At 67.6% G+C, this 48,546-nt stretch carries 38 protein-coding genes; 16 read left to right on the top strand and 22 right to left on the bottom strand.

Annotated features, from left to right (window positions below; all coding sequences use genetic code 11):
* Positions 1 to 96: 96 nt before the first annotated feature.
* The 11 genes from KEG38_RS48970 to KEG38_RS49020 form a co-directional block, all read right to left on the bottom strand.
* Positions 97 to 453 carry a hypothetical protein gene (locus KEG38_RS48970; RefSeq protein WP_272427867.1) on the bottom strand — a complete coding sequence of 119 codons (357 nt, stop codon included), beginning with the start codon at positions 451 to 453 and terminating at the stop codon, positions 97 to 99.
* A 12-nt stretch (positions 454 to 465) separates the two neighbouring features.
* On the bottom strand, positions 466 to 861 hold the full coding sequence (locus KEG38_RS48975; RefSeq protein ID WP_272427868.1) for a hypothetical protein: 396 nt from the start codon (positions 859 to 861) through the stop codon (positions 466 to 468).
* Positions 862 to 1,078: 217 nt separating this feature from the next.
* Positions 1,079 to 1,474, bottom strand: coding sequence for a hypothetical protein (locus KEG38_RS48980; protein WP_272427869.1), 396 nt, complete (start codon positions 1,472 to 1,474; stop codon positions 1,079 to 1,081).
* A gap of 81 nt (positions 1,475 to 1,555) precedes the next feature.
* Positions 1,556 to 1,921, bottom strand: a complete 366-nt coding sequence (locus tag KEG38_RS48985) for a DUF3037 domain-containing protein (protein ID WP_308215666.1) — start codon at positions 1,919 to 1,921, stop codon at positions 1,556 to 1,558.
* A gap of 10 nt (positions 1,922 to 1,931) precedes the next feature.
* The gene (locus tag KEG38_RS48990) at positions 1,932 to 2,720 is read right to left on the bottom strand and encodes a HipA family kinase (protein ID WP_272427871.1); all 789 of its coding nucleotides are present in this window, start codon (positions 2,718 to 2,720) and stop codon (positions 1,932 to 1,934) included.
* Positions 2,721 to 2,765: 45 nt separating this feature from the next.
* Entirely contained in the window at positions 2,766 to 3,152 is a 387-nt protein-coding gene (locus tag KEG38_RS48995) for a hypothetical protein (protein WP_272427872.1), read from the bottom strand.
* A gap of 34 nt (positions 3,153 to 3,186) precedes the next feature.
* A complete protein-coding gene (locus KEG38_RS49000) occupies positions 3,187 to 4,950 on the bottom strand; it encodes a monovalent cation:proton antiporter-2 (CPA2) family protein (protein ID WP_272427873.1) in 1,764 nt (587 codons plus the stop codon).
* Positions 4,951 to 5,005: 55 nt separating this feature from the next.
* Complete coding sequence (locus KEG38_RS49005) at positions 5,006 to 5,920, bottom strand: alpha/beta hydrolase family protein (RefSeq protein ID WP_272427874.1); 915 nt, start codon at positions 5,918 to 5,920, stop codon at positions 5,006 to 5,008.
* Between the two features lie 758 nt (positions 5,921 to 6,678).
* Positions 6,679 to 7,458 (bottom strand): hypothetical protein, encoded by a 780-nt coding sequence (locus KEG38_RS49010; RefSeq protein WP_272427875.1) that lies wholly within the window; start codon positions 7,456 to 7,458, stop codon positions 6,679 to 6,681.
* Positions 7,455 to 7,967, bottom strand: a complete 513-nt coding sequence (locus KEG38_RS49015) for an endonuclease V (RefSeq protein ID WP_272427876.1) — start codon at positions 7,965 to 7,967, stop codon at positions 7,455 to 7,457. The genes KEG38_RS49010 and KEG38_RS49015 overlap by 4 nt, the downstream gene beginning before the upstream one ends.
* 52 nt (positions 7,968 to 8,019) lie before the next feature.
* Complete coding sequence (locus tag KEG38_RS49020; protein WP_272427877.1) at positions 8,020 to 8,547, bottom strand: protein-tyrosine phosphatase family protein; 528 nt, start codon at positions 8,545 to 8,547, stop codon at positions 8,020 to 8,022.
* A gap of 6 nt (positions 8,548 to 8,553) precedes the next feature.
* On the opposite strand from KEG38_RS49020, the gene KEG38_RS49025 reads away from it, so the two are divergent.
* Positions 8,554 to 9,873 carry a cytochrome P450 gene (locus tag KEG38_RS49025; protein WP_272427878.1) on the top strand — a complete coding sequence of 440 codons (1,320 nt, stop codon included), beginning with the start codon at positions 8,554 to 8,556 and terminating at the stop codon, positions 9,871 to 9,873.
* A gap of 49 nt (positions 9,874 to 9,922) precedes the next feature.
* Complete coding sequence (locus KEG38_RS49030) at positions 9,923 to 11,668, top strand: hypothetical protein (protein ID WP_272427879.1); 1,746 nt, start codon at positions 9,923 to 9,925, stop codon at positions 11,666 to 11,668.
* Positions 11,669 to 11,681: 13 nt separating this feature from the next.
* Here KEG38_RS49030 and KEG38_RS49035 read toward each other — a convergent pair whose 3' ends face one another.
* From KEG38_RS49035 to KEG38_RS49045, 3 genes are read right to left on the bottom strand one after another with little or no spacing between them, the layout of a single operon-like run.
* Positions 11,682 to 12,086 carry a nuclear transport factor 2 family protein gene (locus KEG38_RS49035; protein WP_272427880.1) on the bottom strand — a complete coding sequence of 135 codons (405 nt, stop codon included), beginning with the start codon at positions 12,084 to 12,086 and terminating at the stop codon, positions 11,682 to 11,684.
* A 55-nt stretch (positions 12,087 to 12,141) separates the two neighbouring features.
* Complete coding sequence (locus KEG38_RS49040; protein ID WP_272427881.1) at positions 12,142 to 12,816, bottom strand: tRNA-uridine aminocarboxypropyltransferase; 675 nt, start codon at positions 12,814 to 12,816, stop codon at positions 12,142 to 12,144.
* 39 nt (positions 12,817 to 12,855) lie between these two features.
* Positions 12,856 to 14,055: a glycoside hydrolase family protein gene (locus KEG38_RS49045; protein WP_272427882.1), complete on the bottom strand. Its 1,200-nt coding sequence runs from the start codon at positions 14,053 to 14,055 to the stop codon at positions 12,856 to 12,858.
* 168 nt (positions 14,056 to 14,223) lie between these two features.
* On the opposite strand from KEG38_RS49045, the gene KEG38_RS49050 reads away from it, so the two are divergent.
* Together KEG38_RS49050 and KEG38_RS49055 are read left to right on the top strand one after the other, a co-directional pair.
* Positions 14,224 to 14,904 (top strand): hypothetical protein, encoded by a 681-nt coding sequence (locus tag KEG38_RS49050; RefSeq protein ID WP_272427883.1) that lies wholly within the window; start codon positions 14,224 to 14,226, stop codon positions 14,902 to 14,904.
* A 281-nt stretch (positions 14,905 to 15,185) separates the two neighbouring features.
* Positions 15,186 to 15,833 carry a hypothetical protein gene (locus KEG38_RS49055; protein WP_272427884.1) on the top strand — a complete coding sequence of 216 codons (648 nt, stop codon included), beginning with the start codon at positions 15,186 to 15,188 and terminating at the stop codon, positions 15,831 to 15,833.
* 13 nt (positions 15,834 to 15,846) lie between these two features.
* On the opposite strand, the gene KEG38_RS49060 is transcribed toward KEG38_RS49055, so the two are convergent.
* The 3 genes from KEG38_RS49060 to KEG38_RS49070 form a co-directional block, all read right to left on the bottom strand.
* The gene (locus KEG38_RS49060) at positions 15,847 to 19,692 is read right to left on the bottom strand and encodes a serine/threonine-protein kinase (RefSeq protein WP_272427885.1); all 3,846 of its coding nucleotides are present in this window, start codon (positions 19,690 to 19,692) and stop codon (positions 15,847 to 15,849) included.
* 83 nt (positions 19,693 to 19,775) lie between these two features.
* A complete protein-coding gene (locus tag KEG38_RS49065) occupies positions 19,776 to 23,624 on the bottom strand; it encodes a serine/threonine-protein kinase (protein WP_272427886.1) in 3,849 nt (1,282 codons plus the stop codon).
* A gap of 418 nt (positions 23,625 to 24,042) precedes the next feature.
* Positions 24,043 to 24,621: a hypothetical protein gene (locus KEG38_RS49070; RefSeq protein ID WP_272427887.1), complete on the bottom strand. Its 579-nt coding sequence runs from the start codon at positions 24,619 to 24,621 to the stop codon at positions 24,043 to 24,045.
* Positions 24,622 to 24,795: 174 nt separating this feature from the next.
* Here KEG38_RS49070 and KEG38_RS49075 point away from each other — a divergent pair, with 174 nt between their 5' ends.
* The 12 genes from KEG38_RS49075 (at position 24,796) to KEG38_RS49130 (ending at position 41,896) form a co-directional block, all read left to right on the top strand.
* Complete coding sequence (locus tag KEG38_RS49075) at positions 24,796 to 25,506, top strand: hypothetical protein (protein ID WP_272427888.1); 711 nt, start codon at positions 24,796 to 24,798, stop codon at positions 25,504 to 25,506.
* Positions 25,507 to 26,239: 733 nt separating this feature from the next.
* Entirely contained in the window at positions 26,240 to 27,127 is an 888-nt protein-coding gene (locus tag KEG38_RS49080) for an ABC transporter ATP-binding protein (protein ID WP_272427889.1), read from the top strand.
* Between the two features lie 12 nt (positions 27,128 to 27,139).
* Positions 27,140 to 30,748: an ABC transporter permease/M1 family aminopeptidase gene (locus KEG38_RS49085; RefSeq protein ID WP_272427890.1), complete on the top strand. Its 3,609-nt coding sequence runs from the start codon at positions 27,140 to 27,142 to the stop codon at positions 30,746 to 30,748.
* A 183-nt stretch (positions 30,749 to 30,931) separates the two neighbouring features.
* Positions 30,932 to 32,971 (top strand): potassium transporter Kup, encoded by a 2,040-nt coding sequence (locus KEG38_RS49090; protein WP_272427891.1) that lies wholly within the window; start codon positions 30,932 to 30,934, stop codon positions 32,969 to 32,971.
* A 34-nt stretch (positions 32,972 to 33,005) separates the two neighbouring features.
* Positions 33,006 to 33,752 (top strand): DUF5995 family protein, encoded by a 747-nt coding sequence (locus tag KEG38_RS49095; RefSeq protein ID WP_272427892.1) that lies wholly within the window; start codon positions 33,006 to 33,008, stop codon positions 33,750 to 33,752.
* A complete protein-coding gene (locus tag KEG38_RS49100; RefSeq protein WP_272427893.1) occupies positions 33,749 to 34,441 on the top strand; it encodes a hypothetical protein in 693 nt (230 codons plus the stop codon). Before KEG38_RS49095 ends, KEG38_RS49100 begins: the two co-directional genes overlap by 4 nt.
* A 79-nt stretch (positions 34,442 to 34,520) precedes the next feature.
* Positions 34,521 to 34,934 (top strand): DUF302 domain-containing protein, encoded by a 414-nt coding sequence (locus KEG38_RS49105; RefSeq protein ID WP_272427894.1) that lies wholly within the window; start codon positions 34,521 to 34,523, stop codon positions 34,932 to 34,934.
* A gap of 133 nt (positions 34,935 to 35,067) precedes the next feature.
* Positions 35,068 to 38,103: a peroxisomal multifunctional enzyme type 2 gene (locus KEG38_RS49110; RefSeq protein WP_272427895.1), complete on the top strand. Its 3,036-nt coding sequence runs from the start codon at positions 35,068 to 35,070 to the stop codon at positions 38,101 to 38,103.
* Positions 38,104 to 38,131: 28 nt separating this feature from the next.
* Positions 38,132 to 39,310 (top strand): lipid-transfer protein, encoded by a 1,179-nt coding sequence (locus KEG38_RS49115; protein WP_272427896.1) that lies wholly within the window; start codon positions 38,132 to 38,134, stop codon positions 39,308 to 39,310.
* 603 nt (positions 39,311 to 39,913) lie between these two features.
* Entirely contained in the window at positions 39,914 to 40,522 is a 609-nt protein-coding gene (locus tag KEG38_RS49120; RefSeq protein ID WP_272427897.1) for a hypothetical protein, read from the top strand.
* A gap of 13 nt (positions 40,523 to 40,535) precedes the next feature.
* Positions 40,536 to 41,294 carry a class I SAM-dependent methyltransferase gene (locus KEG38_RS49125; protein ID WP_272427898.1) on the top strand — a complete coding sequence of 253 codons (759 nt, stop codon included), beginning with the start codon at positions 40,536 to 40,538 and terminating at the stop codon, positions 41,292 to 41,294.
* A gap of 20 nt (positions 41,295 to 41,314) precedes the next feature.
* Positions 41,315 to 41,896: a hypothetical protein gene (locus KEG38_RS49130; RefSeq protein WP_272427899.1), complete on the top strand. Its 582-nt coding sequence runs from the start codon at positions 41,315 to 41,317 to the stop codon at positions 41,894 to 41,896.
* A gap of 319 nt (positions 41,897 to 42,215) precedes the next feature.
* On the opposite strand, the gene KEG38_RS49135 is transcribed toward KEG38_RS49130, so the two are convergent.
* The 5 genes from KEG38_RS49135 to KEG38_RS49155 form a co-directional block, all read right to left on the bottom strand.
* A complete protein-coding gene (locus tag KEG38_RS49135; RefSeq protein WP_272427900.1) occupies positions 42,216 to 43,523 on the bottom strand; it encodes a glycosyltransferase in 1,308 nt (435 codons plus the stop codon).
* 56 nt (positions 43,524 to 43,579) lie between these two features.
* Positions 43,580 to 44,080, bottom strand: coding sequence for a hypothetical protein (locus KEG38_RS49140; protein ID WP_272427901.1), 501 nt, complete (start codon positions 44,078 to 44,080; stop codon positions 43,580 to 43,582).
* Between the two features lie 726 nt (positions 44,081 to 44,806).
* Positions 44,807 to 45,568, bottom strand: a complete 762-nt coding sequence (locus KEG38_RS49145; RefSeq protein ID WP_272427902.1) for an alpha/beta fold hydrolase — start codon at positions 45,566 to 45,568, stop codon at positions 44,807 to 44,809.
* Positions 45,569 to 45,588: 20 nt separating this feature from the next.
* On the bottom strand, positions 45,589 to 46,716 hold the full coding sequence (locus KEG38_RS49150) for a type 2 periplasmic-binding domain-containing protein (RefSeq protein ID WP_272427903.1): 1,128 nt from the start codon (positions 46,714 to 46,716) through the stop codon (positions 45,589 to 45,591).
* A gap of 360 nt (positions 46,717 to 47,076) precedes the next feature.
* Positions 47,077 to 48,294, bottom strand: coding sequence for an FAD-dependent monooxygenase (locus KEG38_RS49155; protein WP_272427904.1), 1,218 nt, complete (start codon positions 48,292 to 48,294; stop codon positions 47,077 to 47,079).
* Between the last annotated feature and the right edge of the window lie 252 nt (positions 48,295 to 48,546).

Below are 48,546 nucleotides of genomic sequence, written 5' to 3' on the forward strand. Positions count from 1 at the left end.
CGAGTCCAGCGCTTGCGCTGGTCCGGGGTGAAGGGGGCGGACAGCCCCCTTCTGGGGTGCGGGGCAAAGCCCCGCGCATCCCTGTGGAACACCCTCTCAGAACCGGACGCCGCCGTGCGCAGAGGCCGCGTCGATGCACGACTGGAGGGCGTTCCGATCGGCGTCGCACAGGTCGTTGTTGTTCTGCACCGTCGAGAATTGGGCCTCCTTTTCGTCGCACGTGCCCTTCTCCTCGACGCAGAGTGTGTAGGTCGTCCAGGCGTCGCCGCAATCGTAGGCGTCCGCCACGTCTTCCTGCGTCGCGAGTTGCTCGCACGTCTGGACTTCTCTCTCGTCGCTGCAGTGCTCGCACTCGCAGATGATGTCGCAGACGGCCTGCGCCCGGGAACACCCGGACGAAGCGGCGGCGAGGCCCAGAAGGAGGCCGGCATTCACGAGGATCGTTCGAATCATGCTCCTACCTCCTCAGTCACAGCGTGAATACGCGCTTTGCTCGGCTTCGCACGTGTCCGCGTCGGCCCCGCGGACGCCGAAGGACTTTCCCGTGCATTGGCCATTGCTGCAAACGGTGCCGCCGTTGCAGTCGGCGTTCGACATGCACATCTCCCCGGTGGACTGGCTCGAACACTCCAGCAAGGGATCCGTGCAGGCGACGATCGTGTCGAACTCCTCGCCGCAGCCGATTCCGTACGCGGTGTCGCGTTGCCCCTCGTACGTCGCGATGCAGGCGTCGATGTCGGCCTCGTTACCGCCGTAACACGCCTCCTGCCGCTCGCATATCCCCGCGATGTCGGGCGCGCACCCCGTCGCGAAGGCCACGACGAGGCCAAGACCCGCGAAAAGCAAGTTTTTTTGTACCATTCTTGGCTCCTTCGTCGAGTATAGACGTTTCGAAGCCAAAGGAACGCAATTTCCGTCGGGGAGGGCACAGTCCCAACGATGGAAACTCGAATGACCACCCCCCCTATCGAAAACTGGACACTCGAGTGACCATTTTGGCGAGCGCTCACTCAGAACGCGACGGGCCCATGAGGCGGGCGGCATTCACGAGAATCGTTTGAATCATGCTCCTACCTCCTCAGTCGCAGCGTGAATATGCGGTCTGCTCGACTGCGCACGTGTCCACCTGGCTCGCGGGGATGCCGTAGGACTCCCCCATGCATTGCCCATTGCTGCAAAGGTCGTCTCCACTGCAATCGGCGTTCGAGTTGCACGGCTCCCCCGTGGGCTGGATCGAGCACGAAAGCAGGGGCTTGGTACAATGGACCAACGTGTCGAACTCCTCGCCGCAGCCGATTCCGTACGCGGTGTCGCGTTGGCCCTCGTACGACGCGATGCAGGCGTCGATGTCGGCGTCATTGCCGCCGATACACGCCTCCTGCGCCTCGCATAGCCCCTCGACGTCGGACCCACACCCCGTCGCGAGGACCACGACGAGGCCAAGACCCGCAAAAAGCAAGCTTCGTTGTCCCATTCTTGGCTCCTTCGGCGAGTAAGACGGATCGAGGCAGAGCGTCGCAACGCCGACGCGGGCACTGCCGTACCGGGATCTCCGTCAGCGCGAACGCGGCACGCGGACGAGCTTGTCGAGCAACCGATCGAGCACCAGATCCGGCGCGTCGCACAGGCCCACGTGCACCTCCGAGGTCTGGATCATCGTGCTGCGCGTGGCGACGAGCCACGAAAAACGCTCTTTCCGCGAGAGGAGCCCGATCGGCCCGGCGTCGGGCCCGCCCTCGCAGACGCGCGGGATCGCCGCGAGGTGGCGGCGCACGGATTCGAGATCCACGTCCGGCGCAAGCGCGAGGAGCCGCGCCTCGTCGAGCTCGATCCGCGCGCCGAGGTAATCGTGCGCAGAGCAATGAAGAAGGACCCCCGCATTCATGCATTCGCCCCGCTCGACGCGAGGGACGATACGCACGATGGCGTACTCAAACGAGCTCTTCGCGCGCACGCTCGGCCTCCGAGAGGATCAAGGGGAGCGCGGCGAGCCGCGCGGAGAGCCACGCGCCATAAGCCGCGCGGTGGGCGTCGGGGGAAGCGAATCCCATGTCGTCCGTGAGGAATTCGTCCGGGATCGCCTGCGCGATCCGCGTGACGAACGCCTCGGACCACGCGGCCCGGAGGTGCGCCGCGGCCTCGGCGAGCGCGGTCGCCCACGGCAAAAGGACGTGTTTTCGTACGAACGTGAACGGATCCTGGCTCTCGGTGAGCGGATCCGCGGGGCCCCAGCCGTGGTGGAAATACAGGGACGCGCCGTGATCGATGAGCCAGATCCCGCGGTGCCAGGTGAGGAGGTTCGGGTTTTTCGGAGTGCGGTCGACGTTCGTGACGAACGAGTCGAAGAGCACGACGCGGGAGGCATACGCGGGATCCGGCGTCGGGCCCGCGACGGGGTCGAAGGTGACGCTGCCGGGCAGGTAATCGAGCGCGAGGTTCAGGCCCACGCTCGCGTCGAGCAGGTCGCTGATCTCGCGGTGCGGCTCGGCGCGGCCGAGCGCGGAGTCGAGCGTGATGAGCACGAGCTCGGGGACGGAGAGCCCCGCGGCGCGCGCGAGCTCGCCCGCGACGAGCTCGGCAATGAGCGCCAAGGGCCCCTGGGCCGCGCCGCGAAGCTTGACGACGTAAAGCCCGTCGTCGTCGGCCTCGACGAGCGCGGGCACCGACCCTCCCTCGCGCAGCGGGGTGACGTACCGGACAGCGTTGACGGTGCGTAGCATGCGCGGCGCAGTCTAGAAGCCCCCCGCTGCAAGGCGAAGAAACTTTCAGTCCGCGGGCGGCACCCAGGTGTCGCCGCTCTCGCACTCTGCCTTCGCTGCGGCCTCGTCCGGGTACTTGTCGTCGCTCTTGTAGAACCAGTTCGTCTGCAGGTGGCCGTCGATGTTGCTCGACTGGCAGCCGCCCCAGGCGTCGGTCATGTCGCAGACCGCGCCCTCCTCGTAGGAGCCACTCTTCGTCGCGGCCTTGAGCGTCTCACAGACGCCCTCGAACGTGAGGAGCGAGGGGCCCTTGAAGTTGCGGATGTCGGTACACTGCGGCCGGTCGGGCCGGAGGTCACAGCGGGCCTGCCTCGTGCCGAGCGGCGCCTGATCGAGGAGGTCCCCACACGCGAGGGTACCGAGGATCGGGAGGAGAAATAGAAACGTGCGCATGGACTCCGATATCGCACATCGGCAAGCCCGCGGTCTAGCTCCGGTGCGCGGCGTCCTCCTCAAAGATTCGCTCGAGCTCCGCGCCATACTGCTTCGCCGACTCGACGAGCGCCTTCTCGTCGTGGCGATGGACGAACACCTTGCGGATCTGCGCCTCGTCGTATTCGGCGAACATGCGCACCGTCTCGCGCGCGTCGTCCGAGGGCAGGCCGAGCTCCTCGAGCGTGATCATGGCCGCCTCGAGGCTCCCGGCGAAGGTTTCCCGAATGATGTTCGTGACGCCCGCGCCGAGCAGCGCGTACGCATGTTGCCGATTGCGGGCGCGCGCGACGATCCTGAGGTGCGGGAAATGCGACTGCACGACGTGAAGGGTACGCATCGAGGCGTCCATGTCGTCGATCGCGAGCACGATGAGCCGCGCGCGCTCCGCGCCCGCCGCGCGGAGGAGATCCACGCGGGAAGCGTCGCCGTAATAGATTTCGTTTCCGTACCGGCGGACGAAATCGACGTGCGTGGGGCTCGCGTCGAGCGCGGTGAACGGGATGCGCTTGAGCCGCAGGATGCGGCCGACGATCTGCCCGAACCGGCCGAACCCCGCGATGATGACGCTGCTGCCCTCGTCGTAAATCTTGTCGAAGGAGCGGCGATCCGCGGCAGCGAGGCGCTTCGTGATGCCGTCGCGGGCGAGGAAGAGGAGCGGCGTCACGGCCATGGAGAGGGTGACGACGACGATGAGTAGCTCCACGGTCTCGGGCTTCATGACCTTGGCGCCGCGGGCCACGCCGAAGATGACGAACGCAAATTCGCCGCCCTGCGAGATCGACACGCCGAGGCTCGCCGCCGAGCGCCGGCTGAGCTTCGCCGCGACGCCGAGCCCGTAGAGGACGGCCATCTTCACGAGCACGAGCCCGACGACGAGGCCAATCACGAGAAGCGGGCGGTCTTTGATCAGGCGCAGGTTCGCGGACATGCCGACGGCCATGAAAAACAGGCCGAGGAGCAGGCCCTTGAAGGGCTCGATGTCGGCTTCGAGCTCGTGCCGGTACTCCGAGTCGGCGAGCAGCACGCCGGCGATGAACGCGCCGAGCGCCATCGAGAGCCCGACGCTCGCCATGATGAGCGCGGTGCCGAGGACGACGAGGAGCGCGGTGGCGGTGGAGAGCTCGTGGCTCTGGGCCTCGGCGATGAAACGGAACGCCGGGCGCAGGAGGTAGCGGCCGGAGATGACGAGGCCCGCGATCACGGCCACGATGACGAGGCCGTGCGTGAGCGGACTGCCGGTCGAGGCCGAGGGCCCCGCGCCGAGCAGAGGGACGAGCGCGAGGACGGGAATGGCCGCGACGTCCTGGAAGAGCAGGATGCCGAACCCGGTGCGGCCGTGCGGCGCGCCGAGCTCGTTTTTCTCGCCGAGGATCTGCGTGGCGATGGCCGTCGAGGACATGGAGACGCCGACGCCAGCGACGACGGCCGCGGGGAAGGGCGCGCCGAGGGCGAGGCCGAGCAGCGTGATCGCCGCGGTCGTGACCCCGACCTGGGCGCCGCCGAGGCCAAACACGGTGCCCCGCATGCTCCAGAGGCGGCTCGGCTGGAGCTCGAGCCCGATGAGGAACAGGAGGAAGACGACGCCGAGCTCGGCGGTGTGGAGGATCTGGTCGACATCCTGGATCAGGCGCAGGCCCGAGGGGCCGATCAACGCGCCGGCGGCGAGGTAACCGAGCACGGTACCGAGGCCGATGCGCCGGAAGACGGAGACGGCCACGACGGCCGCGACGAGGAAGATGGCGGATTGTGTCAGCATTGCGCGGGAATCGAAGAGAGGAGATGAGCGTGACGGAAAAACTCTGCCGCGACCATCAGGGAAGCGCCCCGATCCCGACGATCGCCTGCGAGACCTCGGCCCATTTCGTCGACGACGGCTCGATCATGTCGAAATGGTCGCCGCCGTCGATCACCTTCAGCGTGATGTCCTTCTCGCCGGCCGCCTTCGCGGCGTCGAGGTAATGGGTGCTCATCACGAGGGGAACGATGGCGTCGTCGCTCCCGTGGACGAGGATCTGTCGTACGCCGATCGGCAAGAGAGCGCGCGGAGAAGCCTCGGCGTACCGCGCGGGGACCTCGGTCGGGCTGCCCCCGAGGAGGTTTGCCGCCGCGGTGCCGCAGACGCCGAGGTCGAGAGCTTCGGCGAGATCGAGGACGCCTGCGAGGGAGACGGCGCCAGCGACGGGGAGGGGATTCACGCCGCGGAGGGGATTTCCAGCGGCGAGGCGTGCCCGGGCGGCGACCCAGACGGCGAGCTGCCCGCCGGCGGAATGGCCAACCGTGAAGACCTTCGTCGTGTCGAGGTGGTGCGTCGGGGCGAGATCACGGAGCGTGTCCACGGCGAGGCCGACATCGGTGAGCGTGACCGGATACCCACCGCTGCCAAGGCGGCGGTATTCGACGTTCCAGGTGGCGAACCCTGCTTTGGTGAGTGATTCGCTCATGCCGTCCATGAGGTCCTTGCGATACCCATCGGCCCAGCAGCCGCCGTGAAGGATCACCATCACGGGGTGCGGGCCTTCGCCTTGCGGGACACGCAGCTCCCCGAATTGAGAGGGATCAGGGCCGTACGCGTGGCGCAAGGGCCCGGTCGGCGCGCCGCCGCCAGACGAGGACGCAGGCTCCGGGGATTTGCCGGTCTCGGGGCCGGCGCAGGCGGCGAGCAGCGCAAGGGAAACCACGAGGCCGAGGCGGCGGAGGGGAGCGTGGCGATCGGCGCGCGGGCGCATCGTGCCCCTTGTATCAGAACGGCTGAGCATTGGTCTCATGTTGACGCCGCTGCGCTGGGGCGTTGCCCCAGGCCCCAGCAGGGGCTGTCCGCCCCTGCACCCGGACCAGCCAGGGGCTGGACCCGGGGTCGATGAACTGCGCGGTGCGCAGTTCATCGCAGCTTTCACCCCCTCTACGCCGCGCGGGCAGGTCCCGCGACCTCCGTCATCGGTCTTCGACCCCGTTCCCGCAGGCCCCGGGGCTTCCCGGATCGGTGTGGGAACCCGTTCGCGCAGATCCCGGGGCTTCCCGGATCGATGGTGCGCTCCGTTCGCGAAGGTCCCGGGACCTCCCGGATCGATGTTGCGCTCCGTGCGCGAAGGTCCCGGGACCTCCCGGTCGATGTTGCGCTCCGTTCGCGAAGGTCCCGAGCTGTGTCGGGTCGACGCCGCCGCGCTGGGGCGTTGCCCCAGGCCCCAGCAGGGGCTGTCCGCCCCTGCACCCGGACCAGCCAGGGGCTGGACCCAGGACGATGAACTGCGCGATGCGCAGTTCATCGCACAGGCCCGGTCGAGACTGGCGACGATCTCGCCAATCAAGACAGCAGTGCTGACGTCTCGACGGGCGACACGGTTCAACGGGCCCGTTGGAAGAACTGCGCGGAGCGCAGTTCTTCCACCCTCGGTCCAGGCCGTGCCTGGTCCGGGTCGAGGGGCGGACAGCCCCCGCGGGGTCCGGGGCGGCGCCCCGGCGAAGCGCTCCTCGATGGGCGTGCAGCTCAGGGCAGGGGACAGAGCGTCGTTTCTTCGTCGGGACGCGCGTCCCGGACCACATTTCCCGCGGCGTCGAGGATCCGCAGCGGCCCCTCGGGGCCCCGCTCCGCGATTCGACGATTTTCAGCGTCGAAGACGATCGTGCGTTGCCCGCGGCGCTCTTTCAGGTTCCCGTTCGTGCAATAGAAAAATTCTTTTGCGTCGAGGCCCTGCTCGTCGAAGACCAGCGCCGAGCGGACCGCGCCTTTGCCGTCGATGCGGCGCACCCATCGCCCGACGCCCCGGCCGCGCTCGTACCGGCCGGAGAGCTCGATCCATCGGTCGCCGTCGCGCTCCCACGTGACCGACGGGCCGTCGAGGTGCAGGTCCTTGATGCGGAAGCTGTCGCAATGCGTGGGATCCTTGCAGACGCGGAAGTCACCGTTCGCCCAGCCCCCCTCGTATTGCCCCGACCAACGCAGGGCCCCGGTCGCCGCGTCCTTCACCGTCCAGTCCCCGATCATACCGCCGTTCTTGCAAGCGCCCGAGACCCGGTCCCCAAAGGCGACGCGCTCGCAATGGCCGTCGGATACGCGGTTGCAGAGGTTTTCCTGGCCGACCACGTGCGCGGGCAAGAGCGTGGTGTCCACTTGCGGCGGCGAAGGCGTCACGGCCGCGCATTCGCGGGGGAAAACCCGGGTGATCGGGCCGATGAGCATGTTCCCCTCGAACAAGAAGAGGGCGACGATCAAGACGGCCGTGACGAGGCGCAACACGAGGCGGATGCGGGGGTCGTCTTTTTTCATCGCATCAATGCATCCCGGCAGAGCCTGTCGACACGGGCGAGCAGGGTGGGGAGCCGGTGCGGGCCGTGCATCGATCGGATCCACGCCGCCGCCTCGTCCGGCGTCGCGCCCGCGGCCGTGACGTGGAGCGGTTTTTCACTCTTGCCACGCTTTACCTGGGCGGCCGGCGCGTCGCCGTGGAACGCGGTCTTCGCCACGCCGACGACCACGACCCGCCCACCGAACGCCTCGAAGAGCCGCGCCCCGAGCCCCGGCCGCCCGTCGGCCGAGAGCCACACGTAGCCGTCCACGACGACGACCTCGGGCAGCGGGTCGACCTTTCCCAGCAAGCCGAGGAGCGGGGGGAGCTCGCGCCGGTAGAAGGCGCCGGGTTCGTAGGGCGCGACTTCGTCGATGCGGGCGGTGAGCTCCTTCGCGGCGGCCGCGTCGTCCCAGCGGTGAAAGAGCAGGCCGGCGGCGACGGCGAAGGTGTCGTCGGGAGCGTAGGCGACGTCGACGCAGGCGAGCATGGTGCCGAAGGGTAGCTCGGTTTTCAGGGCCGCGGGGCGGATCCTCGGCCCTTCAATGCCGGATCCACCATCGCCGGCCGGCGCGCTCGGCGTCCTTGCGGTACGTCACCTTCGCGGCCGGCCGCGCGTTCTGGATACGCGCCTCCGCCTCGTCCCCGGAGATGCCTTGCGCGACGAGGATCGCGAACATCATCGACGGGGCGCGCGACATGCCGAACTTGCAATGGACGAGCGCCTTCGCTCTCGGCCACCGCAGCGCCCCGAGGACGAAATCGATTCCCTGGAAGAACCACTCGTCGGGCTTGGGTTTTCCGTCGTCGAGCGCTGGGGCGTGCTTGTAGACGATGCCGGTCCCCACGTAGAGCGCCTTCGCCGACTCTCCCCCCCTGCAATCGAGCACGTGGCTGACCCCGTCGGCGACGAGCGCCGAGACCTGGTCTTGCTTGGCGACGGCGCTGCCGACCGCAAGGGAGCTCGTGACCCACTGGTAATCGCGGAGAACCATGCCGGCCGGCAGTTTACCAGCCTCGTGCCCCGCAGGTAAGTTTGCGTTGTGGTGCCGCTGCGAACTTGGCATCATGACGCGATGGGGAACCTACCGCCTGGGCCGCGCACCAGCATCACGAGCCTCGTTCGATACATGCGGGATCCCATCGGCTGCATGAAGCCGATCACGCAGAAATACGGCGGAACGTTCACCTTCCCGGGCGATCCCCCGCTCGTCATGACCGGCGATCCCGCGGGCATCAAGGCCGTCTACACGGCCGATCCGGACACGTTCGAGCCCCTCAACCAGGACCTCGGCGTCTTCGTCGGCCCCCGCTCGCTCATCCTCGCAAGCGGGACCAACCACAGGCGAGCGCGCAAGCTCATGATGCCCCCGTTCCACGGAGCCCGCATGCGCGCCTATGGCGAGCAGATGGTGCGGCTCACCGAGGAGCGCGCCGCGGGCTTCCAGATCGGACAAACCGTCACGATGTCCGACGTCCTGCAGGAGCTCTCGCTCGACGTCATCCTGCAGGTCGTCTTCGGCGTCACCGAGCGCGCCGGCATGCAGGCGCTGGCCAAGCTCCTGCTCGAAATTACCAATGGCATCTCGCCGCTCCTCGCCCTCTTCCCCGCGCTGCGCCGCGAATTCGGGGGCATCGGCCCCTACGCACGCTTCATCGAGCGCCGCCGCCGCCTTCACGCCGCGCTCGACGAGCTCATCGCGAAAGGCCGCGCCACGGGGCCACGCGAGGACATCCTGAGCCTCTTGCTCGCTGCGCGCACCGAGGACGGGCAGCCGATGGACGACGACGAAATCCGCGATCAGCTCATTCTCCTGGTGTTCGCCGGGCACGAGACGACGGCGATCGCCATCGCCTGGGCCCTCTACGCGCTCCACCGGCCCGAAAACGCCGCCGTGCTCGGGCGCCTCCGCGACGAGCTTTCGTCCCTCGGGCCCGCTCCCGAACCGGAAAACCTCGGAAAACTCCCGTATCTCGAGGCCGTGTGCAACGAGACGCTCCGCCGCTACCCGCTCGCGCCCGCGCCCGCGCCCCGCAAGCTCCTCCGGCCCCTGGATGTCGGCGGCTACAACCTGCCGGCCGGCACGGGCGTGGTCGCGGCGATCTCGGTCGCCCATTTCCGCGAAGACGTTTATCCCGATCCGCAGCGGTTTTCGCCCGAGCGATTCCTCGACCGCCAATACTCGCCGTTCGAATTCCTGCCGTACGGCGGCGGCGCGCGGCGCTGCCTGGGCGCGGCCATGGCGGGTTACGAGATGAAGCTCGTGCTCGGGACGCTGCTCCGGCGTCACAAATTGCGGCTCGCGTCGCTCAAACCCGATAACGGCGCCGTGCGCGCCGCCAATGCGGGACCGAGGCACGGCGTGCGGATGATTGTCGAGGAGCGCCTTTCCTGAACATGCTCCGAGCTTGACGCCCGAAGACGCTTGGTGCTCCCATGTGTCCATGCGTACTTCTCTTCGATGGATTGGCTTGCTCGGGATGGGTGTTCTGTGGGCCTCCGGCTGCGGCGGCGGCGGCGGGAGCGGGGGGAGCGGCGGAACCGCTGGGGAGGGCGGGAGCGGCGGCGTCGGCGGAACCGGCGGCGGGGGCGGTGCCTTCGATGGCGTGGTCCTCGAGCTGACGGATACCTACCGGACCGAAAATGGGGAGGTCACGAAGATCCGGGATCTCGGGATCTACACGTCGGTCGAGGCGCGGATCCTCCTGGACGGCGCATCCCAAACGTTCCCCGGCGCGCTCTCGGCGGATGGAAAACGATTCGAGATCCCCGGGGTGCCCGAGGGCCCGTACTGGCTCGCATTCACGGTCCCGCCTCCCGCGGGCTCGATGAACGGCTGGCCCCGGCTCGAGCTCTTCCGGCTCGAGGCCCGGACCGTCGACATCGGCCGCATCTTCGCGGGGCGCCCCGATGTCGTGGGCGGCCAGCAGGAGTTCGACGCCGCGATCACGGCGGACGGGCTCGCGAACTGGCAGCAGGACACCCACGTGGATGGGCTCGAGTTTTATTCGTACAACGCCGACGCCGACGCGCTCATCAGCCCCGACGCGTCCGTGCCTGGAATGCCGGGCGAGGGCGGGACGGCCTTTTCGAATTACGCGTTCCCGTGGCTCATCTCCGCGTACCCGGCGAGCCGCGATGGCGACGTGCGGCCGCTCGTCGACGCCACGAAGGGCGACATCCTCCAGGTCACGCACCTCGTGGACAGCCTCGTGCCCAATGCCGCGAATTACGACATTCCCTGGTCCACCGCGCATGTCCTCTCGGCCCGCGCCTCCTTCTCGACGAGCTCCGTCACCATGAAGGACGGACAGCCCGCGTCGATCACGGGCACCTTCCAGCCGCTCGCGCAATCCACGTTCGACATCGATTACAAGGGAAACGCGTTCCTCGCGGAGCTCGAGCAAAACGGCCCGGCGACGCCGCAGTCCGCCTCCGTCTCGCTGGGGATCCACCAGGAGCCGGGCGGGGACATCGCCATCTATGGCAACATCCCGGAGCTCGTCTCGATGCTCGTGACGAGCCAGGAGGTCCCCGTGGATCCGGCCTGCTTCCCCAGCGGCGGCGGCGGCACGTGCGACCCCGTCGCCTGCCCGAATGGCTGCAACCTCACGACGAAGCTCGCCATGCCGGGCGATTATGCGGGGACGTTCTCGTACGGCAATCCCTACACGCACGGCACACCGCATGCGAGAATGACGTTCAACTTCAACTCGCGGGTGCAGCACCCGATCGAGGGCACGACGGAGCGGCTGAACGGCTACTTCGTCCTCAGCAGGCCGCTCTCCGATGCGGTCGACAAACCGTTCACACCGCTCTTCGGCCTGCCCCGCAACGTGAAGCTCGACGGGAAGACCCTGCCCGTCGCTCAGCCGACGACCGCGATCGGCATGACGCCCACCGTCACGTGGGATCCGCCGGCGACCGGGACCCCGCACCATTACAGGGTCGTGGTCGTCTTGCTCGACGACGTCACGAACCCCATGGGGTACCTCTCCCCGCGGACGAGCGTTCTCGTGGCCAAGACGACGGAGACGTCCTTCGTGATCCCGGCGGGCGTGCTCCAGGCCGGCCGGTACTATCACGTCCAAGTCTCCGCGCTCGTCGGCGATCCCTTCGAAAAACCCTTCCAGCCCTCGGCCGGGACGCTCGCGGTCGCGCAGACGTACACGGGCATCTTCACGCCCTGAGCGGGTTCGCCCTTCAGAACGGATCGAACGCGTCGTAATGGCGGACGCGTGCGATCTTTCCATCCCGCGTATCAAAGAAAAACGCGCACGCCGCGCGCATCGTCGCGCCCTGCGCGAGTGAGCCGAGCTGCATCGCGAGGACGCCCGTCCACTCGAGCTCCAGCACGGCCTGCGTCGCGTCGCCGAACGCGCGCAGCACCCGGTACCGCTGCTCCGCGAAGATCGTCTTGCCCCGCTCGACCCCCGCCCGCATCGCCGGAAGATCGCGCCGCGCGCCCGCGGCGAAGATCCGGTTCGGCAGCTCCTCCTCCTCGACGTCGTCGGTCACGAGCCCCTGGATGTCCCCGCCGGCCTGGACCGTCTTCACGAAGGCGAGGGCGAGATCCACGGCGGGCGAAACGTGCTGCGCTTCGTTCATGCGCACGACGTAGGGTCGAAGGGCAGGGCCATCCAGACCCGTGCCGCCGCGCCCTTCACTCCTTCGGCGCCTTCGGCCCCGCCGGCGCCTCCGGCCTTCGCGGGGGACGTGTCCGCCGCGGCAGTTTTCGTTCTTCCGACGGGATGTTCGCGTCACGGACGCGCTGCACCAGCGTGCGAAAGACACGCTCGAGGCCCACGGCGATCTCCGGCTTCTCCCCGCAGAGCGTGAGCGCGGTCGCCACGGATTCGAGCGTCGAGACGTACTCGCGCCGCGGCTCGGCGCGCAGCCGGCCGTAGATCGAGGGCTTCGTCGGCCGCAGGTTCATGCGGTTCAGCTTGTTCAACCAGGGATTGCGCCACCACAGGGTCTTCGCCTTCGACCACGTCCCGTCGAGCACGATGATCCCCTCGAGCTCCTTCGGATCGAGGGGCGCGCCGCGCCTCGTGGTGACGTCGCTCTGCGCTTCGCTGTCGGGGAAGAGGACCGCCCACTTGCGCGGGTCGACGTCCTCCTCGCCGAGCGCGTGCCCCAGGTTGCGCCAGCTCAGGCCTACGACGAGCTCGGCCTTCGGCAAGCTCGCGATCAGGATCTGCGCCGAGCCGAGCAGCGCGTCCTGCTCCTGCGGGTGCTGCAAGATGAGCACGCGGCGGTCCGTCGGGTACGAGACGATCCGATCACACACGCAGGCAACGGTCGGGCGGCGGCAGGTGTCACAGGCGGGGAGCACGGCGTCACGTTACCACGTCGAAGGGGCAGGGGATCGCCGTCAGCGCGTCTGGGCTTCGCACGCTGTGACCTCGGGGACGAACACCGAGAGCACCTCCCCGCAACGACAGGGCAGATAGACGCTCCCGACGAACGCGCTCAGGTTGCGCCGGGATTCGAGCTCCTCGCCGTCGGCCAGGTGCACGACGAGCGCGCGTTTCCGAAAGGTGACCGCGAGCCCGTCGGCCTCGTGCTTGCCGGCGAAGGAGCCGTGGTCGAAGGCGCCGAGCACCGTGAAGAGCCCGTCCTCGCGGAGCTTCGCGCGGGAGGGCGAGCGAAAGCCGCGCGAGACCTGGAGGACCGGATCGAGCTGCGGGACGTCGCCTTCGAGCGGAAGCCTTTCGAGCCGGGAAAGCTCCTGATTGCCGAACCAGTGAATGCCGCGCCGCCCGTAGAGCTGGAAGAAGTAGGGAATGTCGCCGCGGGCGAGCTGCTCCGTCTCCGCGTCGAGCAGCGGCGGCCATAACGACGACGCGTCCGAGCGGGCGCGGACGTATTCGTCGGTCCCGCGCAGGCAAACCCGAATGGGCATCTCCCCGAGCTCGGGCAGGCTCGCGAACACGTCGGCGATCTTGCGAGCGTGGCGCTCGAGGAAGATGAGCGTGCCGCGGTAGGCGCTCGCCATGGCAACCAGATCGGCCGGGTCGACGGGCTTACCGAGATACGGCAGCACGCGCCGAACGCCGGCGGCGTGACGGCAGATCGCGGCGTATTCGGGATCGGCGTCCGGCAAGAGCTTCGTCTCGGTCGGGAGCGACAGATCGGCGAGGATCATCTCGATGTCGAGCGGCGCGAACACCACCTTTCCCCGCGAATCGACGCCGAGCACGAGGTTTTCCCAGTGCAGGTCGGCGACCCCGAGAAAGCTCCAGAGCGCGAGCGAGCGGCCCACGATCCGCGCGAGCTCGCGCCTCTGCTCGGGCGAGGGTAGGGGCAGCGGCTCCAGCGTGACGGCCTCCACCTCGCCGCCGTCGCGGGCGCGTGGGGAGGAGAACTTCAGGTCGGGGAGAAAGCCGAACGCCTCGGCGCCGAGCCCGTCTCGCTCGGCGGTCTCGGAGAGGAAGCGCCGGAGCGGACTGTCCGCCGCGAGCAGGAGCCACTCCCAGAAGACCGTGCGGGGCTTCCAGATGCGGCCGCCCTTGCGGGTGACGCGGCGACCGAAGTTGTGGGCGTCGCCGAGGTGGGGGCGTGCGTCGGGCATCGGGGGGCGATTTTACACGGAAGTTGTTTGGCGGCACGACACCGGACGCGAGCGGCCGCCGTCAAGTGTTCCCTGAGGAAGGCGCGAATCCCGGGGGGAAAGGCCTTGCCGAGGCGCCTTACGGAGACCCTGTACCGCACGAGCGCTCTGTAGTAGAGCCCCGCCGCGATGAACCTCTCCAAGACGGTCTACTCCTCGTTCCTCCTCGCCACCATCGTCCTCGGCGCCGCTTGCGGCGGAGGCACGACCCCTGCTCCCGAGACGCCTGCGGATGCGCCGGCGGCCGCGCCCGCCCCGGCGCCCGCCCCGGAGCCCGCCCCCGCGGCCGCGCCCGCCCCGGCGGCCGACGCGGAGCCGAGCGCCAAGCCGGCCGCCGCCGAAGCCCCGAAGCCCGCGGCCGACGTCGTCGCGCCGCTCACCAAGCCGGCCTCGACGTATCAGATCGCTGGCAAGAGCCTGAGCGAGATCGAGCAACCGGATCTGCGCGAGGCCTTCAAGGCGAGCCCGTGGAAGACGGTCGACGGCACGAACAGCTACTTCGTCGAGGGCGTGTACGAGGCGCACACGTTCGAAGTCGCGAACGGCGCCAAGAAGGCGCGCGTGCGTCTGGTACGTCCCACGAAAAAGCCCGAAAAGTCGAACATCGCGAACCTCACGCCGCGCTCGCTCATCGACGGCGACGCGGCGAAGGAGCACGGGCTCGACGAGTTCAAGGGAGCCGCGATCGGCGTCATCGCGGACGAGCCGGCCGACGTGATCCTCGCGATCGCGCTGGAGAAGGGCACCGAGGCCGACGCCAAGAAGGCGCTCGCGACGGTGATCCCGCCCGCGGGCAAGGCGAAGAAGTAGCTCGCATCGCAGCAACGCCAGGAACCGTGCCCGCAGGGATACGGTCCGTGCTCCTCGTGTCGCGCTCGGTTCTCACCGTGTATTCGTCTGGCGGCACGCACTCGGAATGCGTCGTCGCAGAAGCGTGCCTCAGCCACCACAGCACGCCCTTCCGAGGGTATCGCGCACGACATCACGCGCGGTAGCTCGCTTCGCACCCTCTTCCTCGCTCGCCACCCACGCTTCGCAGACGCCGTGGGCACGTGGATTGCCTGGGCCAAGGCGCGAACGAGGAGCTTACCGTGAAAACGAGATTGTCGAAAAGGTGCTTTGGTCTCAGCGCTGCTCTCCTTCTTTGCGCCGCGCCCGCCGCCGCGCAGGATTCGGTGAGCGCGGACGCGGCCCAGGCGGGCAAGGTGCCGCCGAGCGACGTCAGGGTGGGCGGCTATGCGGGCGTGTTCTCGGCCTACGAGCGTGGCGCCACGGTGGGGATCCACGCGCAGTATCGGCTGGGGTTGTTCGAGGTCGGCGGGTTTGGCGAGGGAGGCACCGAGTTCATGAGCCAGTACGCCGGTTTCGGGGCGACGGCAGGGCTCGCGTGGCGCGCGCCCTTCGGCTTGCGCCTCACCGCGTGTGGCGCATTGGGGCTCCACGCCTATCAGAACGTGGGGGCGCGCATCTTGAGCCCCGATCCGGGGGCCGACGGGACCACGGCTTTCGCGGGTGCGCGCGTGGGCGCGAGTTATGTCTTCGGCCGCGGTCCGAATCACGTCGAGGTCGGGATGATGGGGCTCTATGAAGGGGATCTCGTTCGCACGACGGTGACCACGCATTACCAGGAAGTGGACTGGCTCGACGGCAATAGCCGTGAAGCGACGTCCACCCATACCGTCGGGACCGATCGATTCGGGGCGCTCGTCACCGTCGGCTGGACGCGCGACTTGCTTTGAACGTTTTCCGAGGTCAAGCGGCGTCTTGCTCCCAGGCGGCAGCGAGGGCGAGGATGCGCGCGTTTACGGAGACATTCTCGAGGAAGCTCCGACGCAGCTCGGGGTCCTCGATCTCCGTCGCGCGCGAAAGCAAGAGGTCGCGGGCCTCGAGCAGCACGGTCCGCGCGCGGGCGTGATTCCCCGTTGCGTGCAGCGCCTCGGCGTGGGTGAGGCGCAGGGCCATTTTCTGAGGTCCCCCCCCGCCGCACGCGTCGTGCTGCGCGGCCGCGTCCTCGATGAGGCGCAATGCCTCGTCCGTGCGCTGCTGCCCGAGGAGGACGGCCGCGAGCGTCGCCATCGCCGCGGAGTGCCAAAGTGGGGCGCCCGAGAGGATCTCGATGGCCACGCGCGCCTCTCGCTCCGCCGCGTCCAGCTCACCGGAGCGCAGGAGGATGGGGGCCAGCATCGCTCGGAGGAGGCCTAGCAGATAGAGGTTGCTGCGCGCGTACTCGGAGTCCCGGACGTTCTCTGCCAGCCGGCGTGCCTCGTCCAGAGCCCCGCGTTCCGCGAGCGTACAGGCGAGCAGGCACCTTCCCCAGACTGCATATACGGCGGGATCATCGTCGCCCCGAGGCAAGGCGCGCAGGTCCTCCTCCACGCGCGCGTACGCCCCGAGGTGCATGTACGACGCATCGATGCTCAAGCGGCCCCACGCCAGATGCCGCCGATCGCCGGCTTGCTCGTAGCTCTCCAGGCAGGCCTTGGCGGCCGTGAGGCTCGCCCAGAAATGACCCTCGTGGAGGAACTTCACGCTCCGCATTTCCTGCAGCTTGCCCCGGATCAAGGGATCGTTCTCCGCGATCCGGCTGCCCGTCTGCTCCATCCGCGCCATGCAGCGCTCGGCCAGGTCGCGCTTACCGAGCTGCATCAGGGCCTGATAGAGAAGCCCGAGAGCGTATACGAAATGCCTCGCGCTCTCCGGGCTCGGATCCACATCGAATTCGGCCAGCACGTCGTCGGAGACCGCGCTGGCCCCGTCGCGCAGCGTGGCGTTCATGACCTTGGATGCCTTTGCGGTGTACCAGAACGGCTCGCCTTTCGTCAGCCCGCGCAGGGCCTCGTCCATGTCCGGCAGGACGAGCGCCCAGTCCCCGATCCACCCGCGGACTTCGCCCCGGGCGAGCAAGAGTTCCGTACGCAGCTTCCCGGACGCGCCGCAGCCGACGCCACGCTCGGCGCAGGCAATCGCTCCGTGCAGGTCATTGGCCTGGAGCATCTGCCTCGCCGCCGCGAGATACCACGCCGCCGCGCGCTCTGGACTCTTTCCCCGCTCGAAATGCTCGGCCAGGCGCATCGCGTCTCCCTCGCCCCATTGCAGGAACCACTCCCCGGCGAGCCGATGCCCAAGCGTGCGGTCGGGCTCCGTCAGCATCGCATACGCGCCCTCCCGCAAAAGCGAATGCCGAAACGAATACTGCTCCTCACCAGGAAACCTGCTCGTCTCGCTGCGCTGCAACACCTCGCGTGTGGCCAGCATGTCGAGCCAATCGTGCGCGCCGAGCGCCTCGTCTCCACCGCCGAGGAGGTGCTCCACGCCGCCGCACCAGAACACCTCCCCGAATACGCTGGCCGCGCGCAGCACGCGCCTTGCGCCTGCTGGGAGGGCGGCGAGGCGCGCCTCGACCATCGCCAGCACGGTCTCCGGCAATTGCTCTCCATGCCCCTCGGCCACCGCCCGGATCAGCTCTTCCAGGAAAAACGGATGCCCCCCGGCGCGCTTGACGATCTGCGCAATCGTCCGAGGATCGACGGCGTCCCCGAGCGCGCTCCGAGCGAGCTCCTCGGCGGCCCGCGGGGTCAGCTCTCCCAGACGAATCTCGGACAACCCCCGCTCGGCCCATACCTTCGGGAAAACGTCGTGCACGTCGGGCCGACCGAACGCTGCCACGACGAGCGGCTTGCCTGCGAGATCCCGCAGCGCCGCGTCGACGAGTTTCACCGAGGGGAGATCGCCCCAGTGCAGATCCTCGAGGACGAGCAAGACCGGATGCGCGCCACACGCGGCGGCCATGAATTGCCGGAAGGAGGATTGAATCTGATCGGCCATGAGCCGCGCATCGAGGCGCGCGGCGCGAAGCCTTGCGCTGTCGGCATCGGGAAAGGACGTGCCCGTCATTTCGCCGAGAAACCCCGCCACGTGGCGCACCTCGGCCTCGGCCACATGGCGCGCGACCCGCTCGGTAAGCTTGCGCCTTCGCTCCTCGATGGGTTCGTGGCCGGCGACCGCGAACGCATAACGCAGGGCCGAGCCAACGAGGGAAAATGCCGACCCTTTGCTCATCGCATCTCCGCGCCCTATCCACACGTCGACCGCGGGATGATGCTGTAAGGCCGCGCGGACGAACTCCTGGCGAAGGCGTGATTTTCCGATTCCGGGCGGCCCAGTCACGAGCACCGCGCGCGCGACGCCCTCGCCGACGGATTCGTCGAGCAAGTCGAGGAGGGCGCGCAGCTCTCGTCCGCGCCCCACGAACGGGCTCGGTTTGCCGAGCAGCGTACGCGCCGCCGCGCTGACCTCCTCCTCGCGGTGGAGCTCGATCCCGCCCGGCCCACGCACCACCACGAGCCGCGCGTCGAAGAGCCCCGCGGTCACCTCGTCGACGAGCACCCAGCGCCCGGCCGCGCGCAGGAGCGCGGCGGCCCGATCGAGGACCTGTCCGACGGGCAAAGCCTCCGCGACCTCGCCGAGGCCGGTGGCCATCGCGATGGGCGCGTCCGGGACGCGCGGGCGCAGCCAGAGGGCGCACTGAGCGGCGCGCGCGGCAGCATCCGAGGCGCTCGTTGCATTCATGAAGACCACCAGCGTCGAGCCGTCCGCCAGCCATTCGATCCGTGCGCCAAACCGCTCGGCAGCCGATTCCAGAACCTCTTGGTACGCGCTCGTGTGCTCGGCGTCGACGTCTCCGGCCGGCGGGCCCACGGCGACGATACACAGCAATCGCTGCTCGCTCCTCGTCAGGGCCTCGGCGGGCGGCACCTCGGAGAGCCACGACCAAGCATCACGCGCATCGAGACAGGCGAGCGCCTCCGCGACCTCCCCCGCATCCGCGAGCCGATCGGCCGGATCCTTCGCGAGTATGCACGCGACCAGCGCTTCGAGTCGCACCGACACCTCGGGCCGGAGTTTTCGCAATGGCGGAGGATCTTCCAGCAAAACCTTCGCCAGGATGGCCATGACGTGTTCACCCTGGAATGCGGGCTGCCCGGTCAAGCACTCGAACAGCACAGCGCCGAGCGCGAATACATCGACACGCGCGTCGAGCGACGCCGAGCCACGCGCCTGCTCGGGCGCCATGTAGCTCGGCGTCCCGAGCACCACGCCCGTCCGCGTGAACCGTGGCGAAAGCGGCATGCGCGCGAGGCCAAAATCGAGCAATTTCACCCGACCCAACGCGCCATCCACGAGAAAGACATTGCTCGGCTTGATATCGCGGTGCACCACGCCACGCGCATGCGCCGTCGCGAGCGCCGAGGCCGCTGCGCTGATGACGGCGACGCTTTCCTCGACCGTGAGCCGCCCGCGCGCGAGCCTCTCTCCGAGGTCCTCGCCTGCAAGCCATTCCATCGCGAGGAAGGGCTCGCCCGCGCTGGTGACGCCGTGCGTGACGTACCGGACGATGCCCGGATGATCGAGCCCTGCGAGCACACGCGCCTCCATATCGAACCGCGCGATATCGTGGGGCTCCCGGTCATGGAGCACCTTGACGGCCACCGGCCCACCGGACAGGCGGTCGTGCGCCCGGAAGACCGAGCCCATTCCCCCCGAGCCGGTGACCCGCTCGATCACGAATCGATCGTCGATGACGTCCCCCGCCTGCATGCGCCCCTCGTGCGGAGGAACCTAAGGCGACGCGCGGGAGATGGCATACGAAGAGGCGCTTGCATTCCTTCGCAGTCCCAAAGCTAAGCGGCGTCCCGCTCCCAGGCCGCAGCCATGGCGAGGATGCGCGCGTTCTCGGGGATATTCTCGAGGTAGCTCCGGCAGAGCTCGGCGTCCTCGATCTTGGCCGCGCGCGACAGCAAAAGATCACGTGCTTCGAGCAGCACGGTCCGCGCGCGGGCGTGATGGCCCGTCGCATCGAGCGCCTCGGCGTGGGTGAGGCGCAGGGACATCTCATAGGGTCCGCTGCCGCCGCCGCCCGCGTCGCGCCGCGCGGCCACGTCCTCCGTGAGGCGTAGTGCCTCGTCCGCGCGCTGCTGCCGAAGGAGGATCGCCGCGAGCCTCGCCTCCGCCGCCGCGCGCCAGGGCGTGGTGCCCGAGAAAACCTCGGCAGCCGCGCGCGCCTCGCGCTCCGCCGCGTCGAGATCCCCGGAGCCCAGAAGGAGGGAGGCCAGCGTCGCTCGGGCGACGCCCAGCAAATAGGGATGGCTGCGCGCGTACTCGAAGTCGAAGAGGCCCAGGAGCTCTGTGCGCGCTTCCTCCAGGTTTCCCAGACCCACGAGCGCACAGGCCCAGATCCACTTCGCCCATACCCCATACGTGGTTGTCTCCTCGCCCCTCTGGAGCACGTTGCGCGCTTCCTGGTCCGCGCGCGCATACGCCCCGAGGCACAAGTAGCCCACGGCGACAAACAGGCGAGCCCAGAGCAGGTGCTGCCGTTCACCGGCCTCCTCGTAGCTCGCCAGGGCGGCTCTTGCTGCCCCCAGGGTTCCCCAGACATCCCCCTCGAAGTAAAGCGTCACGCTTCGAGCCTCGTACAGCCTGCCCCGAACCACGGGATCGTGCGCCGCAAGCGTGCTGCCGAGCTGCTCCATACGCGCCGCGCAGAGCTCGGCGAGGTCACGCCTGCCTTGCTGAATCAAAGTCTCCCACGCGAGACCGAGGGCATGCATGATCGGCCGCGCGCTCTCCGGGTCCGGCTCCAGGTCGACGAGCGAAAGCACGTCTTCCCGGTGCACGCCGCCCCCTGCGAGCGCAGGCGCGCTCGCGAGCTTCCACGCCATGGCCGTGCTCCAGAGCGGCGTGCGCGGCGTGACCAAGCGCAGGCTCTCCTCCATGCCCAACGCAAACGAGACCCAGTCCCCTCGCCACCCGTACGCCTCGCTGCGGACGAACAAAAGCGATGCACGAAGCTCGCCCGAGGCGCCGCAGCCGAGGCCGCGCTCTGCGCAGGCAATGGCCGCACGCAGATCCATCCCCTGGAGCATCTGCCTCGCCGCCGCGAGATACCACTCCGCCGCGCGCTCCAGGCTCTTTCCGCGCTCGAAATGCTCGGCCAGGCGCAACGGGTCTCCCTCGCCACGTTGCACGAGCCACTCCGCCGCGAGCCGATGCCCAAGAGCGCGGTCGGGCTCCGTCAGCATCGCATGAGCGCCCTCCCGCAAGAGCGAATGCCTGAACGAATACTGCGTTTCGCCTGGAAACCTGCTCGTTTCGCTACGCTGCACGACTTCGCGCGCGGCCAGCGTGTCGAGCCAATCGTGCGCACCGAGCGCCTCGTCCCCGCCGCCGAGCAGGTGCTCCACGCCGCCGCACCAGAAGACATCTCCGAATACGCTGGCAGCTCGCAGCACGCGCCGCGCGCCTGCGGGGAGGGCGGCGAGGCGTGCCTCGACCATGGCCAGCACCGTCTCCGGCAATTGCTCTCCGCGGCCCTCGGCCACCGCTCGGATCAGCTCCTCCAGGAAAAATGGATGACCCGCGGCGCGCTTGACGATCTGCGCGATCGTCCGAGGTTCCGTCGTATTTCCGAGCGCACTTCGGGCAAGCTCCTCGGCGGCACGTGAGGTCAGCTCCCCGAGACGAATCTCGGACAACCCACGCTCGGCCCATACCTTCGGGAAAATGTCGTGCACCTCGGGACGGCTGAAGGCTGCAACGACCAGCGGCCCGAAAGCGAGATCCCGCAGCGCCGCGTCGACGAGCTTCACCGAGGGAAGATCGCCCCAGTGCAGATCCTCGAGGACGAGCAAGACCGGATGCGCGCCACACGCGGCGGCCATGAACTGCCGGAAGGCGTTTTGAATTTGATCGGCCATGAGCCGTGCATCGAGGCGCGCGGCGCGGAGCTTCGCGCTGCCTTCGTCGGGGAAGGGCGTGCCCGTCATTTCGCCGAGAAACCCCGCCACGTGGCGGACCTCGGCCTCGGCCACGTAGCGCGCGACCCGCTCGGTGAGCTTGCGCCTTCTTTCCTCGATCGGCTCGTGACCCCCCACCACGAACGCATGACGCAGCGCCGAGCCAACGAGGGAAAACGCTGCCCCTTTGCTCATCGCATCGCCGCGCCCGACCCACACCTCGACTGCTGGATGACGCTGTCCGACTTCGCGAACGAACTCCTGGCGAAGACGAGACTTTCCGATTCCGGGCGGCCCGGTCACGAGCACGGCGCGCGCAATGCTCTCGCCGATGGCTTCGTCGAGCAGGTCGAGCAGAATGCGCAGTTCGCGTCCGCGCCCCACGAACGGGCTCGGTTTGCCGAGCAGCGTGCGTGCCGCCCTGCTGATTTCCTCCTCGCGGTGGAGCTCGATCCCGCCCGGCCCACGCACCGCCACGAGGCGCGCGTCGAGCAGGCCCTCAGTCACCTCGTCCACGAGCACCCAGCGCCCCGCCGCGCGCAGGAGCGCGGCGGACCGATCGAGGACCTGTCCGACCGGGAGTCGCTCGTCGAGTTCGCCGAGGCCGGTGGCAATCGCGATGGGCGCGTCCGGGGCGCGCGGGCGCAGCCCGAGGGCACAACGCGCGGCGCGCGCCGCAGCATCGGAGGCACTCGCTGCATTCATGAAAACCGCCAGCATCGAGCCATCCGCCAGCCATTCGACACGTGCGCCAAATGGCTCCGCGGCCGATTCCAGCGCCTCTCGGCGCGCGCTCGTGTGCTCGGCGTCGATGTCTTCGGCCGGCGCGCCCACGGCGACGATACTCAGCAATCGCTGCTCGCTCCTCGTCAGGGCCTCGGCGGGCGGCACCTCGGAGAGCCACGACCCAGCATCACGCGCTTCGAGACAGGCAAGCCCCTCCGCGACCTCGCCCGCATCGACGAGCCGATCGGCCGGATCCTTTGCGAGCATACACGCGACCAGCGCTTCGAGCCGCACCGACACCTCGGGCCGAAGCTTTCGCACCGGCGGTGGATCCTCGAGCAGGACCTTCGCCAGGACGGCCATGACGTGCTCGCCTTGGAATGCGGGCTGCCCGGTCAAGCACTCGAACAGCACGGCGCCGAGCGCGAACACATCGACGCGTGCGTCGAGCGACGGCGCCCCACGCGCCTGCTCGGGCGCCATGTAGCTCGGCGTCCCCAGCACCACGCCCGTCCGCGTGAATCGTGGCGAAAGCGGCAAACGCGCGAGACCAAAATCGAGCAATTTCACCCGATCCAACGCGCCATCCACGAGAAAGACATTGCTCGGCTTGATATCGCGGTGCACCACGCCACGCGCATGCGCCGTCGCGAGGGCCGAGGCCGCCGCGCTGATGACGGCGACGCTTTCCTCGATCGTGAGCCTCCCGCGCGCGAGCCGTGCGCCGAGATCCTCGCCCGCGAGCCATTCCATAACGAGGAAGGGCTCGCCCGCGCTGGTGACGCCGTGCGTGACGTACCGGACGATGCCCGGATGATCGAGCCCTGCGAGCACATGCGCCTCCATATCGAAACGCGCGATATCGCGCGGCTCGCGGTCATGGAGTACCTTGACGGCCACGGGCCCGCCGGACCGGCGGTCGTGCGCTCGAAAAACCGAGCCCATTCCCCCCGAGCCGGCGACCCGCTCGATGACGAATCGATCGTCGATGACGTCCCCCGCCTGCATGCGTTCCCTGTGCGGAGAAACCTAAGGCGATACGCGGGGGACGGCATACGAGGAGGCGGTGGCAGGGAACTGCAGGAACGTGGCGACGACCTGGCTCGGATCACCAGCGCGGGCGCGGGGCGTTGCCCCGCACCCCAGCAGGGGGCTGTCCGCCCCCTGCACCCCGGACCAGGCACGGCCTGGACCGAGGGCCGAGAAACCGCGCGATGCGCGGTTTCTCGGACGGACCCGGGGCAAGACCACGAGCGCTGCGGTTTTGACTGGCAAGGTCGCCCGCTGGTCTTGCCACGACCTGTTCGATGAACTGCGCATCGCGCAGTTCATCGACCCCGGGTCCAGCGCTTGCGCAGGCCCCGGGTCCAGGGGTGGACAACCCCTGGTCGGGGTCCGGGGTGAAACCCCGGCGCTACGTTGCGACTCAGAATGCGCCTGCCACCCCGAACACCGTGTGACCGGGGCGCACGTCGATCACCGGCACGAGCGATTCCACCATGCTCGTGGCCCGTCGGGCCGTGTGCGGCTCCGGGGGCTCGTATGTCGAGAGGAAGGCTGCGTCGATGCCCACGCCGATCGCGGCGCCCACGTAGCTCATGGCCAGCATGTACTGAAAGTAAAAGCCGTCGCATTTCTCGAAGATGCACCCGACGGGCAGGGAGAGGCCGAGGGCCGTCCCCGTGATTCCGAGGTTCATCCCGAGCACCGCGAAGCCCCGGCCGACCCGCCCGTGTTTCCAGTGCACGATGGGCCCGCTCAGCACCATGCCGGTGAGCGCAGGCGGCCAGGCATACACGTGCACGCCGAAGAACACCGCCGGAACGGTCCCCACGCCGAGGGATGCGCCGGCGATCGTCAGCGTTTGCCAGCCGTACCAGACCTTGCGGGGCTGCTCGGCGGGCAAGACGACGTAGGAGGGCGGGGCCGCCTCCGCGGCGGAGGCAGATGTGGCGACGGCGAGAGCCGTCAGGATGGATGCCAGAAAGGGTCCCCGGATTCGCATGTCGCCTCACGAAAGAGCGTCTCCGGAGCAGGCGCGGATGTCAACGAGGAGCTGCTTCGCGCATCCGCTTGTGCTCTCGCTTCCGCCTCCATCCTTGACGCCCGAACGTGACCGACCGTACTCTGCCCAGAAACACGCTTCGCGCCATCGCGCCTGCGGAAGAGGGACCACGAAATGCAATTGCCCGACGTGAACGCATCGAGCGAGGGATACGAGAAGATCACCGACCATTTTCAAGGTGCGGTCGAGGGATGGTCCGACGCCGAGACCCTGACGGAGTCCCAGCGCGCGGCCATCGTCGAGGCGGGCGCAATCGTGGCGCAGGCTGCGGACGTGCTCGGCAGCGCCGTCGTCACGTGGCGGGCCGCGCAACGCGCCGCGACGAAGCTCCGGGCTCGTTATGGCATTCGTGACGCCATCCTCGACATGCGCATCATGGGCGTGAGCGACGCGATCCTGAATGGCCCCGCAATGCGGAGCCACGGGAACCCTCTTTACAAGCAGGTCTTTCAAGAGGGCACGGCCAGCGAGATCACCGAATCGAAGATCCGCGAGGAGCCGGATCTCGCGCAGCGAATCCTGGATCGACTCGACGGCCTCGACGACTTCCAGGGCAAGGCCGCAGCGCGTGCTTCCCTCCACCAGGCGATCAAAAAGAGCATGGCCGCCCGCGACGCGCTCGACCTCGCCGAGGCAGCGGAGAACCGGGCCGGCGACGCCGAGATCCAGGGGCGACTCGGCGTCCGGGCAGCGCTGGAGAAGGCCTACGGCACCCTGCGCGCAGCATTCCCAGGGCAACGCAGGCTCGTCGAGTCGTTCTTCCTCCGGCGCGAGCGCACCAAAAAGGGCCCCAAGGGGAGCGGCAGCGCAGGCGAAGAGGGCTAAGACAGCAAAAACTCGCCGCCAGAAGGCTCGACGTCGCCTTCGGCCCCCCCCAAACGGCGCCTCGAAGCCCCAGCCCGCTCCTCCGACCCCTCCAAACCTCCCCCCAACCCCCCGCCGCAGCATTCCTCCACCTCCAAACACGCGCAAGGGCATCCCCGCAAGCGTTCGGGCAGCTCCGAGCAGCGCGACGGCCCTCCTGGGCGTCGCTCGGGCATCCCCGACCCCCCGCACGACGGCTCCCGCGGGTGTTCGGACGTCTCCAAACGTCGCATCGAAGCCCCGGAGCGTGATTCGCGCACGCCCAAACGCGGCATCAGCCGGTCGAGGCGCGATTTGCCAGCATCACACGCCGCGCCGGGGCGCTGCCCCGGGCCCCGCGGGGGCTATTCGCCCCTCGACCCGAACCAGGGCAAGCCCTGGACCTTTGGGGAAGAACTGCGCGATGCGCAGTTCTTCCCACAGGCCGGTGGCAAGACCAGGGACCGCGTTGCCGGTCGAAGCCGTCTCGCTTGGCAAGGTCGCCCTTGGTCTTGCCTCGACCTGTTCGATGAACTGCGCATCGCGCAGTTCATCGACCCCGGGTCCAGCGCTTGCGCTGGTCCGGGTGCAGGGGCGGATAGCCCCTGCTGGGGTCTGGGGCAACGCCCCAGCGCGACGGCCTCGGCCTCGTTGACTGCCGTGCGAGGAGCGTGGTACGCGAACGCGGAAAATTCTGTTTTTCGTGGAGGGATCCGTGCTCGCCATCCGTAACCTCGGTAAGACCTACCCAAATGGCGTCCATGCGCTGAATGACGTCACCCTTGACATCCCGCGCGGCATGTTCGGCCTGCTCGGGCCGAATGGTGCTGGCAAATCGTCACTGATGCGCACGCTGGCGACGTTGCAGGAGGCCGACAGCGGCACGGCTACCCTGGAGGGTGTCGACGGCAAGAGCATCGATGTGCTGCGTGACAAGGACGCGGTGCGACGCCAGCTCGGCTACCTGCCGCAGGATTTTGGTGTTTATCCCAAGGTGAGCGCGGAGGACATGCTGGAGCATTTCGCCGTGCTCAAGGGGCTGACCCAGCGCAAGCAGCGCCGTGAGGTCGTGGATGGCCTGCTCCAGCAAGTGAACCTGTGGGACGTGCGTAAGCGCAAGCTCGGCACGTACTCGGGTGGCATGCGACAGCGCTTCGGCGTTGCGCAGGCGCTCCTGGGAAGTCCGCGCCTCGTCATCGTCGACGAGCCCACGGCCGGCCTCGATCCCGAGGAGCGCAACCGCTTCCTCAACCTGCTTGCCGAGATCGGCGAGAACGTTGCGGTCATTCTGTCCACGCACATCGTCGAGGACGTCACCGACCTTTGCCCGACCATGGCCATCCTGAACAAGGGCCGGGTGCTGCTGACGGGAAAGCCGAGTGATGCGATTGCGGCGCTCGAAAACCAGGTCTGGCGCAAGCAGGTCACGAAGGCGGCGTTGCCCGAATACGAGGCGCGCCATACCGTGCTCTCGACGCGGCTGGTGGCCGGCCGTCCGGTGATCCATGTGTTCAGCAGCGTGGACCCGGGGGACGGGTTCGAAGAGGTCGCGCCGAACCTCGAGGACGTGTACTTCCAGCTCCTGCGCGTGCAGGCCACCTGACGTAGGGCCGCCATGATCCGTGAACTCTTTCGCTTCGAGCTGCGCGAGCAGCTCCGTTCTCCGCTGCTCTGGCTCATTGCCGGCTTGTTTGGATTGCTGGCCTTTGGGGCGGCCGGCAGCGAGGCCGTCCAGATGGGCGGGAGCATCGGCAACGTCTTCCGCAATGCGCCGACGGTGCTCGCCACCTGGCTTGCGATGTTCACCTTGCTCGGGATGCTGGTCATCACGATCTTCATCAACAGCGCTCTCTTGCGCGACTTCGACCAGGGCACCGCGGAGCTATTTTTCTCGAGCCCGATCCGCAAACGCGATTACTTGCTGGGCCGGCTCGGCGCGGCGCTCACGGCGAGCCTGATCGTGTACCTCGTGGTCGGCCTGGGCATGTTCATTGCGCAATTCATGCCGTGGATCGATCCTGCGCGCCTCGGGCCGGTATCGCTCAGGCCCTACCTGTGGGCGTTCGTGGTGTTCGTGATCCCGAACCTGCTCTTCACCGGCGGGCTCCTTTCGCTGATGGCGGTGGTGACACGCAGCATCCTGTGGGTCTACATCGGCGTGATTGCGTTCTTCGTGCTGTACGGCGTGAGCTCCGCGCTGCTGCGCAACCTCGACAACGTCTGGGCAGCGACGTTGATGGATCCGCTCGGCACGCGCGCCCTCGAGCGCACCATCCGCTACTGGTCGGCGGAGGAGCGCAATACCGGCCTGCCGGCGATGGGGGGCTACCTCGCCGCCAACCGCGCGTTATGGACCACCATTGCCGCGGCGCTGTTTGCGGCGACGTTTGCGCTGTTCAAGACCGAGCGCAGCGGCACCGGTCGCCGGCGCTGGGGCCGGAATGCGAAGGTCGAGCCGCTCGCCGCGGCGGATCTCGCGGCCCGGCCCGTCGCCGTGGCGGCAGTGCAAAGGCCCGAGCCCGTGTTCACGACCCGCACGGTGTGGCGGCAGCTCCTGCAAAAGCTCCGCTTCGACACCACCGGCGTCCTCCGCAGCGTGCCGTTCCTCGTGATGCTCGCGTTCGGCATGGCCAACTTCATCCCGACCGCGCTGCTGCGCCGCACCATGTATGCCACACCGATTTACCCGGTGACCTCGCAGATGCTGTCTGCGCTGCAGGGCAGTTACAGCTTCCTGCTGGTGATCATCGTGCTGTTCTACGCGGGCGAGCTCGTGTGGAAGGAGCGCGGCGCGAAGATCCACGAGGTCACCGACGCGATGCCCGTGCCGAGCTGGGTGCCACTCCTCGCCAAGTTCGGGGCCCTGCTCTCGGTGATCGCCGCATTCCAGGTCATCGGCGCGGTCACCGCGATGCTCATCCAGCTTGCGAAGGGGTATACCGAGCTCGAGCCGCTCTTGTACCTGAAGACGCTGACGCTCGACTCCAGCGTGTATGTGCTGATGGGCGGCATGGCGTTGGCCCTGCAGGTGTTCAGCAACAACAAGTTCGTCGGGTATGCGCTGCTGATCCTCTTGCTCATCCTGCAGACTGCGCTCGGCCTGATCGACTTCACCCATCATCTCTACAACTTCGGTAGCTGGCCGATCGCGCCGTATTCGGACATGAACGGGTATGGCCACTTCTTGTCGCCGCAGCTTTGGTTCCAGGGGTACTGGGGCCTGCTCTTGCTTGCGCTCTTGCTCTTGTCGGTGGCGTTCTGGGTGCGCGGCAGCGTCGGCAGCCGGCGCGAGCGCTTCGTGGTGGCGCGGGAGCGGCTGCGCGGCCGGCTGGGTGCGGCGTTCGGGTTGAGCCTGCTTTCGTTCGCGGCCGTGGGCGGCTTCCTGTTCTGGAACACGAACATCCGCAACGACTACCGCTCGCCGGAGCAGAAGCTCGACCTTTCGGCGCGCTACGAAAAAGAATACGGCGCCTACAAGAATCTGCCGCAGCCGAAGATCAAGGCCGCGTCCATCCAGGTCGATCTGCGTCCCGAGACGCAGGTTCTGCGCGTCGATGGGGTCTACCGCGTGGAGAACCCACACGCCTCGCCGATCCAAGAGGTGCACGTCAGCCTCGCCGACGACAAGGCGCTCGTCGCAATCGACCTCGGCGACGCCGAACTCGTGAAACACGATGCCCCCCTGGGCTACCGCATCTATCGTCTCAAGCACCCGATACAGCCGGGCGGGGAGCGCGAGGTGCGCTTCCGCCTCGACTCTCACGCGAACGGCATCACCAACGAGGTACAGCAGACGCAGATCGTCGAGAACGGGAGCTTCTTCAACAATCGCATGTTCCCGCAGTTCGGCTACGACGAGGGCGCGCAGCTCGACGATCGGAACGACCGCCGCAAGCGCGGGCTGGGTGAGCCCACCCGCATGCCCAAGCTGGAAGACCAGGCGGCGCGCGCGAACACCTATATCGGCGACGATGCCGATTGGATCCTCTTCCATACCACCATCTGCACCGCGCCGGATCAGATCGCGCTCGCGCCGGGCTACCTGAAGGAGGAGTTCGAGCGCGACGGCCGTCGCTGCTTCAGCTACGCCATGGACCGACCGATGCTGAACTTCTATGCCTTCCTGTCGGCGCGCTGGAAGGTGAAGAAGGGGTTCTACAAGGAAGGCACGCCCGAGCAGATCCCGATCGAGATCTATTACGACCCCAAGCATCCGTACAACGTCGATCGCATGATCGAAGCGGTGCGCAAGTCGCTCTCGTATTACGAAGCCAACTTCACACCGTACCAGCACCGCCAGGTGCGGATCATCGAGTTTCCGGGGTACGCGAGCTTCGCCCAGAGCTTCGCCAACACCATTCCTTATTCGGAGTCGATCGGCTTCATCGCCGACCTGCGCGACGAGAGCGCCGTCGATTACGTGTTTTACGTGACCGCGCACGAGATCGCGCACCAGTGGTGGGCGCACCAGGTGATCGGCGCCAACGTGCAGGGGGCGACCGTGCTGTCGGAGTCGCTCTCGCAGTACTCGGCGTTGATGGTGATGGAGCAGGAATACGGCCGCGCCAAGATGCGACGCTTCCTCAAGGAGGAGCTCGACAAGTACCTCGCCGGCCGCGGCGGCGAGCGGGTCGAGGAGCTACCGCTGTACCGGGTGGAGAACCAGCAGTACATCCACTACCAGAAAGGATCGCTGGTGTTCTACCGCCTGCGCGAGGAGATCGGCGAGGCCACGCTCAATCGCGCGCTGAAGAAGTTCTTGCAGGACAAAGGGTACCAGAACCCGCCGTTCACGACGTCGGCCGAGCTTCTGGCGTACATCCGCGCCGAGGCCGGTCCGGCGCACGAGGCGCTGATCACCGACCTGTTCGAGAAGATCTGCTTCTACGACAACCGGGTGCAGGCGGCGACCGCACGCAAGCGCAGCGATGGCAAGTACGAGGTGACCCTCGAGCTCTACGCGGACAAGCGCTACGCCGACGGCAAGGGCAAGGAGACGGCGGGCGAGCTCGACGACTGGATCGAGGTCGGCGTCTTCGCGCGCGGCGAGTCAGGCAAGGAGGCGGACGAAGGGGTGCTGTACCTGGAGCGCCACCACGTGACCACGCAGCAAAAGGAGGTGACCGTCGTGGTCGACGCGGAGCCCTATGAAGCCGGCTTTGATCCAAACAACAAGCTGATCGACCGCGTGTCATCGGACAACCGCAAGCGCGTGGATCTCTAGGCCACCGCCGTCCCCGCGCGGGAGCCCCGCCTCCGCCCCCGCTTCCGCCCCCGCTCCCGCTTCCGCCCCCGCTCCCGCTTCCGCCCCCGCTCGCTTGGGTGTAGCGTCGCCCCCGCGATGAACGACGACCCGACCCCGGCCCCGAAAGCGGCCCCGAAGGCCGCTTCCGAGCCGCCCCCTGCCATGGCCGACGAACCCAGCATCGTGGGCGCCTTCCAAGTCCACGAGGCCGCCGCCGCGGCGGCTGCCGCCGACGCCGCCGCCGACGCCGCTGCGGCCGCCCACGGCACAGCCGCGAGCGCCGGTCATGCCGACGGCCACGCCCATGGCGGTCACGGCCACGGCCACGCCCCCGGCGCGCTCCCGGGCCTCGTCCTCGCCGCCCTCGGCGTCGTCTTCGGCGACATCGGCACGAGCCCGCTCTACGCCGTCAAGGAGTGCGTCACCCCGCCCCACGGCGTCGGGGCCAGCCCCGAGAACGTCCTCGGCCTCCTGTCCCTGATGTTCTGGTCGCTCAGCATGGTCGTCGCCGTGAAATACCTCACCTTCGTTCTCCGAGCGGACAACGAAGGCGAAGGCGGCACCATGGCGCTGCTTGCGCTCGTGCCCGAGAACCTCCGGCCGAAGAACAAGATGCACATCGGCTGGATCGCCGCCCTCGTCCTCTTCGGCGCGTCGCTCCTGTACGGCGACGGCGTCATCACCCCGGCCATCAGCGTCCTCAGCGCCGTCGAGGGCCTCGCGGTCGGCGCGAGCTCGCTCAAGCCCGCGGTCCTGCCGATCACCGTCCTCATCTTGCTCGGGCTCTTCTGGGTCCAGAAGCGGGGCACCGCCGGGATCGGCAAGGTCTTCGGGCCGATCATGATCCTGTGGTTCCTCACGCTCGCCGGCCTCGGCGCTTATTACGTCGCCAAGAACCCCGCCGTCCTCGCGGCGATCAATCCCGCGTACGCCGTCACGTTTTTCCTCGCCAACAAGTGGCATGCGTTCGTCATCCTCGGCTCCGTCGTCCTCTGCGTGACCGGCGGCGAGGCGCTCTACGCGGACATGGGTCATTTCGGCCGCAAGCCGATCACCTATGCCTGGTACGGCATGGTCATGCCGTCGCTCGTCCTCAACTACTTCGGCCAGGGCGCGCTCCTCCTCCAGCACCCCGAGGCGGCGGCAAACCCCTTCTTCTCCCTCGTTCCCAAGGGCCCGGCCACGTACGCGCTCGTCGCGCTCGCCACGGCGGCCGCCGTCATCGCCTCACAGGCCATGATCTCCGGCGCCTACTCCCTCACGCGGCAGGGCGTGCAGCTCGGCTTCTTGCCGCGCGTCCAGGTCAAGCACACCTCCTCGGAGACCGAGGGGCAGATCTACATCCCCGAGGTGAACTGGGCCCTGTTCGCCGCGTGCATGGTGCTCGTGCTCTCCTTCCGGGAGTCGTCGAAGCTCGCCTCGGCGTACGGCCTCGCCGTGACCGGCTCCATGACCATCACGTCGATCGTCTTTTTCGTCGTCGTGCGCGAGCGCTGGCACTGGCCGCTCGCGAAGGCGCTGCCGCTCCTCCTGCTCTTCCTCACGTTCGATCTCGCGTTCCTCGGCGCGAACCTGCTCAAGTTCTTCGATGGCGGTTACGTGCCGTTCCTCATCGCCTCGTTGATCTTCGTGTGCATGGCGATCTGGCGGAAGGGCCGCGCGCTGCTCGGGCAGGAGTTCAAGAAGCGCACGCGTCCGCTCTCCGAGGTGCTGGAAGAGCTGCGCTCCGAAAAGACGGCCGCCCGCGTGGACGGCGCCGCGGTCTTCCTCACGTCGAGCGCCGAAGAGGCGCCGCCCGTCCTGCTCCACCACGTCAGCCGCAGCAAGGCCCTGCAGAAGGTGGTGCTGCTCGTGACCGTGATTCCCGAGCGGATCCCGCGCGTGCCGCCCGAGAAACGGGTCGAGGCCTCGCTCATCGCCGACGATTTCTACCGGATCATCTTCCGCTCCGGTTTCATGGAAGACACGAACGTGCCGGTGCTGCTCGCGGTCGCGAAGGCCAAGCTCGGCCTCCGGATCGGGCCGGACGAGACGACGTACTACCTCGGCCGGGAGACCCTGCTCGCCACGGGCAAGGGAAAGATGGACAAGGTATCCGAGACGATCTTCGGTTTCCTGTCGCGCAACGCGACCGGGGCGACCAACTTCTTCAACCTGCCGCCGGAGCGCGTCGTCGAGCTCGGCATGCAGCTCGATCTTTGATGCCCGCACGTCCCCTGGGGTAACCTCGCGGCGCATGAGCAGTCGCGAGTCCCTCGCCGATCGGATAAAGGCGCGGCCCCAGCGCTCCATCCACGACGTCCTCGCCGTGATGGAGATCATCGACGGCGCCCTGCCGAGCGCCGACGGCGTGCACGCCTTCAACGAGCTCTACTTCCTCGTGACGGACCGAATCCGCGCCGAGCTCGATCGAGGGCGGTTCACCACGCCCGTGCTGCTCGAGGAGCTCGACGTGGTCTTCGCGACCCTCTACTTCGACGCCTTCCTCGCCGAGCTCCGCGCCCCCGGATCGTCGCCGCGCGCCTGGCAGCCGCTCTTCGAATCCCGCAGCGAGCGCTCGATCTCGCGGCTCCAGCACGCCCTCTGCGGCATGAACGCCCACATCAACCACGACCTCGCGATCGCCGTGGTCGAGACGTGCGGTCGCAAAGGCATCGAGCCGCGGCGGGGGACGGGGTTTTTCGACGATTACCTCCTCATCAACGACATCCTGGAGGAGGCGGAGAAGGTCGCGACGAAAAAACTCGCGACGGGGGTTTTTCGCGACGTCGAGGAGGCGCTCGGCCGGGTGGACAACGTGATGGCCATGTGGAGCGTCCGGCGCGCGCGTGACGCCGCCTGGGCCAACGCCGAGGTGCTCTGGGCCATCCGCGACAACGATCTGCTCTACGAGACCTTCCTCAAGACCATCGACCGCATGGCCGGGTTTGCCGGTCGAGGGCTCTTGCTTCCGAGGGGTTTCGGGGGAGAACCAGAGACGTGAACACGGAAGGCATGGGGACACGCGGGGGCAGGGTTCGAGGGGGCAGGCGGGAGGCGGCCGAGACCACCTGGTCGCATCCGTTGAACCCCGAGGCCGGCATGACGCCCATGCCGAGTGATCCACGCGAGGTCGAGGCGGCGCTCCGGGCAGGGAAGATTTCCCTGCGGCTCACGCCCTATTACGGGTTCCGGTACGGCGAGCGGGGCGTCCGGTTCACGCAGAGCGACAGCGCGTTCCTCGCGACCTTGCCCGAGCACAACGAGGCCACGATCAAGCGCCAGGTCGAGTGGCTCGCCGGCGTGCTCTCGAACCGCGGGATGCCGAGCCTCCTGCTCGAACAACACCTGCGCGTGCTCGCGCGCGAGCTCACGCGGGCCGTGCCGGAGAAGCGCGATTTTTATCGGGCGCTCTTCGTGGCATCCGACGGGCTCCGCTCGCGCCGGACGAAGCACATGCCGGAGAGCGCGGGCAGGCCCATCGGCGAGGCGTTTCCCGCGGCGGCGGGGCTACCGAACACGTGGCTCGCGCGGGGGACGGGGCACCTCTTCGTCGCCGCGGTGGCCGACGAGCGGGCGGGCATGCCGAACGCGGTGCCGAGCATCGAAGCCTTTTTCCTCGACGCGGCCACGTTCCCGCCGCGCTTCCTCGAGGCGGCGCGACAAACGATCAAGCGCGCGCGGGCGGCCTGACGGGCGGCCGATCCTCGAATCGGCCCTCCGTCCCTTTCGATCGCCAGCGCGGTGCGCCACGTTCCGCGGAGAGGGGACCATGGCCCGAACGAATCTCCGCGCTTCACTCGACCTCCCGTACGACGAGGCGCTGGCGAAGATCCCCCAGCTCCTGAAGGACGTCGGATTCGGCGTCCTCACGCGGATCGACATCGACGAGACGCTGCGCGCCCGACTCGGCGTGCCTTTCCGGCGGTATACGATCTTCGGAGCATGTAACCCCGTGCTCGCGCACCGGGCGCTGTCGGCCGATCCGGAGGTCGGCATCCTCGTGCCTTGCAACCTCGCCGTGTACGAGGACGACGACGACCGGACGATCGTGGTCATCATCGACCTGCTCGAATCGCTCGCCAACGACGAGGAAGCGGCGCTGCGCGAGGTCGCGGCCGAGGCCCGGACGAGGCTCAACCACTTGCTTTATTGCCTCTCGACGGTGACCCGCCGCGCCGCTTGATGCCCGGACGGGACGCACGTGTGTTGCCCTGGCAAAAGGCCTCCGCACGTTCTCGTCCACACGAAACCATTGACGCCGCACGCGGAGTCGGATACTTCGTACGCGAAACTTTCTCGCGCGAGGGATCCAGCTCATGGCGAACGAGCTTCGTTTCGATGGAAGAGTGGCGATCGTTACCGGTGCGGGCAACGGACTCGGGCGTGCACACGCGCTCCTGCTCGCGAGCCGCGGGGCCAAGGTCGTGGTCAACGATCTCGGCGGCGGCCGGCATGGCGGGGGCACGAGCTCCGAGGCGGCGGACAAGGTCGTCGCCGAGATCAAGGCGGCCGGCGGCGAGGCCGTCGCGAACTACGATTCGGTCGAGCAGGGGGGCAAGATCGTGCAGAGCGCGCTCGACGCGTTCGGCCGCATCGACATCGTGGTCAACAACGCCGGCATCCTGCGGGACGTCACGTTCCACAAGATGACCGAGGAAGACTGGGAGCTCATCTACCGGGTGCACGTGCTCGGCAGCTTCCGCGTCACGCACGCGGCGTGGCCGCACATGCGCGATCAGGGCTACGGCCGCATCATCTTCACGTCGTCTGCGGCCGGCATTTACGGCAACTTCGGGCAGGCGAACTACTCGATGGCCAAGCTCGGCCTCGTCGGCCTCTCGAGCACGCTCTCGCTCGAGGGCAAGAAGAAGAACGTTCTCGTGAACACCATCGCGCCGCTCGCGGGCTCGCGCCTGACGGAGACGGTGCTGCCGAAGGAGCTCATCGACGCGCTCCGGCCCGAGTACGTGAGCCCGCTCGTCGCCTACCTGTGTCACGAGAGCTCGACCGAGACCGGCGGGCTTTTCGAGGTGGGCGGCGGCTTCTTCGCGAAGCTCCGCTGGGAACGCGCCGAGGGCAAGACGGTGCGGCTCGGGCGCGACATCAAGATCGAGGACGTCCAGAAGAGCTGGGGCGCGATCGCGGGCTTCGACAAGACCACGCATCCGGCCGAGATCAATCAGTCGATGGGCCCGGTCATGGCGAACGTGCAGGCCGGCCCCACCAAGGGCGGCAACGACCTCATCGACGTCGATCAGGCGCTCGGGTACGAGTATCCGCCGGTTCATTCGAGCTACGACGAGCGTGATCTTTCGATCTACGCGCTCGGCGTCGGCGCGGCGGAGAACCCGCTCGACGAGAAGGAGCTGCGCTACGTCTACGAGCTGCACGGGCAGGGCTTCGTCCCGCTGCCCACGTACGGCGTGGTGGCGGCGCTCTCGGCGCTCATGGATCTCGCCAAGCAGGGCAAGACCGCGCCGGGCATGAACTACGGGCTCGATCGGCTCCTGCACGGCGAGCAGTACCTCGAGCTCACGCGCCCGCTGCCGCCGAAGGCGAAGCTGACGCACAAGGCCAAGGTCAAGGAGATCTGGGACAAGGGCAAGAACGCGCTGGTCGTCACGGAGATCCGGACGACGGACGAGTCGGGCGAGGTGCTCCTGCGCAACGAGAGCACGGCCGTCATCCGCGGCGCGGGCGGCTGGGGCGGCGATCGCGGGCCGTCGTCGGACATCAACGTGCCGCCGGAGCGCGCAGCTGACGCCACGATCGAACAGAAGATCCCCGACAACCAGGCGCTTCTTTATCGCCTCTCCGGCGACTGGAACCCGCTCCACGCCGACCCGAGCTTCGCGAGCGCGTTCGGCTTCACGAAGCCGATCCTGCACGGGCTCTGCACGTTCGGTTACGCCGCGCGGCACGTGATCCACACGTTCGCGGGCGGGGACGCGCGCAAGTTCAAGAGCATCAAGGTGCGCTTCGCGGACAGCGTGTTCCCGGGCGAGACCGTGGTGACCGAGATGTGGAAGGAGAACGACGAGCGCATCGTGTTCCGCTGCAAGGTCAAGGAGCGCGACAAGGTCGTCATCTCGAACGCGGCGATCGAGCTCTGGAAGGAGATCCCGCAGCCGAAGGCGAAGCCCGCGGCGGCTGCTTCTGCGGCGGCGCCCGCGAAGGCGGCCGACGATCCGGCCGGCGACGTGTTCATCGGGATCCGCGATTTCGTCGAGAAAAACCCAGCGGTCGTCGAGAAGGTGAAGACCATCTTCCAGTTCGACCTCAAGGGCCCGGACGCGACCTGGACGATCGATCTGAAGAACGGCAAGGGCGCGGTCTTCGAGGGCAAGGGCGCGGACAAGGCGGACACGGTGCTCGAGATCGCGTCGTCGGATTGGCTCGCGATGGCCACGGGCCAGGCCGACCCGCAGAAGCTCTACTTCGAGGGCAAGCTCAAGATCTCGGGCAACGTCATGGCCTCGCAGAAGCTCGGGTTCATGAAGAAAATCGATCCCGAGCAGGCCAAGGCCGCCATCGCGGCGCACAAGGCCAAGGCCGGCGGCGCGGCGGCTCCGGCTGCGGCGGCGCCCGCGAAGACGGCCGAGGATCCGGCCGGCGACGTGTTCATCGGGATTCGCGACTACGTCGAGAAAAACCCGGCGGTCGTCGAGAAGGTGAAGACCATCTTCCAGTTCGAGCTCAAGGGCCCGGACGCGACCTGGACGATCGATCTGAAGAACGGCAAGGGCGCGGTCTTCCCGGGCGCGGGCGCGGACAAGGCCGATACGGTGCTCGAGATCGCGTCGTCGGATTGGCTCGCGATGGCCACGGGCCAGGCCGATCCGCAGAAGCTCTACTTCGAGGGCAAGCTCAAGATCTCGGGCAATGTGATGGCCTCGCAGAAGCTCGGGTTCATGAAGAAGATCGATCCCGAGCAGGCCAAGGCCGCCATCGCGGCGCACAAGGCGAAGGCCGCGAGCGGCGAGGTGAAGGCCGAGACGGCTCCGCAAGCGGCGGCGGCGCCGAAGGGGCCGGGTGCGGCGGCGGTGTTCGATGCGCTGAAGGAGCGGCTCGGGAAATCGTCCGGGCTTGCAAAGGAAGTCGACGCGATCATCGAGTTCCGGCTGACGGAGGGCGACTGGCACGTCGACCTCACCGGTGGCAAAACCACGGTGGCGACGGGCCGGGCGACGAACCCGTCGGCGGTGCTCACGCTCTCGACGGAGGATTTCGTCGCGCTCGTGTCGGGGAAGGAGCAGGAGGCGCGGCTGTTCCAGACGGGCCGCCTGCGGGTCGACGGCGACGTACGTATCGCCTCGAACCGCCTGCACTTCTTGAAGGGGCTTTTGGGTTAATCGCGCACGTTCGCAGAAGGAGGCTCAAATGGGCAGGCGAGTCAACGTCATCGGCGTCGGAATGGTGAAGTTCCAGAAGCCAGGCGCCAGCGAAGAGTACAACGTGATGGCCGCGAAGGCGGCGCGCACGGCCCTCGCGGACGCGGGCGTCGATTACAACGAGGTCGAGCAGGCGTACGCCGGGTACGTCTTCGGCGACAGCACGTGTGGGCAGCGGGCGGTCTACGAGGTCGGCCTGACGGGCATTCCCGTCATCAACGTGAACAACAACTGTTCGACCGGCTCGACGGCGCTCTACCTCGGCCGGCAGGCCATCGAAGGCGGCCTCGCCGAGTGCGTGATCGTGGTCGGCTTCGAGCAGATGGAGAAGGGCGCGCTGAACGCGAAGTGGGCCGATCGAACGAACCCGATGGACAAGCACCTGGACGTGATGAACCGCGTGCAGGGCTTCAACCAGGCGCCGCCGACGGCGCAGATGTTCGGCGGCGCGGGGCGCGAGTACCGCTGGAAGTACGGCGCGAAGCGCGAGACGTTCGGCAAGGTCGCGGAGAAGGCGCGCAAGCACGCGAGCAAGAACCCCTACGCGCTCTTCAACGAGGTCCTCTCGCTCGAGCAGATCATGGCCTCGCCCGAGGTCTTCGATCCGCTGACGCGCTTCCAGTGCTGCCCGCCCACGTGCGGCGCGGCGGCGGCGATCCTCTGCTCGGACGATTTCGCCCGCAAGAAGGGGATCTCGAACGCGGTCTACATCGCGGCGCAGTCGCTGACCACGGATTATGCGTCGAGCTTCGGCGACAGCATGATCAAGATGATCGGCTATGACATGACGAAAACGGCCGCCGATCAGGTTTACGCGAAATCGGGGATCGGGCCCGAGGACGTGCAGGTGGTGGAGCTCCACGACTGCTTCACGGCGAACGAGGTCGTGACGTACGAGGGGCTCGGCCTGTGCAAGGAGGGCGAGGCCGAGAAGTTCATCGAGGAAGGGAACAACACGTACGGCGGCAAGTACGTGACGAACCCCTCGGGCGGCCTGCTCTCGAAGGGCCATCCGCTCGGGGCGACCGGCCTCGCGCAATGCACCGAGCTCGTCTGGCAGCTCCGCGGCACGGCCGAGGCGCGCCAGGTCGAGGGGGCGAAGGTCGCCCTCCAGCACAACCTCGGCCTCGGCGGGGCCTGCGTCGTGACGATGTACCGCAAGGACTGACGCGAACACGCGCCGGACGAACGGAGGCCGCGCTCGAAAGGGCGCGGCCTTCGTCGTTTCGAAAGCGGTTGTGGCGCGGCGACGACACCCGGACACGAGCGCCCCTGTAGAGAAACGGCGACACCACGACAGACGCGCCGTGGCGTGACCACGACACCCAAGTAAGGCTCCACCCGCGTGCTTGGAGGAGGGGAGACACGCCTCGGGGGGTTCGTGCGGCTTTTCTCGCTCGGCATCTGTCTTGCTCGGTCATCGCGGCGGAGGCGCACATGCCCACGAAGCGTTTCGCCGCCGTCGTCCTCGCGCTCTCGATGACGACGAATGCTGCGGCGGCAGAAGAGCCCAAGGTCGACGTGTCTTCGAATGCCGAGTCCCGGACGGAAGCGCCGCGGCCGCGGCCCCATCAAATCAATGGATTCACCGAGGTTCGGGGCTCCAGATCGAAGGCCTGCTCTCCGGCTCCCTGGGCTTCGACATCCACGCGGGACCGGTCGTCGTGGGCGCCTACGGGACGGCGTATGGGTTCACTGGGGACCCATGTCCCGGTGTTCGGACCGGGCGTGCGTCTCGGCGGGCGATTCTAAGGACGAGAGGAGCTTCGCGATGATTTCGTTCGACTGGAGAAAACAAAGCGGCATCCTTGCCATCCTCCTCGCGCTCGGGACCGTGACGAATGCGGCGGCGGCGAAGGATTTGACGAATCCGTACGAGCGGTACGAACCCAAGGTGGAGGAGCCGCCTCCGCGGCCCTACCAGGTCAATGGGTTCTTCGAGATGCGCTACAGCATCGGCGGCGCGGAGAGCGGCGTCGCGGGGCTCGAGTTCTCGTACCTGGCCCATCCACACGTCAGGCTCGGCGCGGCGCTGAGCCTCCCGATCGGGGTGGGGTCGGCCGAATATTGCTGGGAACGGGGGTTCGATTGCACCTTCAACTACGTCGCCCCCATCGGCTTCGTGGAGGCGCACGCCCGCCCGAAGGCCGTCTTCGATCCGTGGGCCCGCGCGGGTATCGGCGTCCCCTTCATCTATTCGCACCATGACCCACTGAGGCCCGACCTGCGATTGCGCGTCGAGGGCATGTTCATTGCATCGCTGGGATTCGACATCCACGTAGGGCCGTTCGTCGCCGGCGTGTACGGGACGGCGAACCTGTTCACCGGGGATCATTCGCCGGTGTTCGGCCCAGGCGTGCGTATCGGCGGTCAATTTTGAAAGGGGCTTCCCAATGAATCCGAACGGAACGACGAAACCCATGGTATCGATGATGGAGACGCTCGCCCACTGGCATTTCCGCCGCATCGAGGAGTGCTCGACGCTGCTGCAATGGCTGAATCCGCAGCCCGGGGAGCGGGTCCTCGACATCGGTTGCGGCGACGGGTATTACGACGCGCGTATCGCGGCGCGAGGCGCGCACGTGGTCGGCGTGGACATCCATGAAAAACGTCTCGCCAAGGCGCAACGCAAGCACCAGAGCGAGCGGACGGACTATCATTACATGGACGCCGAGGAGCTCGGCTTCGAGCGCGCCTCGTTCGACAAGGTGATCTCGTTCTGCGTCATCGAGCATTTCCGAAACGAGGACCGCGTGCTCGAGCACGTGAGCCGCGTGCTCCGGCCCGGCGGAAAGCTGTTTCTCTCGGCCGACAGCCTGTCGAACCCCGAGGTCACGGACGCGGAGCGCGAGGCGCATCGCCGGAGGTACGCGGTAAACAATTTTTACACCATGGAGCACCTGCAGGAAAAACTCGAACGAGCCGGGCTCGTGCTCGAGCGATACCATTACATCCTCACGACGCCCATCACGCTCGCGCTGGCGCGGCTGTCGTGGAAGCTCGACGATCTGCCGCCGTTCCTGATGCCGCTGCACGGAATCGGGTACGCGGCGCTGGGGACGGTGGGCAAGTTCATCTCGGATTTCGCCGAGGATCACGCGCGGCGGCCAGACAGCGGGCTGACGCTTTTGGCCGAAGCGCGCAAGCGCTGATCCCTTCGATGAAGGCACGCATGCGACACCTCCTCGCCCTTGTTTCATGCCTCGCTCCCGGCTCGATCGCCGCGGCAGCGTCGGCCGCCGAGCCTCCGCCTCCGCACGCCCCGGCAAAGAAGCCCTTTCCCCGCTGGAGAACGAACCATTTCATAGAGGGTGCGCTCGCCCTCAACGCTCCTGGCGTCATGTTCGTGCACGGCCCCGAGGTCTCGTACGCGCTGACCCCGCACCTCCGGCTCGGCGGAGCCTTGCAGCTCCCACTCAAGGTCTCCCAAGGATATCATTGCGCTGATCCGTGGCTGGGGGAGAGCCCTTGCAACTTCTACTCGGTGGGGCTCCGCAGCTACGCGGAACTCCACGCAGCCCAGGGCACCGAGGCCGATCCCTGGATACGCGGCGGCATCATGCCGCTCGTCCACGCCCCGCGCGCCCACACCGCTTCCACTTCCTACCAACCCGATCTCGGCTTCTTCGCCTCCGCCGGCATCGATTTCAACATCGGCCCGGTGTTCGTGAGCCTCTATGGCACAGTGTCCGCGTTCGTCGGAGAGCAAGCCCATCTCGGAGGCGGCGGCCTCCGGCTCGGCGGGCAGTTCTGAGGCCGTTGCGCCGGGGCTCTGCCCCGGACCCCGCGGGGGCTATTCGCCCCTCGACCCGAACCAGGGCAAGCCCTGGACTCGGGTTGGAAGAACTGCGCGATGCGCAGTTCTTCCACGAGCCGGTGGCAAGACCAGGTACAGCGTTGCCAGTCGAAATGGCAGCGCCGCCGCTTTGCCTGGCAGGGCCTTCGCTGGTCTTGACTGCGGCCTGTTCGATGAACTGCGCATCGCGCAGTTCATCGACCCCGGGTCCAGCGCTTGCGCTGGTCCGGGTCCAGGGGCGGATAGCCCCTGGTGGGGCCTGGGGCAACGCCCCAGCTCAGCGCCTACCGGACACGAGGCCGTCGAGCACTGCTGCAAACCGATCTGCGGCCGTCTCCGAGGAAAACTCGGCTGGCGCCGGGACGGGGGTGGGCAGCGCGCGCGCCCTTCGGAATTGCTCGTAATGCGCTGAGAGGGCCGCCACGAGTGCATCGACGTCCCCGGGCCGGATGCGCCGGTTGTCCGAACGGTGCGCGAGCAATTCGTCGACCTCGACGTTTTCCGTGATCGAGACGATTGGCATCCCCGAGGCGATGTAATCGTACGTCTTCGCCGCGATCCGCAGGACCACGCGCGGATCCACCATCGAAAGCAGCACGTGGGCGCGGCGCAGCTCGCCGAGCAGGGCGCGTTGCGGGATCGTCGGCGCGAACTCGACGAAACCCGAGAGCCCCAGCCGTTCGACCTCGGCGCGCTCGTATTCTGTTGCGCGACCGATCTGCCGGAGCACGAGGTCCGCGGGGGTGAGGTTTTCTCGGTCGATGAGGAGGCGCAACGCCCGGCCGATGTCGTCGACGCGTGTCTCGGCGCGCAAGGTGCCGGTGTGCAGGATCGTGAATCGCGCGGGCGGCTCGGGCGACGCGGGGGCGGGGTCGTAGAGGGACGCGTCGAAATGGTTGCGGACGAAGGACGATTTGCCGGCGAGGAACGGGTAGCGCTCCTGGTATGCGGCGAGGGCGCGGCGCGTGTTCAGGACGACGTGGTCGGCGCGCGCGAGGATGCGTTGTTCGAGGGCGGCGACGACGTGATGGCGGGCCCGCTCGGCGGCGTCGCGTGGCGGCGCGGCCCCGGACTCGTGCAGGCCCCAGGGGTCGCGGAAATCCAGGACGAGCGGCAGGCCGAGGCTGCGGGCCACGTGTACGCCCACGGGCAGGCAGGAGAAGGGACCCGCGCTCACGACCACGGCGCGCGCGTCCTCGCGGCGGGCGAGCTCGACGGCTTCGTGGGCGGCGTGCGGGCCGTGGAGCAAGCAGCGGTCGCCGAGGTCGCGGAAGGGGTTCAGGCCCTCGATGGGGCGTGCGGGGCCACGCGGGGCCGGCTTGGGGCCGCGGAGACGTTTTTCGAGGGCGGTGAGGCCGTCGCGCGCGGCGAGGATGCGGCGGTCGACGTAGGCGTCGTGGGTCACGACCTCGGGCGGCAGGGCGCGGACGAGCTCTGGATCGCGGGCGTCCTCGGGGAAGGTCGCGCAGAGGACGGCGGGGCGGAAGCCTCGCGGGACGAGGTGACGCGCGAGCTTGACCCAGCGGTATGCGCCGACGGCGGCCTGGGGCGCGAAGTAGGGGGCGATGAGGAGGAAGGTGCGCACGGGGTCCCGACGCGGCCGACGATAGCAGACGCGACGCGGACGTGCTGGAGACAGCTTCAGGTGCCGTCTGCGGCCGGGGTCTTGGCGGCGGCGGCCGCCTCGTTCTTGCGGCGCGTCGCGGCGGCCTTGACGCCGACTTGCGCGACGTATTTGAGGAGTTTTTCGAATGCCGCTTCGACCGAGGGGTCCTTGCGGGCCACGGTGCGCTTGACGGTCTCGGCGAGCTGGGAGAACTCGGCTTCGCGCTGATCCTCGTGGTAGGCGATGCTCTCTTCGAGGACCTCGACCAGCTTGCGGGCGTCGCCGAGCAGCTCATTGAGCAGCTTGACGTTCGCGGTGGAGGTCGCGATGCGCCCGATCAAGTCGAGCGAGACGCCGAGCGTCGCGGCGTATTTTGTGAGGGCGCTGGGCACCTCGAGGAGGACGTCTTCGAGCCCCTCCTGCGCGCGCTTGAGCATACGCCCGGCCCCCGGCGCCAGGTCGAAGATGATCTCCTTGGCGGCGTTGGCATCGATGAGAAGCTTGCCGGTGAACGGTGCGATGGGAACGTGTGCCACGATTCCTCCTGGGGTGTGTCCCCGTCGGATGCGGTGTGTTTGCACCGTATGTGAACGTGCGTGTCGTGGCAACAAAATAAGGAGAAGTGGGACGGGCGAGTGAGCCGTGACCCTCCTGGCGAAGGTTGGCGATCTCCTGGCGGAGGCGGGGGACGTCCTTCCGGGCATCCATGAACTCCTGCTGGAGGTGGGCGGCGTCCTGCCGGAAGCGGGTGAGGTCCTCCCAGATGAGGAACGACGTCCTGGTGGAGAGGGGCCACCTCCCGGCGGAGAGGGGCTAGCTCCTGCCGGAGGTTTTCGCACCCACGGGCGGAGGTGGGTGACGTCGGGGCGGACGTGGGCGATTTCCGGGGTGAGGTGGACGATCGCCTGGCGGAGATGGAGGGCCTCCGATCGGAGGTCACTCGACCTCCGATCGGAGGTCACTCGACCTCCGGCAGGAGGTTCAAAGACCAACGACGACCCTGCCCACCAAAACCGCGGCGTTGACGATTCAACTGGCAACGTGCCCGTCGCCAGCGTGGAACGCACCTTCCTGGTCTTGCCTGCGGCCTGTGGGAAGAACTGCGCATCGCGCAGTTCTTCCCCAAAAGGTCCAGGGCTTGCCCTGGTTCGGGTCGAGGGGCGAACAGCCCCCGCGGGGCCCGGGGCAGCGCCCCGGCGCGGCGGCCTTTGCCCTTTCAGGAACCGTCATTCTCCGGCGAGTACCTCATTCCATTCATGAAATCAGCCCCCGAGGAATTCGCCCGTCACCCGCACAAGCTCGTCGGGATGCGTCCAGATGAGCGCGTGGCCAGCGCCATCGATCATGACGAGCCGAGACCCGGGGATTCCGTCGTGGAGCATCTTCGCGTGGTGGATCGGGACCGCGTCATCGTTCGAGGCGGCGATGACGAGCGTCGGACATCGGATCTGGGCCAGACGGCGCCTGCTGTCGAACGCCATCGCCTCCCTCCACGCGGACACCATCATCTTGTCGTCCTGGTTCGCGATGAGGTCGATAACCCAGTCGGCACGCTCCTTGGCAAGCTGCTTCAATCCTTGTGCGAGGACGAGCTTCGCAAACCGCCTCATGCCAAGGGCGTGGATGAGAAACGGCACGATGTGGCCTTCGATCCTCTCGCGCAATGTCGCCATGTTGAAGGCGTAGGTGCATGCGAGCACGAGGTGGTCGCATCGACGGGGGTGGTCGAGGACCAGTTGTTGCGCAATTGCACCGCCCTGCGAATAGCCGAGCACCGCGGTAGAGTCGATGCCCAGATGGTCGAGCAGGCGCGACAGGTCAGATGCAAGCTGTGCCGTCGTATACGGCGGCGCAAGTCCCCGGCTCCGCCCGTGGCCGCGCAGGTCTGGAACGATCACGCGATGCCGGGCTGCGAGATGTTCGATGACCGGCTCGAACATCTCCCCCGTGATCATCAACCCATGTATGAGCAGGAGGGGCGGTCCTGATCCGCGCTCGGTGAAGTAGACGAGATCCGAGGGCACCGGGACAGAGCTCCGTGACTTCACGGCTTGAGGATTTCCTTGTCGAGTTTCTTTCCGATGGCGCGCAGGCGTGCATTGAGCTTCCGTCCTCGCACGGGAATGGCGCCTGAAAGTGCGGGCCGTAGCTTGCTGTAGAGCGGCGCCGCGACAAGAACATCCTTGTCCGTATACAGATCGGTTCGGGCAGGGAGCAGATACCGCGGGGGCGCTCCGTAGCGAGCCGGCAAGAGCGAGCGTTTGACTTCCGCGGAGCTCGTGACATGAGCGATGAACGCGGTGGCATCGGGCAAGCACTTCTCGTCGCAGGTCGTCGAGATGGTCAGCATGTCTACCCACGCAAAGGGATGCGAACCCTTGTCGGAAAGCGGAAGCGGCTTCATCTCGATGTCCTCGAGGTCGAGACATTCACCTTTTCGACAGGATTCGTGTTGCTCCAACGCGATGTAGTACAGACGCTCGGAGTATCCCACGAGTGCTCGACCACGCTTTCTCGCGAATTGTCGCGCGTAAAAGCTGGTTGCCTCGTGATAATCGGAATCGCGGCACATGCCTGTGTCGCAGAGAGTTATGGCTCTCTGAAGATTTGCGGTCGCGCCGCCGAGAAGGTTTGTGTCAAGCAGATACGGTTCTGCAGCGGACAGGTCCCCGAGCTCATCGAGCGTGGCATCGAGGTACAGTTCTCCCAGGGTCGACTTGCCCTTCGCGTCGACCAGGAGTCCTTGATCCGGCGAATGCTTGACTCCTATCAGCGACTCGACATCTTTTAGCGTGCCTGCGCTTCCGAGCGGGTCACCCGATCGATAGAAGATGTAGTTCGTGCAGGCCCAATGGGGCAAGCCCCACCACTCATTCTTGACTTTCGCGGAGTCCTCCGCCACCTGAACCATGGTGTTCGCGGGGGGCACCAATTCCTTTGGGAGCGCCTGGATCCGCTTCTGGTCTATGAAGTCCGCCAAGAAGACGCCGTCGAGCTCGTAGACTTGTGCGTTGGTATTCGTGATCGCCTGGGGCTCGTCCTCGTTGTAGTAATTGGCAGAAAGGTCGATGATCTGCAGGTCGACGTCGGGGTGGTCGCGCTCGAAGCTGTGTTCGATATCGTAAAAGAGGCTCTGGTAATCAGGCAGGAAGGGGTAGAGGGCGACGGTCAACGTACGTCGAGGAGCAGGGGCACAGTCTGCCTTCGCATTCGTTGACGCGGCTGGGGTCGCCGCCGGGGCGTCGGGAGCGGGGGGAACCGTGGGCGCACATCCGAGAAGGAGCACGAAGGCGGCTGTCAGGGCAGTGCAACGGATGATGGTTGATGGCATGGCGTCTCTCCCGTCTCTCAGTTTCCGTCGGTCTCGAATAAGGGCCACTGCGCTGCGGATCGGCGCTACGGCTCGCCCCCCCGCGGCGCGAACGTGGCTCGTTGACCAGAAGCTCCCGCCATCACCCAGGCCCACGGAAGTATGGATCTCACGACACGGCCCCAATCTGCAAGACAAACCAGAACCCTTCGGGACCACACATCATGCCTGCACGACGATGTCGCGCGTCTTCAGCTTGTCCTTGATGGTCAACCTTTCGAAGATCGGGCGCGTGACGGGCGAGCTGGCGAGGCGGAGGAACGCGGAGCGCAGGATCCGCTGAGCTTCCCCGGACGGGGTGAAGAACGCCCTCATTTTCACCCCGTCGGCCTGCAGCTCCGTGATGAACGGGCGCAGCTTCTCCTCCCAGGCGACGAGCGCGCGTCCCACGTCGTCAGGGTATTTCTCCAGCATGTTGCCAAGGAGCTCACTCCCGGCCAGGCCGGTCGAAGCGCCCATTCCTGAATACAGCGTCAAGCACCACGCGGCATCGCCGACCAGCACGACCCGCCCCTTGTGCCAGCAATTCATGCGAACCTGGTTGACCGAGTCGAACAGGTACTCGTCTGCGGCCGCGAAATCGTCGAGGAGCTGCCTCAGCACGGGCCCTGCCGGTTCCGGTCCGTACGCCTTGCGCAGCGACTCGATGGGGGGCCTTCGGAACTGCGCATCGACGTCGTCCACGCGGTAGGAGAAGAGCACGCCGGGGTTGTGGTCCGCGAAGGGGAAGACCCACGCCGACCGCCCGGCCTCGGCCAGGACCAGCCCATCATGCAGGTTGTAGCCGCGGACGGGTTTGCTGAGGATGGCTGCCCCGATCATGTAGTTCAGCGGGTAGAGGTAGTCTTCGTGCAGGCCGAAGACGAGCTTCCGGACGGTCGAGCGCATTCCATCGGCGCCCACCACGAGGTCGAAACGCTCGGTCACCGTCGCGCCGGTCTTCGTGTGGGTCATCGTGACCTCGGCGCCGCGCTCTCCCTGCTCGATCCTGGTGGGGACCGTCGAGAAGCGGATCTCCGCCTGCTCCGGCAGCGCGTCGAAGAGCGCATTCTCGACATCGCCGCGCAGCAGCATGCGCGGCGCGCCGGGCACGTCGGCGAAGGCCATGCCCTTGCGACGACGATTGGCCCGGTCGACCTCGAACGTCTTGCTTTGCGGGTGATTGCGGTTGCCCATCGCCTCCAGCACGCCGAGCCGCTTGGCGGACGCCTGGCCCGTGCCGAAGAGGCCAATGAAGTAGCCGCCTTTGCGGCGCTCGGGTGCACGCTCGATGATCACAGGCTCCCAGCCAGCGCGGTGCAGCCGCAGGGCCGTGGCGATGCCGGCAATGCCAAGTCCAACGATCAAAACGCGGCGCCCATGGGTTGCTGAAGTCGTCATGATGTTTTGACTCTAGCCATCGACGGCGCCCGCCGGCAGAGCATGGGTTGGGGCGGAAATCGGCCTGGATTGGGGTCGGCTGGAGGGCCCCATTGGTCTCATCTGGGAGGCGCTGAGCTGGGGCGTTGCCCCAGGCCCCACCGGGGCTATCCGCCCCTGGACCCGGACCAGCGCAAGCGCTGGACCCGGGGTCGATGAACTGCGCAACGCGCAGTTCATCGAACAGGCCAGGTCAAGACCAACGACGACCCT

The sequence above is a fragment of the Polyangium jinanense genome (assembly GCF_028435265.1).
GTDB lineage: Bacteria > Myxococcota_A > Polyangia > Polyangiales > Polyangiaceae > Polyangium > Polyangium jinanense.

What these genes read in the sequence shown, in the direction of transcription:
- KEG38_RS48970 (WP_272427867.1), bottom strand. Translation starts at nt 453, where the DNA reads ATGATTCGAACGATCCTCGTGAATGCCGGCCTCCTTCTGGGCCTCGCC.
- KEG38_RS48975 (WP_272427868.1), bottom strand. Translation starts at nt 861, where the DNA reads ATGGTACAAAAAAACTTGCTTTTCGCGGGTCTTGGCCTCGTCGTGGCC.
- KEG38_RS48980 (WP_272427869.1), bottom strand. Translation starts at nt 1,474, where the DNA reads ATGGGACAACGAAGCTTGCTTTTTGCGGGTCTTGGCCTCGTCGTGGTC.
- KEG38_RS48990 (WP_272427871.1), bottom strand. Translation starts at nt 2,720, where the DNA reads ATGCTACGCACCGTCAACGCTGTCCGGTACGTCACCCCGCTGCGCGAG.
- KEG38_RS48995 (WP_272427872.1), bottom strand. Translation starts at nt 3,152, where the DNA reads ATGCGCACGTTTCTATTTCTCCTCCCGATCCTCGGTACCCTCGCGTGT.
- KEG38_RS49000 (WP_272427873.1), bottom strand. Translation starts at nt 4,950, where the DNA reads ATGCTGACACAATCCGCCATCTTCCTCGTCGCGGCCGTCGTGGCCGTC.
- KEG38_RS49005 (WP_272427874.1), bottom strand. Translation starts at nt 5,920, where the DNA reads ATGCGCCCGCGCGCCGATCGCCACGCTCCCCTCCGCCGCCTCGGCCTC.
- KEG38_RS49010 (WP_272427875.1), bottom strand. Translation starts at nt 7,458, where the DNA reads ATGAAAAAAGACGACCCCCGCATCCGCCTCGTGTTGCGCCTCGTCACG.
- KEG38_RS49015 (WP_272427876.1), bottom strand. Translation starts at nt 7,967, where the DNA reads ATGCTCGCCTGCGTCGACGTCGCCTACGCTCCCGACGACACCTTCGCC.
- KEG38_RS49020 (WP_272427877.1), bottom strand. Translation starts at nt 8,547, where the DNA reads ATGATGCCAAGTTCGCAGCGGCACCACAACGCAAACTTACCTGCGGGG.
- KEG38_RS49025 (WP_272427878.1), top strand. Translation starts at nt 8,554, where the DNA reads ATGGGGAACCTACCGCCTGGGCCGCGCACCAGCATCACGAGCCTCGTT.
- KEG38_RS49030 (WP_272427879.1), top strand. Translation starts at nt 9,923, where the DNA reads ATGCGTACTTCTCTTCGATGGATTGGCTTGCTCGGGATGGGTGTTCTG.
- KEG38_RS49035 (WP_272427880.1), bottom strand. Translation starts at nt 12,086, where the DNA reads ATGAACGAAGCGCAGCACGTTTCGCCCGCCGTGGATCTCGCCCTCGCC.
- KEG38_RS49045 (WP_272427882.1), bottom strand. Translation starts at nt 14,055, where the DNA reads ATGCCCGACGCACGCCCCCACCTCGGCGACGCCCACAACTTCGGTCGC.
- KEG38_RS49050 (WP_272427883.1), top strand. Translation starts at nt 14,224, where the DNA reads ATGAACCTCTCCAAGACGGTCTACTCCTCGTTCCTCCTCGCCACCATC.
- KEG38_RS49060 (WP_272427885.1), bottom strand. Translation starts at nt 19,692, where the DNA reads ATGCAGGCGGGGGACGTCATCGACGATCGATTCGTGATCGAGCGGGTC.
- KEG38_RS49065 (WP_272427886.1), bottom strand. Translation starts at nt 23,624, where the DNA reads ATGCAGGCGGGGGACGTCATCGACGATCGATTCGTCATCGAGCGGGTC.
- KEG38_RS49070 (WP_272427887.1), bottom strand. Translation starts at nt 24,621, where the DNA reads ATGCGAATCCGGGGACCCTTTCTGGCATCCATCCTGACGGCTCTCGCC.
- KEG38_RS49075 (WP_272427888.1), top strand. Translation starts at nt 24,796, where the DNA reads ATGCAATTGCCCGACGTGAACGCATCGAGCGAGGGATACGAGAAGATC.
- KEG38_RS49085 (WP_272427890.1), top strand. Translation starts at nt 27,140, where the DNA reads ATGATCCGTGAACTCTTTCGCTTCGAGCTGCGCGAGCAGCTCCGTTCT.
- KEG38_RS49090 (WP_272427891.1), top strand. Translation starts at nt 30,932, where the DNA reads ATGGCCGACGAACCCAGCATCGTGGGCGCCTTCCAAGTCCACGAGGCC.
- KEG38_RS49095 (WP_272427892.1), top strand. Translation starts at nt 33,006, where the DNA reads ATGAGCAGTCGCGAGTCCCTCGCCGATCGGATAAAGGCGCGGCCCCAG.
- KEG38_RS49105 (WP_272427894.1), top strand. Translation starts at nt 34,521, where the DNA reads ATGGCCCGAACGAATCTCCGCGCTTCACTCGACCTCCCGTACGACGAG.
- KEG38_RS49110 (WP_272427895.1), top strand. Translation starts at nt 35,068, where the DNA reads ATGGCGAACGAGCTTCGTTTCGATGGAAGAGTGGCGATCGTTACCGGT.
- KEG38_RS49115 (WP_272427896.1), top strand. Translation starts at nt 38,132, where the DNA reads ATGGGCAGGCGAGTCAACGTCATCGGCGTCGGAATGGTGAAGTTCCAG.
- KEG38_RS49120 (WP_272427897.1), top strand. Translation starts at nt 39,914, where the DNA reads ATGATTTCGTTCGACTGGAGAAAACAAAGCGGCATCCTTGCCATCCTC.
- KEG38_RS49125 (WP_272427898.1), top strand. Translation starts at nt 40,536, where the DNA reads ATGAATCCGAACGGAACGACGAAACCCATGGTATCGATGATGGAGACG.
- KEG38_RS49130 (WP_272427899.1), top strand. Translation starts at nt 41,315, where the DNA reads ATGCGACACCTCCTCGCCCTTGTTTCATGCCTCGCTCCCGGCTCGATC.
- KEG38_RS49155 (WP_272427904.1), bottom strand. Translation starts at nt 48,294, where the DNA reads ATGACGACTTCAGCAACCCATGGGCGCCGCGTTTTGATCGTTGGACTT.